Genomic DNA, 57671 nt, shown 5'->3' with positions numbered 1-57671 from the left:
GACGATGGTGGCGCTTTCGCCGGGCGTGTTGAGCAGGATCGAGGTGGTCGAGCCGCCGTACATGGCGCCGTAGTAGATGCCGGCGAAAAGAATGAACGAGGCTTCGGGCGCAACCTGGTAGGTGATCGGCAGCAGCAGTGCGATGGTCAGTGCCGGCCCGAGACCGGGGAGCACGCCGATGGCGGTGCCGAGCGTCGTGCCGAGCAGGCACCACAACAGATTGGTCGGCGTGAAGGCGACGGAGAAGCCGTGAGCGAGCTGGTTGAGCGTGTCCATGGCGTCAGGCTCCGAACCAGTTGGTGATGATGGCGATTGCGGAATTCAACTGGTTTTCGATGAAGCCGGCGCCGATGTTGACGCCGAGCGCCTTGGCGAAGCCGAAATACGCCGCCAGCGCCGGGATTATTCCGATCAGGGCATCGCGCAGGGGTTTCTTGCTGCCGAAGCCGTAGCAGACAAGCACGAACATGATGACCGAGGCGGCCGTGAAGCCAAGCGGCTTGATCAGCGCGAGATTGGCGATGAGCCCGGCAATCACGAAGCCCATCGATTTCCAGTCGGAAGGGGTGTCCTTTTCGTCGTCCGGCTGCCAGCCGCCGCGCACCGCGGCAATTACAAGAAGCACGGCGAGCACGGCGAGGCCGACCGCTGTCATATACGGGAAGACCGTCGGCCCGACCTTCGAGTAAAGCGGCGAAACCGGTATAGCCAAAGTCTGCCACAGAACCGCTCCGGCGCAGGCCAGAAGTCCGATGCCGATCAACAATTCCGGCAGGGCAGGGCGTGGAGCGGCTGCCTGCTCGTCGCTGGTGCTCATGTGATCCCTCCCGAGTGAGCTTTCGCCTCTTTGCCCGCCTTGCGTCTCGTGACCGCGCGTGAACGGGCTGTCCACGCGAAGCCACGATTCGTCAGATAACGGGCGGCTTGCGGCCGCCCATTATTCATCCTCAAGCGAGGCCGAGATCCTTCAGGATGCCCTCGATACGGGCGGTGTCCTCAGTCAGGAATTTCGCGTACTCGTCGCCGGTCAGGAGGATCGGCGTCCAGTTGCGGTTCTTGCATTCGGTCGCCCAGGATTCGCTGGCGGCCATCTTTTCGACGAGCGCGATCATCGCCGCCTTGTCTTCATCCGAGACAGCCGGAGGAGCGAAGACGCCGCGCCAGTTGAACAGCTCGACGTCGATGCCGGCTTCCTTCATGGTCGGCGCGTCGATGCCGTCCTGGCGCTTGTCGGCCGAGATGGCGAGAAGCCTCAGAGCCCCCGCCTTCACCTGTTCGGCGAACTCGCCGTAGCCCGAAATGCCGGCGGCTACCTGGTTGCCGAGCAGAGCGGCGAGCGCTTCGCCGCCGCCTGCAAACGGTACGTAGGACAATTTGGTCGCTTCGACGCCCGCCGTCTTGGCGATCAAGCCGAACAGGATATGGTCGGAACCGCCTGCCGAACCGCCGGCCACCGGAACCTTGGTCGGGTCGGCCTTCAGCGCCGCGACGAAATCGGCGGCGGTCTGGAACGGCGAAGCGGCGGGCACGACGAGTGCCTCGAATTCGCCGGTGAGGCGGGCGATCGGCGTCACTTCGCTGAGGTTATTCGCCGATTTGTTGGCAATGATGGCGCCGACCATGACCATGCCGCCCACCATCAGCGAATTACCCTTGCCGTTCCACTGGCTGATGAATTGCGGCAGGCCGACGGTGCCACCGGCGCCGCCGACATTGGTGATCTGTGCGCCGGAAATGAGCTTCTCGTTGCGCAGCACCTGCTCCATGGTGCGCGCGGTCTGGTCCCAGCCGCCCCCGGGTGCCGCCGGGACGAACAGCGCAAGTTGCGGTGCTTCCTGCGCTAGAGCGGCGGAAAACGGAAATGCGGTCAGGGCGGCACTTGCCACCGCTGTGTTCATCAAGAATTCGCGTCTGCTCAGCATGTTATTCCTCCCAATCGCGACACCTGCCCCGGTGCCTACCGGATATGCCTGCTCCCAGGCACATCAACGCACTGATGCCAACTACAGGCCGTTCTGTCAAGTAAAACGGTATTCTGCTAGACAGAACGCTCCTTCTCGGCCAATATCAGCCGTGCACATCCACAATTGCAGGGTTTTGGGACCGTGTCATCCGCAATAGAACAATCGGACGAACCTACTCCAGCGGCGGATGGGGTGGCCGCGCTCGACCGCGCGATTTCCATACTGAATGTCTTCACGACGGCTGACAGGTCGCTCAGTCTCGCCGAGATCGCGGCGCGAACCGGCTTCTACAAGAGCACGATTCTGCGGCTGTCCGGTTCGCTGATTAGGGGGCAGTTGCTGGAAAGGCTTGATGACGGCCGTTATCGGATCGGTCCCGCGGCGTTCCGGCTCGGTGCCCTCTACCAGCGGTCCTTCGTCGCCATGGATGTGCTACTTCCGGTGATGCGCGATCTTTCCGACCTCAGCCTGGAAAGTGTCGCCTTCTACGTGCGGTCGGGCGACATGCGGACCTGCCTCTACCGGATCGAATCCAAGCATGCGATCCGCTACATGGTGCGCGAAGGCGATGTGCTGCCCCTGCTTGCCGGTTCAGGAGGGCGGGTGCTTGCGGCGTTTTCCGGTGCCGAGGGCGAGCCTTATGAGACGATTCGCCGGACCTATCACTATGTGTCGCTTGGCGACCGCGATCCGGAGACAGCTGGCATTTCGGCGCCGGTGTTCGGGCCGGGCAGGGCGCTGATCGGCGCGCTCACGCTTGCCGGCCCGCGCTCGCGCGTCGATGCCTCATTCCTAGCCCGGATGGCGCGCCCTTTGCTGGAAGCGTCGGTGCGCGCGACCCGCGGCTTCGGCGAAGATGCTTCGGCGATCGAGCGTGCCGCCAGCCCGCTGGCCTGAGCCGGCAGAAGGAAATTATCAGGCAGCCGACCTGTCGAACCGGCGCGCGTCGGCGACTATGGCGCGGGCCATCGCGTCGGCGATGAAGTTGGGGCCTTCGCCGCTGGTTTCGGCGGCGTCGAACACGGCAGCAAGCCGCTCCGGGATGCGGCGCACGCGCTCGTCGACTGCCGTGGTCGTCTCGTTCATGTGCTCGGCGACGACGTTGATGATGCCGCCGGCATTCACCAGGTAGTCGGGAGCGTAGAGGATGCCGCGCGCCGAGAGCCGGCGGCCGTCTTCCGGCGTCGCGAGCTGGTTGTTGGCGCCGCCGCACACCACCTTGGCCTTGAGGCCGGCGATCGAACGCTCGTTGAGGATGGCGCCCAGCGCGCATGGCGCCACGATGTCCACTTCCGTCGCAAGCAGTTCCTCCGGGGAGACGAGGACCGCGCCGTAGAGATGCGCTGCCTTGGCCGCGCGCTCCGCCGAGCCGTCGGCGACGACGAGGTTGGCGCCTTCCTGATGCAGCAGATGGCAGAGCTCCATGCCGACATTGCCGACACCCTGGACGGCCACGGTCTTGCCGGCGAGGCGTCCGCCGAGACGGCGCTCCGCCGCATGCCGCATCGAAAGGAACACGCCGAGCGCGGTCCACGGCGACGGGTCGCCGCCGGCGCTGCTGCCCTCGGAGGGCAGTCCGGCGACATGCCGGGTCACCGAGCGGACGGCCTGCATGTCGGAAACCAGCGTGCCGACGTCTTCGGCGGTGACATAGGCGCCGCCGAGGCTGTCCACGGCCTTGCCGAACGCCTTGAAAAGGGCGGTGCGGTGGAATTCGCCTGCAGGACGCAGGATGACGGCCTTGCCGCCGCCGAAGGGCAGGCCGGCCAGTGCGTTCTTGTAGGTCATGCCGGCGGCAAGCCGCATCGCGTCGGTGGTGGCGTCGTTGCGATCGGCGTAGGTCCAGAAACGGCACCCGCCGGCTGCAGGCCCAAGCGCGGTCGAGTGCAGGACCACGATTGCCTCGAGGCCGGTTGCCGGATCCTCGAAGAAGCTTACCTTTTCAGGTTGGGTGATGCTGGAAACGGCGGCCATCAGGTCCTCCACGATGAACACGGCTATGATTGCTAGAATTGTAATCACCGGATGTGGAAATTTCATGCCTATTATATTGCCAAACGCATAATTCAGCGCATAAATGGACCCGACCATCCACAAATGGGGAATAATCAATGCCGGACGATCTCGACGATTTCGACCGCCGCATCCTCGGGCTGATGCAGGAGGACGCTTCCCGCTCCACCGCGGAAATCGCCGACTTGGTCGGCATTTCGCAATCGCCCTGCTGGCGGCGCATCCAGCGGCTCAAGGACGAAGGCTATATCAACCGGCAGGTCGCCATCGTCGACCGCCGCAAGGTTGGGCTCAACGCCCAGGTCTTCGCGCTGGTGAAGCTGACCATGCATGGCCGCCAGAACCTCGACGAATTCGCCGGCCGAATACGTGGCTTTCCTGAGGTCCTTGAATGCCACGTCCTGATGGGGACGTTCGACTTCCTGATCCGCGTCGTCACCGCCGACATCGACGCCTACCATTCGTTCTTCTTCGAAAAACTCAGCAGGCTGCCGGGAGTGCAGGAGGTGAATTCGGTCATCTCGCTCTCGGAAATCAAGTCGACGACGGCGCTGCCCCTATGAGACGCCGGTGTCCCAATCCGAGGTGCTTGACCGTGACGGTTGAATGTAATTGGCTCCACGGGCTGCCTTGTCGGCAAGCCAAGAATAAAATCGGGAAGGGAAGCACATGACCGAGAACACTCCGTTGCGGTTTCACGTGCCCGAGCCGGAAGTCCGTCCCGGCGGCACCCCGGATTTCTCGAAAGTGCCGATTCCCAAGGCCGGCTCGGTCGAGCGCCCGCCGGTCGATGTCGATCCGCGTTCCATCCGCGACATGGCCTATTCGATCATCCGCGTGCTCAACCGGGAGGGCGAGGCGGTCGGCCCGTGGGCGGGAACGCTGAGCGACGAGGAACTCGCCGAGGGTCTTCGCCACATGATGACGCTCAGGACCTTCGACGTGCGCATGCAGATGGCGCAGCGGCAGGGCAAGACATCCTTCTACATGCAGCATATGGGCGAGGAGGCGGTGAGCTGCGCGTTCCGCCGTGCGCTCGAACCCGGCGACATGAATTTCCCGACCTACCGGCAAGCCGGCCTGCTGATTGCGGCCGACTACCCGATGGTCGAGATGATGAACCAGAACTACTCGAACGAACTCGACCCGCTGAAGGGCCGCCAGCTCCCCGTCCTCTATTCCTCGAAGGAATACGGCTTCTTCACCGTCTCCGGCAATCTCGGCACCCAATTCGTGCAGGCGGTGGGCTGGGCAATGGCCTCGGCGATCAAGGGCGACACCAAAATCGCCGCCGGCTGGATCGGTGACGGCTCGACCGCGGAAAGCGATTTTCACGCAGCGCTGGTTTTTGCCTCGACATACCGGGCGCCCGTCGTGCTCAACATCGTCAACAACCAGTGGGCGATCTCGACCTTCCAGGGCATTGCCCGCGGCGGTTCGGGAACCTTCGCCGCGCGTGGCTTGGGTTTCGGCATTCCGGCGCTGCGGGTCGACGGAAACGACTACCTCGCCGTCCATGCCGTCGCCAAATGGGCGGTGGAGCGGGCACGCAGGAATCTCGGGCCGACGCTGGTCGAATATGTGACCTATCGGGTCGGCGCGCATTCGACCTCCGACGATCCGTCGGCCTACCGGCCGAAGACAGAGTCGGAGGCCTGGCCGCTTGGCGATCCGGTGATCCGGCTGAAAAACCATCTGATCGCCAAAGGCTTGTGGTCCGAAGAGCGCCACAAGCAGGCGGAGGCTGAAATTTTGGACACGGTGATTTCGGCGCAAAAGGAAGCTGAAAAGCACGGCACGCTGCATGCCGGCGGCAGGCCGTCGGCGCGCGATATGTTCGAGGGCGTTTATGCCGAGATGCCACCGCATCTGCGCCGCCAGCGCCAGCAGGCGGGAGTGTAGCCCCATGCCACGCATGACCATGATTGAGGCCATTCGCGGCGCCATGGATGTGTCCATGGAGCGCGACGACAACGTCGTCGTCTTCGGCGAGGACGTCGGCTATTTCGGCGGTGTCTTCCGCTGCACGCAGGGACTGCAGCAAAAATACGGCACCAGCCGCTGCTTCGATGCGCCGATCAGCGAACTCGGCATCGTCGGCACGGCGATCGGCATGGCGGCCTACGGTTTGCGGCCGTGCGTGGAGGTGCAGTTCGCCGACTACGTCTACCCGGCCTACGATCAGATCGTCTCGGAGGCCGCCAGGCTGCGCTACCGTTCCAATGGCGGCTTCACCTGTCCGATCGTCATCCGCATGCCGACCGGCGGCGGTATTTTCGGCGGCCAAACGCACAGCCAGAGCCCGGAAGCGCTTTTCACGCATGTTTCCGGCCTGAAAGTCGTGGTGCCGTCCAATCCACACGACGCCAAAGGCCTGCTCATCTCATCGATCGAGGATCCCGACCCGGTAATCTTCCTCGAGCCGAAGCGGCTCTACAACGGGCCTTTCGACGGCCACCACGACCGGCCGGTGACGCCATGGTCGAAACACGAACTCGGCGAGGTGCCAGAAGGCCATTTTACCGTGCCGCTCGGCAAGGCGGTGGTGCGCCGGCCCGGTGCTGCCCTCACCATTCTCGCCTACGGTACGATGGTCTACGTCGCCGAGGCGGCCGCCGCCGAGACCGGCATCGATGCCGAGGTGATCGATCTCAGGACGCTGTTGCCGCTCGACCTCGAAACCATCGTCGCTTCGGTCAAGAAGACCGGCCGCTGCGTGGTCGTGCACGAAGCGACGCTGACGTCCGGTTTCGGCGCCGAACTTGCGGCGCTGGTGCAGGAAAACTGTTTCTTCCATCTCGAAGCGCCGGTGGCGCGCGTTGCCGGCTGGGACACGCCCTATCCGCATGCGCAGGAGTGGGATTATTTCCCCGGGCCAGCGCGTGTCGGCCGGGCCTTGCTCGAAACCATGGAGGCCTGATCATGGGCGAGCATGTCATAAAGCTCCCGGATGTCGGTGAAGGCGTTGCCGAGGCTGAACTCGTTGAGTGGCACGTCAAGGTTGGCGACCTCGTGCGCGAGGACACTGTCCTGGCGGCGGTGATGACCGACAAGGCGACCGTCGAGATCCCGTCGCCGGTTGACGGCGAAATCCTCTGGCTGGGCGCGGAGATCGGCGACACGGTGCCGGTCGGTTCGCCGCTGATCCGGCTCAAGGTGGAAGGCGAGGGGAATTTCAAAGAGGGTGAGGCAGCGCCGGCGAAGGCCGAATCGAAGCCTACGTCGGAGAAGCAGGACACCCCCACCCCTAGCCCCTCCCCTCAAGGGGGAGGGGGACAACTCGCCGCTTCCGCTTCAAAAAGCGAGAGGCAAAAGGCCGCTACGGGCGAGGAAAAAGTGCAAACCGAATCCCCCTCCCCCTTGAGGGGAGGGGCTAGGGGTGGGGGTACAAAGGTTCCCGCCATCACCGGCGCGCCGCGCCCCGAAGGCGAAAGGCCGCTCGCATCGCCGGCCGTTCGGCTGCGGGCGAAGGAAGCCGGTATCGATCTTCGCCAGGTTGCCGGCAGCGGTCCCGCTGGTCGCATCAGCCACGAGGACGTCGAGGCCTTCATCGCGCGCGGCCCGCAGGCGGCGCGGGCTTCCGGTCTTGCCGAGAACTATTCGGTCGAGGACATCAAGGTCATCGGCTTGCGTCGCAGAATCGCGGAAAAGATGGCGCTGTCGAAGTCGCGCATCCCGCACATCACCTATGTCGAGGAGGTCGACGTGACCGCGCTGGAGGAGCTGCGCGCGGCGCTCAACAAGGAAAAGCGCGCCGACCGGCCGAAGCTCACCATGCTGCCGTTCCTGATGCGGGCGATGGTGAAGGCGATCGGCGAGCAGCCGAACCTCAATTCGCTCTACGACGACGATGCCGGTGTCATCCACCAGCACGGCGGCATCCATATCGGCATCGCCGCGCAGACGCCGACGGGCCTCGTGGTTCCCGTGGTCAAGCACGCCGAAGCGCGCGATCTGTGGGATTGCGGCGCCGAGGTCAACCGGCTGGCTGAAGCGGCCAAGAAGGGCACTGCCACTCGCGAGGAACTATCCGGCTCGACCATCACCATCACCTCGCTCGGCGCCATGGGCGGCATCGCCACGACACCGGTCATCAATTATCCGGAAGTAGCGATTGTCGGCGTCAACAAGATGATGGTGCGGCCGATGTGGGACGGCACCCAGTTCGTCCCGCGCAAGATGATGAACCTCTCCTCCAGCTTCGACCACCGCGTGATCGACGGCTGGGACGCGGCGGTGTTCGTGCAGCGCATCAAGACGCTGCTGGAAACACCCGCATTGATTTTTGTCGAAAGCTGAGCCGATGAAAGAGATTTCCTGCAAGCTCCTCGTCATCGGCGCCGGCCCGGGCGGTTATGTCTGCGCCATTCGCGCGGGCCAACTCGGCGTTGACACGGTGATCGTGGAGAAGGGCAAGCCGGGTGGCACCTGCCTCAATGTCGGCTGCATCCCGTCCAAGGCGCTGATCCACGCCGCCGAGGAATATGAGCAGGCCGTGCACATGGCCGAAGGTAAGAGCCCGCTCGGCATTTCGGTGCAGAAGCCGGTGCTCGATCTCGGCAAGACGGTTGCCTGGAAAGACGGCATCGTCGGCCGCCTCAACAGCGGCGTCTCCGGCCTGTTGAAGAAGGCAAAAGTGAAGATCGTCGAGGGCACGGCGAAATTCCGCGACGGCAAGACGGTCGAGGTGGAAACCGAAACCGGATTGCAGGTGATCCGGGCCGAGATGATCGTGATCGCCACCGGCTCGGCTCCGGTCGAGCTGCCGTTCCTGCCGTTCGGCGGTTCCGTGATCTCCTCGACTGAAGCGCTGGCGCTGCAGAAAGTGCCGGAAAAGCTTGCCGTGGTCGGCGGCGGTTATATCGGCCTCGAACTCGGTATCGCGCTGGCCAAGATGGGCGCGAAGGTAGCGGTGGTGGAGGCGGAAGCACGCATCCTGCCGCAATATGACGCCGAACTCACCCGCCCGGTCGCCAAGCGGCTCGCCGAACTCGGCATCGAAGTGCTGACCGGAGCGAAAGCCAAAGGACTGGCCTCAAAGGGCAGCGCCTTGGTGATCGAAACGGCGGATGGAGGGGAGGAAAAGATCGCCGCCGACAAGATCCTCGTTACCGTCGGCCGAAAGCCGGTCACCGAGGGGTGGGGCCGTGAGGAGATCGACCTCGACATGGCCGGAAAATTCATCCGCATCGACGACCAGTGCCGCACCTCGATGCGCGGCGTTTATGCCATCGGCGACGTCACCGGCGAGCCGATGCTGGCCCATCGCGCCATGGCGCAGGGCGAAATGGTCGCGGAAATCGCCGCCGGCCACAAGCGCAGCTGGGACAAGCGCAGCATTCCCGCCGTCTGCTTCACCGATCCGGAGATCGTCACCGCAGGCCTGTCGCCCGATGAGGCGCGGGAGCAAGGACGCGAAGTGAAGATCGGCATTTTCCCGTTCCAGGCCAACGGGCGCGCCATGACCATGCTTGGGGAAAGCGGCTTCGTGCGTGTCGTCGCGCGCGCCGACAATCATCTGGTGCTCGGCATCCAGGCGGTCGGCCACGGCGTTTCCGAACTCTCGACTGCCTTCGGCCTGGCGCTCGAAATGGGCGCACGGCTGGAAGATATCGCCGGCACCATCCATGCGCATCCGACGCAAGGGGAGGGCTTTCAGGAAGCCGCCCTCAAGGCGCTCGGCCACGCGCTGCATATCTGATTTGCCATTACAGCGGTCGCGGTCATATCTCGTCGAATCGGCCGCCTTCACGTGAAGGATGGCGGCTGATCGCCGCTTCCTCGGCGTCGTCCGGCAGCGCTTCGTCGCTCTCCTGATACGGATTGTCGTCGTCGTCGATCTCGTCCTCGGCCTCCTGTTCCTCGATCTCCTCGATGTGAGCGAGGACATCTTCGTTTGGGAGGTCTGCCTCGACGCCGCTGTCGGTCGGACGGCTCCGATCTTCCAGATCGTCGCGCTCCGGTGCGGGGTCGCGGTCGGTTCCATAAGGCTTGCGGTTATCGTTCATGGTGAGGCGCTCCTTTTCCACCGGGATAACGGGGTCGGCGTGCGCCGGTTGCAGTCTGGAACGGTAGAAAACGGCCTGTGGCGCTGACACTGACAACGGATTGGGCAAAGGTTGCGGACCGATTGCACAAGGAGCCGCGGCCAAAATGCCGATTTCGCATCCATCTCCGGGCACCTCCGCCGCCAGCGATATCGACGGGCGGTATGCGTGGACGCGGCTCTTCATCTCGACGGTGCTGGCGACGATCGGCGGCGCCGGCATGTGGGCCGTCGTCGTCGTGCTGCCCTCGGTGCAGGCCGAATTCGGTGTCGATCGGGCCGACGCGTCGCTGCCCTACACGATGACGATGCTCGGTTTCGCGCTGGGCAACGTCGTCATCGGCCGCTCCATCGATCGGCTCGGCTTCGTCCTGCCGGCGCTCATCGGCGCTCTGATGCTCGGCGCGGGTTTCATTCTCGCGGCGCTGGCCGGGTCGATCACCCAGTTCTCGATCGTCCAGGGTCTTTTGATCGGCATCGGATCGTCGGCGACCTTCGGCCCGCTGATCGCCGATATCTCGCATTGGTTTGTCAAGCGCCGCGGCATCGCGGTGGCGACCGCAGCGTCGGGCAATTATCTCGCCGGCGCGCTGTGGCCGGTCGCCATGCCGCCCTTCATCCTGTCGGAGGGGTGGCGTACCACCTACATCGGCATCGGGGTCATTTGCCTCGTCACCATGCTGCCGCTGCTCCTGATGCTGCGCCGCAAGCTGCCGCGCGAATTGCTGGCCGGCGGCGCCGGCGCCAAGGCGATCCTTACCCAGCCGATCGGCGTGTCGCCCGGCCTGTTGCAGGCGATGCTGGTGGTTGCGGGCCTGGGCTGCTGCGTTGCCATGTCGATGCCACAGGTGCACATCGTCGCCTACTGCATGGATCTCGGCTATGGCGTCGCCCGCGGCGCCGAAATGCTGTCGGTCATGCTGGCCGCCGGCGTCGTCAGCCGGCTGGCATCCGGGTTTCTTGCCGACCGCATCGGCGGCATCAAGACACTTCTCCTCGGCTCGGTGCTGCAATGCCTGGCGCTGTTCTTCTACATTCCCTTCGATGGTCTGGCGTCGCTCTACATCGTGTCGCTGGTCTTCGGCCTGTCGCAAGGCGGCATCGTGCCCTGCTACGCCATTATCGTCAGGGAATACATGCCGGCATCGGAAGCGGGACGGCGCGTCGGCACCGTGGTGATGGCGACGATCCTCGGCATGGCGCTGGGCGGCTGGATGTCCGGCTGGATTTATGACCTGACCGGCTCCTACGCCATGGCGTTCCTCAATGGCATCGCCTGGAACCTGCTCAACATCGCCGTCATGGTCTTTCTGCTGTTGCGCTCGAACAAGGCAAGCCGTGTCCGCTTCGGCCGACCGGCGGAACAAGCCTGAACGCTCTCGCAGCGCTTGGACCTACCAATCGCCATTAACTGCGCCAGCAGCGTGTTTGTAATCTGCAAACAGAGCCGCTTTACAAACCGCGCCGGCAATCACAGTATCGAGGCTTCATCCGGCAAGCCTGCCGGAGAAAATACGCTGCAAGTAGCTAGGGTTATAGGGAGGTATTCACATGCGTAGCGTCAATCGCAAACTTTTTGCCGCGTCGGTCGCTGGCATCGCCATGCTGGCGGCGTCGGCCGCGCAGGCAGCCGACGTCAAGATAGGCTTCCTCGGCGGTTTCACCGGGCCGATCGAAAGCCTGGTGCCACCAATCCACGCCGGCGCCGAACTGGCGGTCAAGCAGGTCAACGAACAGGGTGGCATCCTGGACGGCGGCAAGCTGACCATGGTGCAGGGTGATTCGACCTGCGCAGACGCCACCGCTGCATCCAATGCCGCCGACCGCATGGTCAATGCGGAAAAGGTCGTGGCGCTGGTCGGCCCGCTCTGCTCGGGCGAAACCATCGCCGCCGCCAACAGCGCGGCCATTCCGGGCGGTGTCGTCATCGTCTCGCCGGCCGCCACCTCGCCGGCGCTGACCAGCATCGACGACAAGGATCTTCTGTTCCGCACGACGCCGTCGGATGCCTACAGCGGCGACGTGCTGGCCAAGATCCTGAAGACCAAGGGCGTCAACAGCATCGCTATCACCTACGTCAACAACGACTACGGCAAGGGTTTCGCCGAAGCGCTCGACGCCGCCTTCAAGAAGGAAGGCGGCACTGTCGCCGCCAAGGAAGCGCATGAAGACGGCAAGGCTGACTACCGCGCCGAGCTCGGCTCTCTGGCTTCGGCCGGCGCCGACATGCTGGTGGTGCTCGCCTATGCCGACGGCTCCGGCCAGACGGTCATCCGGCAGGCTCTCGAAGGCGGCGACTTCTCCAAGTTCGCCGGCGGTGACGGCATGATCAGCGACTCGCTGGTCAAGAACATCGGTGAAGGCAAGCTCGACGGTTTCATCGGCACCAAGATCGGCCGCTCCGAAACGCCGGGCACGGCGAAGTACGCCGAACTTGCGAAGGCCGCTGGCCTCGATCCGGCAGCCTCGTTCGGCCCGCAGGCCTATGACGCTGCCTTCCTGTTGGCACTGGCCATCCAGAAGAACGGCAGCGACAGCCGCGAAGGCGTCTCGAAGGCGCTGCGCGAGGTCGCGTCCGCTCCTGGCGAGGCGATCTATCCGGGCGAATGGGAGAAGGCCGTCAAGCTGATCGCCGCAGGCACGGACATCAACTACGAAGGCGCTTCCGGTGCCCAGGAGTTCGATGCGGCGGGCGACGTGCCGGGCGTCATCATCGAGGTGGTCATTGAAGGCCCTGGCTTCAAGGAAGTCGGCCAGGTCAACTGATCCGGTTCCAGTAGAAACGAATGCAAGAGCCCGGCGGGAAACCGCCGGGTTCTTTGTTTTGGTGGCGCCGATCCGGCGGTCGGGCAGGACCAGCGGTTGAGATACCGAACATGGAAATCAAATAGTATTGACTAATGAATGAGTATGCACTAATGATTTGCCCATGATCGAAGCCACCCCCATCGACGCTGTCATGCGCGCACTTGCCGATCCCACGCGACGGACCGTGTTCGAGCGGGTGGTCGGGTCCGACGAGATTACCGTGGTCGAGCTGACGCGGGGGAGCGGGGTGACGCAGGGCGCGATCTCCCAACACCTCAAATCATTGAAGCAGGCCGGCCTGGTGGCCGAGCGCCCCGAGGGCCGGAACGTCTATTACCGCGCCCGACCCGAGGGCCTTGGGCCGCTCGTCGATTGGATGGGCCACTACGGCGTCTTCTGGCGCGAGCGGTTCGCCAACCTCCGAACCCTTCTGAAGGAAATCGATCCATGAGCAACGCCGCATTGAAACCCGACACGCAAGACATTGTAGTTGACGAGATCTTCCCGCATGCGCCAGAGACGATCTGGAAAACGCTGACAACCGGTGAACTGATTGCACGTTGGCTGATGGCGCCGACAGGCTTCGAGCCTGTCGAGGGCAAGCGCTTCACGTACCAGACCATCCCTGCCGGCGCCTGGGATGGCACCATTCACTGCCAGGTGCTGGAGGTAATACCGAACGAGCGCTTCTCCTACGCCTGGAATGGCGGACACGAGGGAAATGTCGGATACGGCTCACAGCTGGATACGGTCGTCACATGGAGCCTTTCCCGGGTGACAAACGGCACGCGCGTCCGCCTTGTCCATTCAGGCTTCGTGACCCCCAAAAACGATACGGCTTTCAAGAACATGAGCGAAGGCTGGAAGAAGGTTGTTCACCGCCTTGGCGACTTCACCGACCATCAGGACTGACGCGATCGAGAAGATCGCCTTCAGGCCAACAGCACATCACAGGAGAAAGACATGACCAAGGCCTATACGGGCGGGTGCGCTTGCGGCGCGATCCGCTATGAAATCTCTGGCGAACCGGTGGCGGCGGTCGACTGCCAGTGTCGCCAGTGCCAGCACCAGACTGGCGCCGGCCACGCATCATACCTGACCTTCGCCGGCGCCAGCCGGAAGATCGAAGGCAAAGCGAAAACCTGGGAAGTGGTTGGCGATGGCGGAACCGTCAAAAGTTGCGCCTTCTGCGCCACGTGCGGGTCGCCGGTGTATATAGCGTTTCCGGCCAATCCCGATGTTATCGCCGTGCGCGCGGGCAGCCTCGACGATCCGAGCCGGTACGCGCCGCAATTCGTTACTTGGCACGCTGCCGGTCACGCCTGGGACCACCTCGACCCAGCCCTGCCGAAATTCGACCGGATGCCGCCGGCGTGACGTAAACCGGCGCGGGGCTATTCGTACTTCACGACCTTTTCCGGCAGCAGGCCCTGCGGCGCGAAGCGCAGCACCAGCGTAATCACCAGGCCGATGACAAAGACGCGCATCTGCAAGGCGCGCGTCGCCAGGTCGGCGGGCGCTTCCCATCCGAACATGTGGTTGGCGAGATTGGCGCCGTGCTCGAAGAGGAAAAGTGCGGCCGGCTCCGACATGATCCAGACGATATAGACCAGGAGCGCGCCGAGGATGGTGCCGAGATTGTTGCCGGCGCCGCCGAGGATCACCATCACCCAGATCAGGAAGGTGTGGTTGAGCGGCTGGAAGCTGCCGGGGTCGAAGATCGTCGAGAAGGTGATGAGCGCGGCGCCGCCGACGCCGATGATGAAATTGCCGAGCACCAGCATTTCGAGGCGGCGACGATTGACGTCCTTGCCCATCGCCGCGGCCGACAGTTCGTTGTCGCGGATGGCGCGCATCATGCGACCCCACGGCGAGGCCCAGGCGCGCTCCAGAAGCACGTAGACGACGACGATCAGGATCGACGTGACGGCGAGGTAGGAGGCGCGCGACATGACGAAGCCGAGTTCATTGGGCGTCGGCACCGGCCAGGGCAGCGGCGACACCGTCAGCGTGCCCTTGGTCAGCCAGTCGGCGTTCTTCAGGAATGCCTTGACGATTTCGGAAATACCGAGCGTGGCGATCGCCATGTAGTCGGCGCGCAGGCCGAGCGTGATGCGGCCCATCGCCCAGCCGAGCGCGCCGGCCGCAATGCCGCCGAGCAGCCAGCCGAGCCATACCGGCATGCCGAAGCCGCCGACGAAGCGCGCTTCCGCCTCGATCAGTGTCGCAGCGGGATCGAGTGCGCCGGTGACGGCGAGGTAGGAGGCGGCCCCGACAATCAGGGTGAGCAGCGTGCGATATTTCTTCGGCAGGCCGAGCCGGTGCGTCTGGCTGGCTGCGTAGGTCAGCGCGACGCCGATTGCCGCATAGAGGAACGCCCAGCATAGCAGGCCAGGACCGTCCGAATTCCAGAACAGGTCGTTGACGGGATAGGAAACCAGCATCGATACGAAAGCCGCAATGGCGATGAAACCCATGACGCCGACGTTGAAGAGCCCGGCGTAGCCCCACTGGATGGTCAGGCCGAGCGCGATCAGCGCAAAACAGCTCGCCTCGACCAGCATGCGCACGCCGTAGGCGGCGCCGAGCCAGGCAAAGACGAGTGCTACGAGGACGGCGGTGCCGGAAACCAGCACCAAGGCGCGGGTGCGGTAGGAGATCATTTCACCAGGCTCCCCCTGAAGATGCCGGTCGGGCGCCAGATCAGCACCGCGATCAGGATGAAGAAGGGAATGACGATCTTGTATTCGGTGGGCACGAAGGCAAGTTTCTGCGGCAGTTCGAGCCATTCCGGCACGAAGGGCTGCAGCGGCCGCAGCAGCACGCCCCAGTTGAACACCGCCAGCGTTTCGGTGAATCCGACCAGCAGGCCGCCGGCGATGGCGCCGTAAGGTTTGCCGATGCCGCCGACGATTGCCGCCGCGAAGATCGGCAGCAGGATGTTGAAGGAAAGGTCGGGCTTCAGCGAGACGTCGAGAGCAAGCAGCGTCCCGGCGGCGGCAGCCAGTCCGCCGGCGATGATCCATGTGGTGCGCACGACATGATCGGTGCTGATGCCGGATATCCGGGCAAGGTCGGCGTTGTCGGCCATCGCCCGCATCGCCTTGCCCATGCGCGAGCGGGTCAGGAAGAAATGCAGCGCCACGACGACCGCGGCGGTGAACAGGATCAGCAGAAGCTGCGGCTCGGTCAGCACGATGTCGCGGCCGCCGAACGGGATCCTGTAGATGTCCTTCGATCCCGTCTCCATCTGGCGGGCCTCGGTGCCGGCGAACAGTCGGATCAGCCCCTGCATCATCAGCATGACGCCGATTGAGGCCATGACGATGACGATTGGCTTCACATTGTTGGCGCGCAGCGGGCGATAAAAGACGCGATCGATGCCGACGGCAAACAGCGCCGTGGCGATCATCGCCAGCGGCATCAGCACGAATGGCGTCGGCAGGCCGAACAGCGCGCCGGCAGTCGGGAACAGCAGTGTGAGGATGAAGGCGAAGAAGGCGCCGGCGGTCATCATGTCGCCATGCGGAAAATGCGAGAACCGCAGGATGCCGGCGATCAGCGTCACGCCGACTGCGCCCAGCGCATAGACCGAGCCGATGATCAGCCCGGCGATCAACCCCTTGTTGATGAAGAATACGAACTCGTTCATCGGCAGGGCGGCGAGGATTCCGGTTTCGCCCATCGTCACTCTCCTCCGCCGAGGAAGCTTTTCGCCACCTCCGGGTCGGCCAGCAGTTCGGCGCCGGTGCCGGTGAAGCGGTTTTTTCCCGTCGCCAGCACGAAGCCGCGATGCGCGATTGCGAGCGCCTGCCTGGCGTTCTGTTCGACCATCAATATGCCGACGCCGGAATTGTTGATGGCGATGATGCGGTCGAAGATCTCGTCCATGTAGAGCGGCGACAGGCCGGCGGTCGGTTCGTCGAGCAAAAGCAGCTTCGGTTCGGTCATCAGCGCGCGGCCGATCGCCACCATCTGGCGCTGGCCGCCGGAAAGCTCGCCGGCCGGCTGCTTGCGCTTGTCCTTCAGCGGCGGGAAGAAGCCGTAGACCTGGTCGATCAGCGGGCGGAAATCGTCGCGCCTTATGTATGCGCCCATCTCCAGGTTCTCCTGCACCGACATGGTCGGAAAAACGTTGAATTCCTGCGGCACGAAGGATAGGCCTTCGCGCACCAGTTTTTCCGGCGCGAAATTGGTGATGTCCTGCCCGTTGAAGGCGACATTGCCCTGCGAGACGCGCAGCATCCCGAACAGTGCCTTCAGCGTCGTCGACTTGCCGGCGCCGTTCGGCCCGACGATGACGCCGATCTGGTTCGCGTCGATTGCGATGTCGACGCCATTGAGGATATTGGCGCCGCCGTAGCCGCCATGGATATCCGTCATGTCGAGGAGGCTCATGCCCGCTTTTCCACCTTGCCGCCGCCGAAATAGGCTTCGATGACGCCTTCGTGGCGGCGGATCTCCTCCATCGGCCCTTGCAGCATCACCGAACCGGCAGCCATGACGATGACCGGGTCGCAGAGCCTGGCGATGAGGTCCATGTCGTGTTCGATGACAAAGAAGGTGAGGCCTTTTTCCTTGTTCAACCGCTCGACAGCGGCGGCGAGGTCGTTGAGCAGCGTGCGGTTGACGCCGGCGGCGATCTCGTCGAGCAGCACGACGCGCGGTTCGGTCATCATGACGCGGCCGAGTTCGAGCAGTTTCTTCTGGCCGCCGGAAAGATTGCCGGCGCGCTCATTCTTCACATGCGTCAGCCTGAGAAGCTGCATCACCTCTTCGGCCTGGCCGCGCGTGCCTTTTTCCTCGTGCATCACCCGATTGCGGCGGAAGAAGGCGTTGATGACGTTCTCGCCGGACTGGTTGGCCGGCACCATCATCAAATTCTCCAGCGCCGTCATGTTGGAGAATTCCTGGGCGATCTGGAAGGTACGCAGCAGGCCGCGCGAAAACAGTTCGTGCGCCGGCTGGCCGGTCACGTCCTTGCCGTCGAGCAGGATTTTCCCTGAAGTCGGCGCGAAGGCGCCCGCGACCATGTTGAACATCGTCGTCTTGCCGGCGCCGTTCGGGCCGATCAGTCCGGTGATCGAACCCTTTTCGACCTTGAGGGAGCAATTATCCACGGCAAGCAGGTTGCCGAAGCGCTTGCTCACATTCTGAACGTCGATGATTGTCGTCATGTTTCCCGCAGCGTGTTCCAGAAGTGCCCACGTGCCGGTCGGAACGCCCGCCTGCCTCTCGTCACTTCACCCCAAGGCCGGTCATAACCACGGGAAGCGCGGTTTGACAAGCACGGTAGGCTTGTAAGGGCCGGGTGCCCTGTGAAAGCTTCGTGATCGCGGAGTCAGGCCACGGCGTTGGAAAGCCTGATGTGGCAGCAGCCGGAGCCGTGTCCGGGGGTCCAGGTGACGTTTTCGAAACGGACGCCGGTTGCCTCGAACAGGCCGCGGTCGAAAGCGCCGGCGATGCGGCAGAGCGTCGCCAGTTTTTCGTCGCCGACGCCGGCTTCCATCCAGGCATCCTTCAGCGGGCAGCGTTTCACCTCGAAGCTGATTTCGGTTTCACTGCGCTCGACGTCGGTTGGATACATGCGCCCGCCGTCCGGGCTGACAGCCAGGAACGCCTCGCCGATCTGGCGCGCGTCGGTCGGGCCGAAGTCGGAAAACGCGAGGGCGGCGACCTCCTGGCCGCGCTTTTCGACAACGCTGACCATGATCGCCTCCGCTTTTTCCGGACCGTATTCGCCGGCCAGTTCGTCATAGAACAGGCGGTAGAGATCGGCGCGGTTGCGGAAGGCGGAATCGAGTTCGCGGCTCAGCGTCTCGGCTCTGGCGGCATCGTCGTTCATTCAGGCTTTCTCCGTCGCGGCTCTGTAGCGCAATTTCGGTACGGCGGCGACCAGCGCCTTTCCGGTCGCGGATTGCGGATCGGCGACAACTGTCCTGGCATCGCCGGTCTCGACGATCCTGCCGGCGTCCATGATCGCAACCCGGTGCGCAACGGCGCGCACCACGCCGAGGTCGTGCGAGATGAACAGGTAGGCGATGTTTTCGTCCCGCTGCAGGTCGGCAAGAAGTTCGAGAATGTCGCCGCGCACCGAAACGTCGAGCGCCGATACCGCCTCGTCGAGCACGATCAATGACGGCTTGGTGGCAATGGCGCGGGCGATCGCCACGCGTTGGCGCTGGCCGCCGGAGATTTCGTGGACGGCGCGGCGGTGCAGGTCAGGCGACAGGCCGACGCGTTCGAGCAACCGCGCGATCATTGCCGGCCGTTCGGTGCGACTGCCAAGGCCATGGATGCGCAGCGGGTCGTCGATGACGCGCGCCACCGTTGCGCGCGGGTTGAAGGCGGCTTGCGGGTCCTGGGAAACCATCTGCAGGCGCGCCCGAGCAGCCCGCAAATCCGCGCTGTTCAAGCCGAGCAGGTTCTTGCCTTCGAAGGAAATCTCGCCCCGATCCGGCTCGATCAGCCGCAGGATGGCGCGGCCGAGCGTCGACTTGCCGCTGCCCGATGGGCCGACAAGTGCAAGCGTCTCGCCGCGGGCGACTGTCAGGCTGATTCCGTCGAGCGCGGTGACAAGCCTGCCGTTGCGTGAAAAACGCTTGCCGAGATCGCGGACATCAAGCAGATGCGCGCTCATCGAGACACATCCTCGAGCCCGAGATGCGCGGCGAGCAGGCCCTGCGTATAGGCCTCGCGCGGCGATGCGATCAGGCGCCCGGTGTCGCCAACCTCGACCAGCCGCCCATGGCGAAACACCGCGATACGGTCGGCGATCTCGGAGGCGAGCGCGATATCGTGAGTGATGAACAGCAACGACATGCCGTCCTCGTCGGCCAGTTGCCGGATCAGCGCCACGATGTCCTGCTGCACGATGGTGTCGAGCGCGCTGGTTGCCTCGTCGACGATCAGCAACTGTGGTTTGCCGGCAATCGCCGCGGCAATCGCCACCCGCTGTTTCTGGCCGCCGGAAAGCTGGTGCGGATAAGCTCTTCGCAGGATCGCCGGCTCCGGCAACTTGACGCGTCCCAGCAGTTCTTCGGCAAGAGTGTAGGCCTGCCGCCAATCCATGCCGCGATGCGTTCTGGCCACTTCGGCGATCTGCTCGCCGACGCTCAGCACCGGGTTCAGGCTCGCCGACGGGTCCTGGAAGACGAAGCCGATGTCGCGGCCGTTGACGGGAGCGCGTCCGAGCGACGGCCATTCAACGGTGCCGGCGACTTTGGCCGAAGCGGGCAGCAAGCCGGCGACGGCCAGCGCCAGCGTGCTTTTGCCGGACCCGCTTTCGCCGATGATAGCCAGCTTTTCGCCGGCGCCGACATCGAGATCGATGGCCTCCAGCGCCACCACTTCCTGCCCATCGCGGCGATAGGCGACACTCAGGCCGCGGATCGAAAGCATCGGCTTCATGCCAGGCTCCGCCGTGCAGCGCTTGCCTCGACCGCGCCTTCGCCGGCGAGGTAGACGCCGAGCACCGTCAGCACCAGCGCGATGCCGGGAATGATCGACAGGAAGGGAGCCGAGCGAAGCACCGCGCGTCCCTCGGCGATCATGCCGCCCCAGGTGACCCGGTTCGGGTCGCCAAGCCCGAGGAAGGAAAGTGCGGCCTCCACGAGTATCGCCTGTGCGACGATCACCGAAGCCAGCGCCAGCACCGGCGGTAGCGCGTTGGGCAGGATTTCGCGGAAGGCGATTTCCAGCGGATGCATGCCGGCGACGCGGGCACTGGCGACATAGTCGCGCTCGCGGATCGACAGGACCTCTGCCCGCGCGATGCGCGCCGGCCCGGTCCAGGCGCTGAGCGCGATTGCCGCCACGACGACGCCGAGCGAAGGGCCGACGACGCTGACGAAGGCCAGCGCCAGAAGGAAACCCGGAACGGTCTGGAATGCGTCGGTGACGCGCATCAGCACCTCGTCGACCGCTCCGCCGGCAAAGCCGGCGAGCGTGCCGACAATGGCGCCGACGGCGATCGATGCGCTGGCGGCCGCAAGGCTTACCGCCAGCGAGGTGCGCGCGCCATGAAAAATCCCGGCCAGCACATCGCGTCCGAGGCGGTCGGTGCCGAGCGGCAGCGACCAGTCCTGGAAGGGCCGCAGCAGTGCCGGTCCGGCAATCGACAGCGGGTCGCGGGGGAAGAAGAACGGCGCCGACAGGGCGACCAGCAGGAAACCGAGCAGGAGCAGGCCACCCGCCATGCCCTCCGGAGTCGCAAGGAAGCGGCGAACATGATTCACGCGGCGGCCTCACTGGCGCCGACACGCGGATCGAGGAAGGCATAGAGGATATCGACGATCAGGTTGATGAGGATCACCAGCACGGCGCTGACCAGGATGATGCCGAGCAAAAGCGGCGTGTCGCGCGACGCCACCGCCTCCTGCGCCAGCCGGCCGAGGCCGGGCACGGAAAACACCGTCTCGATGACGACGCTGCCGCCCAGCATTTGCGCCGATTGCAGGCCGAGCATTGTGACCAGCGGCAACAGCGCGTTGCGGGCGACGTGGCGCAGCACGATGCGCGGGCGGGCAATGCCGCGCGCCTTGGCGGCCAGCACGAAGTCCTGACGCCAGGCTTCGGCCATTCCGGCTCGCATCATGCGCAAGTAGAGCGCCAGGTAGATGAAGCCGAGTGCTGCCACCGGCAGCACCAGATGGCGGCCGATATCCAGCGCCCGGTCGAGACCGGTCTTGCCCGAGGCGATCGTCTCGATGCCGCTGATCGGAAACCAGCGCAACTGCACCGAAAACACCACGGTCAGCACTAGCCCGAGCCAGAACCCCGGCACAGCGTAAAGCGCCAACGAACCGATCGACAGGAAGCGGTCGCGGAAGCTGCCGGGTTTTGCGCCGGCGACGATGCCCAAGGCGGAGCCAAGGCCGAAGGAGAGGGCGGTGGCGCTGCCCATCAGCAAAAGTGTGTTCGGCAGCCGCTCCAGGATCACATCGAGGATCGGCCGCGAAAACGTCACGGAGTGGCCGAGGTCGAAATGCAGCAGTGCCCAAAGGTAGGTGGCGAGCCGGGTCATCGGTGATTGGTCGAGGCCCCAGCGCTGGCGCAGCGCCTCGATCATGCCGGCATCGCCGCCGGTCGACACGACATACGCATCGACCGCATCGCCGGGTGCGGCTTCCAGCAGCAGGAACGTCCCGACGATGACGATCAGCAGCACCGGGATGCTGCCGATCAGCCGGCGCCTCAGCAAAAGCAATGCACGTTTCACGCCTGGATTCGGACCTCGAACTTGCAGAAGCCCGATGATGTCATGTTTCGATCCAGGTGTCCGCCCAGTTCGATACCGCCCAGCGCGGATTGTTGGAGACGTTCTTCACCGAGGTGCGGGCAACGGTGATGAAGCCCCATTCGGCGACGTTGATCAGCGGCAGGTCTTCAGCCACCTTTTTCTGGAAGTCGACGTAGAGCGCAGTGCGCGCGTCGGCATCGAGCGTCTCGGCGGCCTTGGCGATGATGCCGTCCAGTTCGTCGTTCTTGTAGCCGCCCTGGTTGGAAAACGGCACGCCGTCGGGAACGCCGCTCTGCACCAGGATCGTGGTCGAGATGGCGGGGTCGCCACGGAATACCGGCGGTCCGACCGCCAGGTCGAAGGCGTGGTCGGTGTAGACGGCCTTCTGGTGCGCGGCGGAATCGTTGTTGACCAGCTCGGCATTGATGCCGATGGCAGCCAGCGCCTGGCGAAGATAATCGCCGAACTGCTTGGTTTCATTGAAATATGGCGCCGGCAGAAGTTTCAATGCGAAGCGGCTGCCATTGTCGGCGCGGGGATAGCCGGCCTCGTCGAGCAGGGTGTTCGCCTTGGCAACATCGAAGGCGTATTGCGGCACGTCGCTGGTGTAGAATTGCTTGTCGTTGACCGGCACGATACCGGTTGCCGGCGTCGCATAGCCGAGGAAGATCGTCTTGACGACGAAGTCCTTGTCGATGGCGTGGGCGATCGCCTGGCGCACCTTCAAATCCGCCAGTTCCTTGCGCCGATGGTTGATCTCGACGACCAGTTGATAGGTCAGCGCTTCATAGCCCTTCGACACCACTTCGATGCCTTCGACCTTGGAGATGCGCTCGAGATCGGCGAGCGGCACAGCCGAGAAGGCGGCAAGGTGAATTTCTTCAGCCTCCAGCGCGCCGGCCGCCGCGGCGCGGTCGGGCAGCACGCGATAGACGATCTCGTCGAGATGCGGCAGCTTCTCGCCCCAATAGGCCGTGTTCTTTTCCAGCCGGTAATATTCTCCAGGCTTGTGCTCGGCGAATTTGAACGGCCCGGTACCGACCGGCGCGTTGTTTGCCGGGTTCTCGGCGATGTCGCCGGCCTCGTAGATATGTTTCGGCACCACGCTGGTCAGCGCCGGCAGCGCGTTGCGGATCAGCTGGAACGGCGTCGGCTTGGCAAATTTGAACACCGCCGTGTGCGCGTCCGGCATGTCGACGGCTTCGAGATCCTTGAAGACGATGCGGCCGAGGTTCTGTAGCGGCTTCCAGACCTGCAAGGCCGAGAAGGCGACGTCGGCCGAAGTGAACGGCTTGCCGTCATGCCAGGTCACGCCTTCGCGCAGCTTGAATGTCACCGAAAGGCCATCCGCAGAACCTTCCCACGCGGTGGCGAGACGCGGTTCCAGCCCGTCCTGCCCGTCGAACGAGGCTTCGGCGAGCGGCTCGACCACCTTGCTCGCCACGAAGAACACGCCGTTCGAGGCGACGATCGCCGGGTTCAGGTTGCGCGGCTCGGAATCGGCGGCGACGATCAGCCGTCCGCCCTGTTTCGGCTCCTGCGCGGCGGCGATGCGCGGCAGCGCCGTCGAGGCCAGCAACAAGGCCGAGCCGGCGAGCACGCCGCGTCTGGAAATCCTGAAATCCTGCATGACATCACCCCATTCATACCGCCCGCGATCATGGCGCAGCCGGTTCGATTATGGATAGAGCGGAGCATTATGCCAGAGAAGGATTTTTCCGCTATCGGCGGAATGGCGAAATTCCGTTTCGTGGCAAGGAGATTCCTGGCCTGAATCCATCAACCGGCTTGCCGCCGGGTGAAGCGGTATTTTTAAAGTTGTGGCGAGGGCTACCCACCTCCCGTCACCGGAAAATCGAAAAGCTGCTCCGGGTACGGCTCCTTGCTCAGTGTGAAATGCCACCACTCCCTGCTGTAGTTGCGAAATCCTGCCGCCTTCATGGTCTCGACCAGTTTTTGGCGATTTGCCCGTACGCCGTCGGTTAGCGGGCTATGCGCCGTCTCGCTGGCCTTGTCGAAACAGTCGAAACCGGTACCGAAGTCCAGCGTTCGTGCATCGCCGGCACCGCAGGAAGGCGAGGGCGCCGGTTGAGCTTCGAGCGGCGCGATCGCCACGTCCACCGTTGAGCCGCGCGAATGCGATGAGCGCGCGCCGATATAGCCTTCGGCGATCAGGTCGCGGCGTTTCACCCTCGGGTGCCAGCGCGGGTCCTCGGTTTCGCCCAAACCGCTCCAGGCAATGAAGTCCGCGGTCGCGGCGGCCGGGCGATAGCAATCGAAGACGACCAGGGTGAGACCTTTACCCGCCAGCTTGCGCTGGGCGGCGGCGAGCGCGTCAGCCGCTGGCTCGGTCAGAATACAGACCGGTGCCTCGTAGCCCTTGGCGGGGCGGCCGAGAAAATTCAGCGAGCCGGCATAGCGTATGTCCTGCCGGATTGACGCGTCGACCTCGGCAAGGCGCACGAAGCCGGCGGGCAGGTCTCCGGCAAACGCGGCGGGTGCCCACGACGGCGACAAGACGGCAGCTGCCATGAGAGCCAAACAGGAAACCGGCCGACTTCGCATCATGATTCCGCCGACCGCTCCAACGTGCTGATTTCCGTCCGAAAATTCCGCCGCGATTCAGGCGGATTCGTGAGTGTTGGCGAGCCTATTCGACGAAAACCTTCACGCTCGCCGCCCGTCCGGCGGCATCGATGACGGTCAGCGTCGAATAGCCGGTGCCGTCCGGCAGCCAGTTTGCGACGCGCTTGCGCTGGATCTCGATGAGCGGCTTGCCGTTGGCCAGCCAGCGGAAGGGCGCGCGTCCGCCCTGCAGTTTGAGCACCAGCGGCGAGCCGCCCGAGCCGGTCAGGTCGATGTGGGCGCCTTCCGGCGGAAAGACGATCTGTGGCGCCGGTTCGCTCGGTGCAACAGGCGAAGCCACGAGCCCGTCGTCGCCCGGTGCGAAGCGCGCCATCGTCACCGGCAAATCCTCGCGCTTGCGGTGAAAGGTTCCAGCCGGTGCGCGCGGCAGCGGCGCGGCGGCGAGGCCGGAGCGGGCAAAGCCCTCGAACAGGATCGGTGCCGCCGAGACATATCCGGCAAGCCCGGCGACCGCGCCCGCATCGGGCCGTCCGACCCAGACCCCCAGCACGTAGCGGCCGTCAAAGCCGACCGACCAGGCGTCGCGGTAGCCGTAGCTGGTGCCGGTCTTGTAGGCGATGCCGCGCTCCGCGGAGCCTTCGGGGGGCTTCACGCCGGAAAGTATGTCGGCGACCTGCCACGCCGCCTGCGGCTCGAGGATTTCGGTGCTGATTGTCGATGGCGGCGTCTTTTCGGTGCCGTCGCGCAAAAGATGCGCGCGGCCGCCATTGGCAAGACCGGTATAAAGCTGGACGAGGTCGCGCAATGTCAGGCCGACGCCGCCGAGGCCGATCGCCAGGCCGGGGGCTTCGCCGGGCGGCAGTTCGGGCGTCACGCCGGCGCGGCGGAAGCGCGCGGTCAGCCGCGCCGGGCCGATGGCGTCGAGCAGCTGGATCGCCGGCACGTTGAGCGACAGCTGCAGCGCCTGCCTGACGCTGACATCGCCCTGGTAGCTCATGTCGAAATTGCGCGGCCGGTAACCGGAAAAATTCGCCGGCCGATCCTCGATCAGCGTCTCTTGCGCGACCAGCCCCTGTTCGAAGGCAAGACCGTAGATGAACGGCTTCAGCGTAGAGCCGGGCGAACGCACGATGCGCGTCATGTCGATCCAGCCGGATCGGTCGGCATTGAAGAAGTCCGCCGAACCGACCGAACCGAGGATTTCGCCGGTGCGCGCGTCGGCCATCACCATGGCGACCGAGAGGCGCGGCCCGATCTTGGCGGCGGCATCGAGCGCCGCCCGCTCCAGGCCCGCCTGCACGCTCTTCTTGATGGTGAGTTTATGGCTTACGGCTGAAGGATCAGCCCGTAAGGCGGTATCTGCCAGATGCGCGGCCAGTGCCGGCAGTGCGCGCCGTGTTTCAGGCACCGCTTCGGCTGCGGCGCGCGCGGCTTCACGCTCGCCGAGCAGGCCCGCCGTCACCATTCGGTTCAGCACGCGGTCGCGCGCGGCGTTTGCGATGTCGGGATTGCGGTCGGGCCGCCGCCGTTCCGGAAGCTGCGGCAGCGCGACAAGCAGGGCGGCTTCCGAAACGCTCAGCCGGCGCGGCTCCTTGCCGAAATAGGCAAGCGAAGCGGCGCGCACACCCTCCAGGTTGCCGCCATACGGCGCTAGCGTGAGATACCGCTCGAGGATTTCGCGCTTGGAAAGCCGCCGCTCGATCTGGACGGCGCGGAACGCCTGCCGCAGCTTGGCGCCGAGCGAACGGCTGGCGCGCGGCTCCATCAGCCGGGCAAGCTGCATCGACAGCGTCGAGCCGCCGGAGACGATGCGCCCGTTGGTGACCAGTTGCTGCGCCGCCCGCAGGATCGCCAGTGGGTCGACGCCGTGATGGTCGAGGAAGCGTTTGTCTTCATAGGCGATCAGCATGTCGACGAATTTCTGGTCGACCGCGTCGAGATCAGTCGCCAGCCTCCAGCGCCCGTCGACGGTGGCGAAGGCGCGCAACAAGGCGCCGTCGCGGTCGCGCACCTCCGTGGATACCGTCAGTCTTTCAGGCAACGGCGGCGGAAAGGCCTTGTCGGCCCAAAGGAATCCGCCGGCTGTCACCGCCGCCAATGTCGCGCCCGCCGCAACGCAGATGGCGGCGATGCGCGCGATCTTCATGGCCTTGACCATGGTTACGGCGCCCTGACCTCCATCATGCCGGTCGAGGTGCGGGCCGAATATTGCGGCCGGTACATGTCCTCGACCACTGCCGCGGGATGTGTGTAGACGCCGGGCGTCACCGCCCGCACCACATAGGCCATGGTGGCCGAGCGGGCATCGCCCTGCGTGTGGTCGAAAGCCGCGACGAAACGGTCGTTGCGGAATTCAAGGTGCGCGGCCTCGGTCTTTTCCAGCCAGCCGAAGTTCGACAGCTCGGCGCTCGAAACGAGGCCCGGATTGTCGATCTCGAAACCGGCCGGCAACAGGTCGGTGACGAGCACGCGCGACGGCCAGTCGTTCTCTTCATTGATCTTCAGCACCACCACATAACGCTCGTTCTGCGTTGCCTGCGTGACATTCGCCTCAGCGCCATCGAGCGTGTAGTAGGTGCGCTCGATGGTGAAGCCGTCGCCGCCCGCCGGCAATGGCTGCGCCGGTGCGGCGACCGCCGTCACCACCGCGTCGACCGGGTTCGTGCCCGGATTGACGATGGTGATCGGGTTTTCCAGCAGCTCCTGGCCGGTAACCCGCTCGGAATAGTTGCCGGCATGGGTGACGCCATTGACCTCGAGCGTGATCGCCGCGGTCCCTGCCTGGATGGCGCGGGCGGCGAGCAGCATCCACGCCTCGTCCTGGGTGCTGGTATAGGCCACCTTCTTGCGGGCCGCCGAGACCAGCTGCACCATCGCCGGCACCGTCGCCGGCAGCGGCTTCACTTCCGCGGCAAGCGACAGCATCGCCGCTCCGTCGCGCAATTGCGAGCCGTAGTCGGAGCGGTAGTAGTCGTACTCGGTGTTGGTCTCGGCAAGCCGCAGCGCGACGCCGAAGGTCGCCTCGGCGCGCTGGTTGTCGCCGTAGAGCGCCAGCGAGGCGGCGAGCTGCGCGACCGCCATCGGGCTGGAGAACGCCTCGATCTGCGTGTCGGCATAATACCGCATGTCGCCGACCGAGGCCTTCTTGTTGCGGGCCAGCACATAGAGCGCGTAGGCGATCTCGTTGCCGCGGTCGGTGATGTCGACGTCGTAGCCGAGCGAGTTCTGCAGGTTCTCCAGCGCCTGCAGCATCGCCTGCTGCGGAACGTCGTAGCCCTGCTCGCGCGCCCGGGTCAGGAAGTCGCTGACATAGGAATCGAGCCACAGATCACCGGAGCCTGGCGCCCACAGGCCGAAGCTGCCCGACGATGCCTGGTAGTTCAGCACCCGGTAGATCGCCTGCTGCACGCGCTCGCGCAACGCGGGGTCTTCCGCCATGCCGGCGGCCTTCGCCAGTTCGCTTACATAAAGCAGCGGCATGGCACGGCTCGTCGTCTGCTCGGCGCAGCCGTAGGGATAGCGGTCGAGCGTCATCAGCAGCGACGGGATGTCGAAGGCCGAGGACGGCGAAACGCCGACGCTGACGGTGGCGCCGTCGAGCAGGCTTGCGGCCAGCAACTCGCGATCGACCTTCAACGAGCCGCCATTGGCGGCGAGGCTGACGACGGTGCGCGTGGTGACCGGCATGGCACCCGGCCGCACCGGCAGCAGGAGTACCTGTTCGACCACGAGGCCGCTGGCATGCGACAGTGTCACGGTGATCGAAGCATCGCCGGCGGTGTCGGCATCGATCGGCACGAACACCGTCTCGCGCTTGCCTGCGTCGAGCGTCACCTTTTCCGGCACCGGCGCACCGCCGCCGGCCCGTATCTTGCCGACGGTTTCGATCATCAGGTCGTAGTCGCCGGCCGGGCCGTCGGTGTTGGCGATGTCGAGCCGCAACTGCGCGGTGTCGCCGGGCGCCATGAAGCGTGGCAATCCGGCGGTCACGACCACCGGCTCGCGCACGATCACATCGGTCGATGCGTGGCCGACCGCGTCCTTGGTCCAGGCGACGCTCATCACGCGCACGGTGCCGTTGAACTGCGGGATGTCGAAATCGACCGTTGCCTTGCCGTCGGCGTCGAGTTTCACCACGCCGGAGAAGAAGGCGACCAGCTTTTCGGTCGGCGGGCTGCCCTGCGAGGCCATTGCCGCGCCGTCGCCGCCGGTGCGCAGCCGGCCTGCCGCTCCCAGCGAGCCGTCGATCAGGCGGCCGTAGAGATCGCGCAGCTCGAGCCCGAGTTGGCGCTGGCCAAAGAACCACGCTTCCGGATCCGGTGCCTTGTAGCTGGTGAGGTTGAGGATGCCGACATCGACGGCGGCGACCATCACATAGGCGTCGCTTGCCGGCGGCACGCCGGTCACGCTGACCGGTATCGGCAGCGTCTGGTGCGGCACGGTCTTTTCGGGTGGCGTCATCGCCACGGCGAGCTTGCGTGCGCCGGGGTCGATCTTCAGCCATTTCACGCCGATGGCGCGGGCCGGCATGCGCGTCTCCTGTGCGTCGCCGGGCCTGTAGAGCGTCGCGGTGACATAGGCGCCGGCACCCCATTCCGCGTCGACCGGGATGTCGATCATGGCGCCGCCTTCCGGCACCGTCGCCGTCTGCGTGGCGAGCAGTTTTTCAGCGCCGATGGTGATCAGCAGCTCGCCGGCGAAACGTGGCGAAACCTGGAGCTTGGCGACGTCGCCCGCGGCATAGGTCTCCTTGTCGAGCGCGATCTCCAGCCCGTCCGGCGTCTCGGTGGACGCGGCCTCGACGTACCAGCCGGCATCGAATTCGTAGCTCGACGCAGGGCCGGCCGGATCGTCGGTTTCGATTTCCAGCTGGTAGCGGCCCCAGTCGGTGGCGACCGTGATTTCGCCGTCCTTGTCGGCGGCGGCGTCGACCTTGCCGTTGGCGACCGCCTTGGTAAAGGTCACCGGCTCATAATTCCACGAACTGCCGTTCCGGTACCATTGGTAGTTCCGCTCTACCTTGACCAGCGACCAGTTGAGGCCGGCCAGCGACTGGCGTTCGCCGTCGGGGTTGACGGCGATCACCTTGAACGTCGCGTTGGCGCCCTGCGGTACCGACTCTCCGTCGAACTGCGGCGCGATGCCGATCAGCGCACCTTGCGGCTTGATCTCGATGTCGATCTTGCGCTCGACGGCGCGGCCGCCGCCTTCGCGCATGCGCACCGCCAGTTCGGCGTTCAGCATGCGGGTGGTGGACGGCAACTGGTCGAGCTGGACCGGGAACGTCGCCTTGCCGTCCTCGCCGATCACCGGCAGGCCGGAAAGCGGAATGCGGGTATCGTCGCCTTCCTCCTCGTCGGCGAGGCCGAAGTGGTAACCGTCGAAGCGCTCCCACTCGGTCATCGTCGACAGGTTGATCTCGCCCTCCAGCGTCAGCCCGACGGCCGGCGCGCCATAGAGGAAGCGGCCGTCGACGGTGACCTCGGCGGCCTCTCCCTGGGCAATCTCTTCCTTGTCGGCCTTCATGTCGAACTCGATCCGGTCCGGCACGAAATCCTCGACCAGGAACATCGACTGCGCCACGGCTGGCTGCTTCGGATCGGTATGGATGGCAATCTGCCAGGTGCCGCGCATCGCGTTGGGTGCGAGCGGCAGGTCGACGGCATGGCCGCCGAGGGTTGCGCCGTCGCTGACGATGCGGCGCTCCTCGACGCCGTCGGGTCGCGTGAAGATGAAGGTCAGCGGCAGGTTCTCGACCGCCTTTGCCGAGGCGTCGCGGGCAAGGGCTGCCACATGCACCTCCTCGCCGACGCGATAGATGCCGCGTTCGGTATAGGCATAGACGTCGAGCGCGCCGGGTGCCGCGCGGCCCTCGACACCACGGTCGGTGAGGTCAAAGCCGGCCCTTGTCATGTCGAGGAACACGAAATCCGTATCGCCCTGGCTCGCCATCACGACGGCGGGCACCTGGCCGCCAGTGCCGCGCGTCAGGCCGGGCGTGAAGGTGGCGCGGCCGTCGGCATCGGTGCTGGCGGTGCCGAGGATTTCATTGTTCTTGGCAAGCAGCGTCAGCTCGATGCCGGCGAGCGGCTTGGCGCTTGCCAGCGAACGGGCGAAGACGTTCAGGCCGTCCTGGCCGGTGTAGGTGGCAAGGCCGATATCGGAGACGACGAACCACTGGGTGGCCAGCGTCTCGTAGGAATCGCGGCTGTCGTCGATCGGCGCGGCGGTCTGCACATAGACGCCGGGCTTGCGCTGCGGCAGCGCCTCGTCGATCGGGAAACTGGTCGTCACTTCCTTGTTCAGGTCGTTGGCGATCGCCAACTGGCCTTCCCAGACCGGCGCGCCCATCTGGTCGGCAATGTTGCCGATGTCGTAGGTGTCGAGCTGGCGCAGGAACTGGTAGCCGGACAGGAGCTGGGCCAGCGAACGGTCGCCGATGCGGTAGACCTTGATCTGGGCGGCGTCCATGTTGACGCTGACCATGGGGATGCCGTGCCGGGCCGTCGACGGCAGCACGAAGCTGTCGCCGGTGAAGCGCGCCGACGGCGCGCGGTCACGCACATAAACGGAGAGCTGCACCGGAGCCTCGAGCACCTCGCCAATCGCCGCCGGGAGGCCGCTGCGGAAGGCGACGCGATAGTGCTTGCCGTGCTCCAGGCCCTCGACGCAGATCTGCTTGTCCTTCGCTTCGATACCTTTCGGCGCCTGGTCGTCGACGGTGACGAAGGGCGCGTAATCGACGCCGGTCTTGACCAGTTCCTCGGAGAATTGCGCGCAGACGCGCGGCGAGGTGCTGTCGGCGTCGATCGAATGATCGACCACCCGGAAGCCTTTCCGCGCCTTCAGGTCGCGGTATTCGGCGGTGACGGCGGCGGAATTCACCAGCGCCAGGCTTGCCTCGTAGGCAGACAGGGCAGGGCGGTAGAGGTCGCGCCGGTCAAGGCCTTGCGCGATGACGGCCAACACCTCGGCGCGGCTCGCCGTGGTGCGCAGCAACTGATAGGCGTTCCACGCGGCCGAGGTCGCGTCGCGCTGCAGGTTCGCGCCTTCGCCGCCATTGGCGGGCTGAACGGCAAGCGTCGCCTTGGCAAGGTTGATCCAGAGGTTGCCGTCGTCCGGCGAAATCGCCGCCGCCGAAGTGTAGCTCTTCATCGCGGTGCGCGGGTCGTTGGTCAGCATCGCATAATCGCCGGCTTCGACCAGCTGGGCGAGGCCGCTGTCTCCAGCCGCGACCGACCCATTGGTCAGGTTGGTGCGGAACTGGCGCGCCTCGTCGATCATCCAGGCGGGATAGAAGGTCAAAGCGGGCGGTGCGCCGATATCCGGATCGCCTGCAAGATTGACGACCTTTCCGGCGACGGCGCCGGCAAACGGCTTCAACTGGTTATAGTCGGACTTGAGAAAGCACCACTTCGCCTTGGTGTTGTAGGTGAAGGCGCGGCAGGCGGAATCGCCAAGGCAGGCCGTCTTGCATTGCTGAAGAGAGAAGTTCTGTTCCGACCTCAGGTCGAACCCGAAATAGTCTCCATTCTCGCTGGTTACGATCGTCCGAGCCTCACCCGCTGCAAAGGCCGGATTAAGCAACGCAAGAAGTGCGAAAAGGAAAACGGAGAATACACCAACCGCGCGCAATGACATGTTGCCCTCCAAGACGCTGCTATCCACTGGCTAGTGAGCAAGCTTCACGAGAGCTTGTCAACAAGTAGTGGTTGCAGGCGACCGGCCTGCCACGGGATGTTTCGATGCCCGCTGGATATCTATGCGATATCCACTACCGCGGTGTGACCGAAACAATGCGACTGTTACGAAAGCGACTTACCCAAACCCGCCTATTTGTGACGATTCGATTGTGGCGTCTTTACGGGCGTTTCGAGCCCGGTTCGGCAAATTTGCGGGAGTTGCCGGGCAGCCGCCTCCAGCCCGCCGAAACCGTGGCACAGCCCTTGAAAGGCCGCTGGCGCTGTTCAATTCGGGGTGAATGTCTCATTGCAATATTCGTTAAAAGATTCAACTGAATCGCTGGCGCATTAGCAATTTTGCGCCAAGTTTGTCGCTATCGCGCGAACTGCTTCAAAAGCAAAGTTGCACATTCCCTAATGCATTTCGCATCCCGTTCGCTTTGACATCGCGGACCGGATGCGGAATGTTAAACGGCAGAAAGCCAAAAAAATGGGAGTTGGTGTGATGACCTTCTACAAGAGTAATGGGGATCGTGTTCCTGACCATATCGTCGAGATGGCGGAGCAGGCGAAGACGGGAAATGTCGACCGTCGCGAGTTTCTCGCCTTGGCCAGCGTGTTCGGCGCGTCGACGGCCATGGCCTACGGCATGCTTGGGCTTGCCGCGCCGACCGAAGCCGCAGCGCAGGAGCCCAAGAAGGGCGGCGTGCTCAAGGTCGCGATGTGGGTCAAGGATCCCAAGGATCCGCGTACCGCGGACTGGTCGGAGATCGCCAATGCCGAGCGCCAGACGCTCGAGCCGCTGGTCAAGTACACCCGCGAATTCACTTTCGAGCCCTACCTTCTGGAAAGCTGGGACGTGAATGACGACGCCACCGAATACACCCTGCACGTCCGCAAGGGCGTCACCTGGACCAATGGCGACACCTTCAACGCCGACGACGTGATCTACAATTTCACCCGCTGGTGCGACAAGAGCGCGGAAGGCAATTCGATGCCGGGCCGCATGGGCACGCTGGTCGACGAGGCGAGCGGCAAGCTGCGCGAAGGCGCCATCACCAAGGTCGACGACAATACGGTGAAGCTGGCGCTGACCAAGTCCGACATCGGCCTCATCCCCAATCTCTGCGATTATCCAGGCCTGGTCGTCCATCGCACCTTCGACGAGACCGGCAAGGACTTCGTCAAGAACCCGATCGGCACCGGCCCGTTCGAGCTCGTCTCCTACGATGTCGGCCAGAAGGTGGTGTACAAGCGCCGCGAGGACGGCAAGTGGTGGAACGGCGAGGCCTATCTCGACGGCGTCGAGTTCATCGATTACGGCACCGACCCGTCGGCGATGGTGTCAGCGTTCGAGGCTGGCGAGGTTCATACCAACCACGAGACCTCGGCCGACTACGTGTCGATCCTCGAAGGCGTCGGCGCCGTCACGTCGGAAGTGGTCACCGCTTCGACCATCGTCTGCCGCACCAACGTCGCCAACAAGCCTTATGACGATCAGAAGGTCCGTCAGGCGCTGCAGCTCGCAGTCGACAACGCGGTGGTCCTGCAGCTCGGCTACGGCAATGCCGGCACGGTTGCCGAAAACCACCACGTCTCGCCGATCCATCCCGAATATGCCGAGCTTCCGAAGATCGCCCGCGATCCCGCGAAGGCAAAGGCGCTGATGGAGGAGGCCGGCCAGGCCGATTTCGAGCACGACCTCATCACGGTCGACGAGGACTGGCACAAGAACACCGGCGACGCCATCGCCGCGCAGATCCGCGAGGCCGGCATCAAGGTGAAGCGTACGGTTCTGCCGGGCTCGACGTTCTGGAACGACTGGACGAAATATCCATACTCGATGACCAACTGGAACATGCGTCCGCTGGGCATCCAGGTGGTGTCGATCGCCTACCGTACCGGCGAAGCCTGGAACGAGGCGGCCTATTCCAACCCGGATCTCGACGCCAAGATCGGCGAGGCCCTTTCGGTCTCCGACGCCGAGAAGCGCAAGACGATCATGGCCGACATCGAGAAGATCCTCCAGGATTCCGGCATCATCGTGCAGCCGTACTGGCGCAAGCTCTACAACAGCTCCATGCCGGCCGTTAAGAACCACGGCATGCATCCGACCTTCGAGCATGACTTCGGCAAGGTCTGGCTGGACGAAGAAGCCTGATCGCGTAACGACAGCGGGGAGAGACGCAAGCCTCTCCCCGTTCTCCATACGGGTTGCCATGGCATGAGCCATGGAAACGGACCCCAACCCGCACGGCAGGGGGCACGATGCTAGCATTCATACTCCGGCGCATGGGCACCATAGCATTGACCATGCTGTGCCTGACGATGATCGTGTTCTTCATGATCAACCTCGAGCCCAATCTCAAGAAGCTCGCCATCAGCCAGCTCGACATGCGCAGCCCGGCCGAGCAGATCGAAAGCTGGCTGGTCAAGAACGGCTACCGGCAGAACTTCTTCGTCCGTTACGGCCAGTGGCTCGGCCTTGTCCAGAAACAGCCGAACATCGATCCGGCCACCGGCAAGGCGACGCCCCGGTTCAGCTTCTGCGACGAGCCGGCCGAGCCTTATTATGGCGGCATCCTGCAAGGCGATTTCGGCTGCTCGACCAAGTTCAAGACCAAGGTTTCGGCCAAGCTGTTCCCGGCGCTGGGCGCGACGGGATTGCTGATGTTCTGGGTGATGGTGACCATGGTGCCGATTGCGCTCCTGATCGGCATCCTCGCCGGCATGCGCGAGGGCTCGCGAACCGATCGAGCGTTATCGGTGGCCTCGATCACCACCACCGCCACCCCGGAATATGTCTCGGGCGTCATCTTTACCGTCATCTTCGCCACCTGGCTTGGCTGGCTCAACGGTTCGGCGGCCAGCGCCACCGGCCAGGGCATCACCTTCTACAACTTCACCCTGCCGGTGATGACCATGGCCATCTACGGCATCGGCTACATCGCCCGCATGACGCGCGCCTCGATGGTCGAGGTGATGACGCAGCAATATATCCGCACCGCGCGGCTGAAGGGGCTCAGCTTCGGCAATGTCGTGGTCAAGCACGCGCTGCGCAACGCGCTGATCGCGCCGTTCACCGTCATCATGCTGCAATTCCCGTGGCTGCTCACCGGCGTCGTCATCGTCGAGACCATGTTCCGCTACCAGGGGTTCGGCTTCACGCTGGTCGAGGCCGCCGGCAACAACGACATCGATCTTCTGCTCGGCTGTTCGCTGGTCTCGGTGTTCGTCGTTCTGTCCACCCAGCTCATTTCCGATATCGGCTACGCATATCTCAATCCACGCATCAGGGTTCAGTAGGGGGCACGGCGGATGCAGCTTGAATTCATCGGCCCGTTCCAGATCGTGCTTGGCGTCCTTGCCCGTTTCTGGCCCGTCTGGCTGGCCCTGGCGATCGTGCTCGGCGCGAGTTTCGTCTATCGCAAGAAACTCGGCCTCTATGGCCAGCTCTTCGACAGCGGTGTCGGCATTGCCGGCGTGGCGATCTGCTTCTTCTGGCTGTTCACCGCGATGTTCTCCTCGACCATCGCGCCGTTCGATCCGCTCGGCCAGATCCCGATCATGAAGGACGCGCTGCCCGGCGCGATCGAACCGGCATCGAAGCAGGTCTACCTGTTCGGCGGCGACAAGCTGTCGCGCGACGTGTTTTCCCGCATGGTGTTCGGTAGCCAGATCGTGCTGATCATCGCACCGGCCGCGACGGCCTTCGCGCTGATGGTCGGCACCACGCTCGGCCTGCCGGCCGGCTACTACGGCGGCCGCATCGACACCGTCCTGTCGTTCCTCGCCAACCTCGTGCTGGCTTTCCCGGTCATCCTGCTTTTCTACCTGCTGGTGACGCCGGGCATCATGGACACGCCGATCCCCTATGGGCTCGCCGGCCTGTTCTTCCTGTTCCCGATCATCTTCTTCGCGACCTTGTTCTACACCCGCTTCAAGAATCGGCCGGAGCGGCTCTATCCGCTGCTGGCGCTGACCCTCATCGTTGGCGGCTGGATCTATGTCGGCCTGGTCTTCGACGCCGATCCGCTCGGCATCGTGCATATCGAACCGAACCAGCTCAACATCTTCGTGGCGGTGGTGTTCGCATCCTCGCCCGGCGTGTTCCGCATCGTGCGTGGCCTGGTCATGGACATCAAGACCCGCGACTATGTCGCGGCGGCGCAGACCCGCGGCGAGTCGCCGTGGTACATCATGCTGTGGGAGATCCTGCCCAACGCACGCGGTCCGCTGATCGTCGATGCCTGCCTGCGCATCGGCTACACGACGATCCTGCTCGGCACGCTCGGCTATTTCGGCCTTGGCCTTGCTCCGGAAAGCCCCGACTGGGGTACCGCGATCAAGGATGCGTCCCGGTTGCTGCGCTCCTTCATCCACCCGGCATTGCCGCCGACTATCGCGCTGATGTCATTCGTGCTTGGCCTCAACCTTCTGGCCGACGCACTGCGTGAACAGTCGATGAAAGACTAAAAAGAAACCCGGAAGGCGATCCGATGAACGAAGCCGTCAAAGCCACGAACATCACCACCGGCGCTAACCCGATACTCGAGATCGAGAACCTCTCGATCTCCTTCTTCACAAGGCGCGGCGAAATCCCGGCGGTGATGGATTTTTCCTGCACCGTCATGCCGGGCGAGGCGATGGGTATCGTGGGAGAATCTGGCTGCGGCAAGTCGACGGTGTCGCTCGGCATCATGCGCGACCTCTCCAATGTCGGAAAGATCGTCGGCGGCCGCATCAAGTTTCAGGGCAAGGACATGGGCGACATGTCCGACGAGGAGCTACGCTCCATCCGCGGCAACAAGATCGCCATGATCTACCAGGAGCCGATGGCGAGCCTCAATCCGGCACTGAAGATCGGCCAGCAATTGATGGAAGTGCCGCTGATCCACGAAAAGGTCTCGAAGGACGAGGCCTACAAGCGCTCGCTGGAGATGGTGCGCTCGGTGCGCCTGCCGGACCCCGAGCGCATGATGCGCTCCTATCCGCACCAGCTTTCCGGCGGCCAGCAGCAGCGCATCGTCATCGCCATGGCGCTGCTGTCGAAGCCGGCGCTGCTCCTGCTCGACGAGCCGACCACGGCGCTCGATGTTACCGTCGAGGCCGGCATCGTCGAACTGGTGAAGGGGCTGGGCAAGCAGTTCGGCACGTCGATGATCTTCGTGTCGCACAATCTCGGCCTCATCCTCGAAACCTGCGACCGCATCACCGTCATGTATTCCGGCGAGGCGGTGGAGACGGGCACCGTCGAGGACGTGTTCGACCGCATGCGCCATCCCTATACGCAAGGGTTGTTCCGCTCGATCCCGCTGCCGGGCGCCGACAAGAATTCGCGGCCGCTGATCTCCATTCCCGGCCAGTTGCCGCTGCCGCACGAGCGGCCGAAAGGCTGCAATTTCGGGCCGCGCTGCCAGCATTTCGTCGAAGGCGTCTGCAACGCCGCCGAAATCCCGATGATCCCGGTCGCTGGCCACGACAACCATGCGAGCCGCTGCGTGCGCTTCGAGGAGATCGACTGGGCAGCGCTGCCCGAAGGCGCCAAGAAGAAAAAGGCACCGATCACACCCGGGGCGCCGGTGCTGAAGATCGACAACCTCAAGAAGTACTACAAGGTTTCGGCCAACGAGATTTTCGGCGGCAGCGAAGGCCGCGTGGTCAAGGCCAACGAGACGATCAGCTTCGAGGCGCGCGAATCCGAGACGGTGGCGATCGTCGGCGAATCCGGCTGCGGAAAGTCCACGCTGGCCAAGGTGCTGCTCGGCCTTGAGACGGCGTCCGCCGGCACGGTGACGCTCGGCAATACGGAAATCGAGTCGACGCCGATCGAGAAGCGCGACGTCAAGACCATCTCGTCGATCCAGATGGTGTTCCAGAATCCATTCGACACCCTCAACCCCAGCCATTCGGTCGGCTCGCAGATCATCCGCACGCTGGAGAAATTCAAGGTCGGCAACACGGTGGCCGAGCGCCAGAAGAAGATGCTCGAGCTGCTCGACCTGGTGAAGCTGCCGCGCGCCTTCGCCACCCGCAAGCCGCGCCAGCTTTCCGGCGGCCAGAAGCAACGTATCGGCGTGGCGCGCGCCTTTGCCGGCCACGCCAAGGTGGTGGTTGCCGACGAGCCAGTCTCCGCTCTCGACGTCTCCGTGCAGGCGGCGGTGACCGAGCTTCTGATGGACATCCAGCGCGAGTCGAAAATGACGATGCTGTTCATCAGCCACGATCTGTCGGTGGTGCGCTATATCGCCGACCGAGTCGTCGTCATGTATCTCGGCTACATCGTCGAGCAGGGCACGACGGATCAGATATTCTCGCCGCCCTATCACCCCTATACCGAGGCGCTTCTGTCGGCGATCCCGATCGCCGACACCAGCGTCATCAAGAAGCACATCGTGCTGGAAGGCGACATCCCGTCGGCGATGAACCCGCCGACCGGCTGCCCGTTCCAGACCCGCTGCCGGTGGAAGAAGTTCGTACCCGGCGACAAGTGCGAGACGCAGGTGCCGCCGCTGAAGGATCTTGGCGACGGGCACAAGAGCCTCTGCTGGCTCGACGATGAACAGTTGGCGACAATGGAGCCGGTGATCAGCTTCGCCAAGAATGGCGCGGATGCACCGGTGCGCGACGTCGTGCCGGACGATGCGGGAACACCTGCGCCGTTCGGTTCGCAGCCGAAGCTGAAAGCCCCGCCGAAGGCGAAGAAAGCCTCCCCGGACGCCGGTGTTGCATCATCGCGTGCTGCGGAAAGGACCACGGCACGCCAGACCCGCCGCACCGAGCCGGAAAACACCACCACGCCGCTGGTCAAATCGGACAAGCCGGCTTCGGCAGCGGCACCATCGCAGCCTGCCGCTTCGCTGATGCAGGTGGGTGAGGGCAGGCAAGCGGCGAGTGCGAAGGTGAAGCCCGCCGCCGGTGCCGCGTCCAAGGCAAAGCCGCGCGCCACTGCGCCGGCCGCCAGGGCGCCCGGGGCGACGCCGAAAGCGGCGCCTGCCAAGGCTCCAGCAGCGGCGGAGCGTGGCCGCCCGACCGGAATGGCGAAGCCTGCAAAGCCCGACGATCTGAAACTCATCGCCGGCGTCGGCCCGAAGATCGAGCGGCTGCTCAACGAACTCGGCATCTACAGCTTCGCGCAGATTGTGGCGTGGAAAAAATCCGAACGCGACTGGGTCGATGGTTATCTGCGCTTCAGCGGTCGCATCGAGCGGGACGACTGGGTTCGCCAGGCCAAGGCCCTCGCCAAGGGTGGCGAGGCCGAATACATCCGCGTCTTCGGCAAGAAGCCGCGCTGAGCAGTCGGGCTCATCGACTTTCAAATGGCGGCCTCGGGCCGCCATTTTCATTTTCGACCATGGAACTCTTTCGGCGCTCCGCTGTTGGTCTGGCACCCCAAGGAATGCCGGAAGGAGAAACCCCGTGGCCAACAGCGACAAGAAAAAACTCTACGAGATGATCGACGACGTGAAGATCGCCATGCTGACGACCATCGAGAAGAACGGTTCGCTGCACACGCGCCCGATGGCCAACCAGAAGGCCGACAGCGAAGGTTCGATCTGGTTCTTCACCGACAAGGACGGTTCGGTCGCCAGGAACGTCAAAGCCAACTCCAAGCTCAGCCTCGGTTATGCCGGCAGCGGCGCCTACGTCGCCGTCACCGGCAAGGGCGAAATGGTCGATGACCGCGCGCTCATCGAAGCGCTGTGGAGCGAGGAGGTCAAAGCCTGGTTCCCGAAAGGCAAGACCGATCCGAATCTGACGCTGCTGAAGGTGGAGCCGGACACCGGCGAGTTCTGGTCGTTCCCGTCCGCGCCGCTCAGCCAGGCGGTCGGCTACGTGAAGGCCAAGCTCACCGGCGAGAAGGCCGACGACATCGGCGAAAACAAGAAGCTGGCGCTCTGACGGAATTGGCCGGCAGATTGGTCGGCAACTACCGGCACTGCCTCAACTGCGCTGCATAGTTGCGCGCCATCTTGTCCGTGTCGCGCGCGTAGTTCTGCACGCTGGCGCTCCAGTTGCCGCGCTTGAAGCCGGTCCAGCCGAGATAATAGGCCATGTAGAGGCGGTAGGTGTCGTTCTTCGCCACGCCGTAGGTGTCGGCGGTCTTGGCGTGATACCAGCCGACGAAATCCACCGCATCGGCGAAGTTGCTGCGCCGGGCGCTGAAGCCGCCGGCCTCGCGCTGATATTGTGCCCAGGTACCGTCGAGCGCCTGAGAATAGCCATAGGCGCTGGACTGGCGTTTCCACGGAATGAAGCCGAGCAGCTTGGTGCGCGGCGGCTTGGCGTGTGCCTTGAAACCGGATTCCTTGCGCACCGTCGCCATCAGCACCGGAACCGGAACGCCGTATTTCCTTTCAGCGCTTTTGGCCGCACTTTGCCAGTTGTTGAACCAGCCATCCTGCTGGTCGAAAACCGCGCAGATGTCGTTGATATGGCTCGGAGCCGTCGCGCAGGCCGACAGCCCCAGCAAACCAGCAACCGATACAATTTTACTAAAACGCCACCCAACCATGCGGTGAGCATTAGGTGAAAATCATAAAGGGAGTCTTGCCGCCGTTCTTAATCAATCCGGCGCGATTGTGGTCATGAAAAAGCGATGGCGAACAATCCGACCCAGAATGTCGCTTTTGTTTCCACGGCTGCCTTCGAAATGCCGCCTTGGCTAAAATCCCGCCTGCAAATGTCGAATACCTGACAGCCGCGGCTGGATCGGAAGGGAACTATGCCCGCTGTCGAACTCAAGTGCGGCGCGGTCCATGCGGCCCGTGCGACAGACCAGCGGACCGATGACTGGCCAGGCTTTTACTTTCATCCAGGATTTTCGTTTCGGCGATGCGCCGGCGGAGGTCGTCGTTCATGCCAAGCGCAGCCTTCTCGACCTGATCGGCGTGGCAGCGGCCGGGTCGCGCCTGCCGGTCAGCGATGCCGTCCGAACCGTTTCCCTCGAGGCGTTCGGCGGCACTGACGCGGGCTTTTTCTTCGACGGGCGAAAGGCAAGTGTCGCAGGCGCCGCGTTCGCCAATGCCATGACAATCGACGGGTTCGACGCGCATGACGGCCATCCGCTGACCAAGGGCCATGCCGGCTGCGGCGTGCTTGCGGCTCTCGCCGCCTTCGCCGGTGACGGCGCCTCCCTCAGCGGTGAAGCCGCACTCGCTCATCTGATCGCGGGTTATGAAGTGGCGATCCGTGCCGGCATCGCGCTGCACGCGACTGCGCCGGACTATCACACATCGGGCGCCTGGGTCGCGCTTGGCGCGGCGGCGGTCGGATCGCGCGTGATGAAGCTCGATCGCGCTGCCACGCGCGAGGCGCTTGGCATTGCCGAATTCTATGGCCCGCGCAGCCAGATGATGCGCTGCATCGACCACCCGACAATGGTGAAGGACGGATCCGGATGGGGCGCGATGACCGGCGTTTCCGCTGCCCTTCTCGCCCAGGCCGGGTTCACCGGAGCGCCGGCGATCACCGTTGAGGGCGACGATGTCGCGCGCCTTTGGTCGGATCTCGGTTCCCGCTGGCGCATGTCGGAGCAGTATCTCAAGGCCTATCCGGTCTGCCGCTGGGCGCAGCCGGCAATGGAAGCGGCGGCGCAATTGCAGCGCGATCACGATTTTACGCACAGCCTGATCGAGCGCATCACGGTCAGGACGTTTCGTGAGGCAAGCCGGCTTGCCGTTGCTGCGCCGGAAGCGACGGACGCGGCGCAATACAGCCTGCCTTTCCCGGTCGCGGCGCTTCTCGTGCGCGGACAGGTCGGCCCGGACGAGATCGATGGCGATGCACTTGGCGATGCCGAAATTCTTCGCGTCTCGCGATCGGTCGAGCTTGTCGACGACCCGCGCTACTCGGCGCTGTTCCCCGCCGAGCGATGGGCGGAGGTGGAAATCGGCTTGAGCGACGGCCGGGTGCTGCGCTCGCGTCCGTCGGTGGCACGGGGAAGCGCCGAAAATCCGCTCTCGGATGCCGAGGTCGAAGCAAAGTTCGACATGCTGATGGAGGCCGGCGGCGTGGCCGAGCGTGCCGAGAGCGTGAAATCCATGGTGATGACGCTTGAGACGGCGCCGTCAGTGGCGCCGCTGCTCGAAGCGATAACGTGTCCGCCATTGCATGTCTCAAAACGGATGAGGGCTGCGGAATGAACGTGGAACGTCGACGGCGCAGCGCCGACCGGGGCCATGCTCGGTCGGGTGCCGCCATCCCGCAACTGCCGCTGCGGCGGGTGACGAATCCCTATCCGCCGATGCAGTTGCTGTCGGCCGATCAGGTCGAGGCGATCCACGAGGCCTCGATGCACATCCTCGAGAATTTCGGCATCGAGGTGATGAGCCCGCGCGCGCTTTCGCTGTTCGAGAAGGCGGGTGCTACGGTCGACCATGCGACACAGAACGTCCGCATCGATCGCGGTCTCGTTGCCGAGGCTCTGAAGACGACGCGTTCGCATTATACGCTGACGCCGCGCAATCCGGAGCGGACCATCCATCTCGGCGGCGACACGATCAATTTCACGCTGGTCGCCGGTCCGCCCAACGTGCACGACATGGCGCGTGGTCGCCGCGCCGGCAATCTCGCCGATTATTCCGACCTCGTGCGGCTGGCCCAGCATTTCAACTGCATCCACATGATCGGCAACCAGGTGTGCGCGCCGATCGAGCTGCCGGCCAATTCCCGCCACCTCGACACCTATTTCGCCAACCTCACGCTCACCGACAAATCCTTCCACGTCTCGGCCATCGGCCGGGGCAGGGCGCTCGACGGCGTCAACATGATGGCGATCGCCAGAGGGCTGACGCTTGAGCAATTGGCGGACGATCCCGGCGTCACCACCATTATTTCGGTCAACTCGCCGCGCCGCTTCGACGACATGATGGCGGACGGCCTGATGACGATGGCCGAGTTCGGCCAGTCGGTCGCCGTCACCCCGTTCACGCTGATGGGCGCGATGAGCCCGGTCACGCTCGCCGGCGCGCTCGCGCAGCAGAACGCCGAGGCGCTGTTCGGGGTCGTGCTGACCCAGCTTGTGCGCCCCGGCGCGCCGGTCATGTACGGTGCCTTCACCTCCAATGTCGACATGAAGTCGGGCGCCCCGGCGTTCGGCACGCCTGAGAACACCAAGGCCAACGTCGCGTCCGGCCAGCTTGCCCGCCGCTACAACCTGCCTTACCGCACGACGCCCGGCTCGGCCTCCAACGCCGCCGACGCGCAGGGCGCCTGGGAGACCATGATGGCGCTGTGGGGCGCCATCCTCGGCCATGGCAACCTCGTCTACCACGCCGCAGGCTGGCAGGAGGGCGGGCTTACCGCGTCGTTCGAAAAGTTCATCATCGATGTCGAGATGATCCAGCACATGATGGAATTCCTGCGGCCGATCGAGGTCAATGAAGGCGAGTTGGCACTCGATGCGCTCGGCGCGGTGCCGACAGGCGGCCATTTCTTCGGCGAGCCGCACACGCTGGAGCGCTACTCCACCGCGTTCTACCAGCCGATGCTGTCGAACTGGCAGAACTACGAGGCTTGGGCTGAAGCCGGTAGCCTCGACGCCACGGCGCGCGCGACGAAAGTCTGGAAAAAGGCGCTGGAGGAGTATGTCGAGCCGGCGATGGACCCTGCGATCCGCGAGGAACTCGAGGCCTACATGGCGAAGCGCCGCGAAGAGATCGGGGTGGGTGAGCCGTGATGATCATCGGTCTGCGCTGCCCCTCACCCTTACCCTCTCCCCGTAAAGGGACGGGGAGAGGGGGGCGTCGACGCCGGAGCTGCTTCCTTCTCCCCGTTCTTACGGGGAGAAGTGCCCGGCAGGGCGATGAGGGGCAGCGCAAACCTCACCTCTGGAATCAATTCCCTTCCACCCAGATTCTAAAATCCTCTCCAATCCATTGAAACCGTAGAGAAAAACATGAAATCGCATGCAAAGGTCGTGGTCATTGGCGGCGGCGTCGTCGGAACCTCGGTTCTCTATCATCTGGCCCGCGCCGGCTGGACCGACGTCGTGCTGCTGGAGCGCGACGAGCTGACCTCCGGCTCCACCTGGCACGCCGCCGGCGGCATGCACACGATCAACGGCGATCCCAACGTCGCCAAGCTGCAGAAATACACCATCGAGCTCTACAAGGAGATCGAGGAGCTTTCCGGCCAGGCGACCGGCGTGCATGTCACCGGAGGCGTGCTGCTTGCGGCCACCGAGGCCCGCATGGACTGGCTGCGCGGCGTCGTGGCCAAGGGCCGCTATCTCGGCCTCGACCTGGAGGAGATATCGGCGAAGGAAGCGGCCGACCTGATGCCGCTTCTCGACCCGAAACAATTCGTCGGCGCGGTGCGCAATTCCGAGGACGGCCACCTCGACCCCTCCGGCGTCACCCACGCCTATGCCAAGGCGGCCCGAAAACTCGGGGCGGACGTCGAGCGCTTCACCAAGGTCGAGGAGATCGTGCGGCGGCCGGACGGCCTCTGGCGCGTCATCACCAACAAGGGCGAGGTCATCGCCGAGCATGTCGTCAACGCCGGCGGCCTTTGGGCGCGCGAGGTCGGCCGCATGGTCGGGCTGGAGCTGCCGGTGCTCGCCATGGAGCACATGTACCTCATCACCGAGGACATGCCGGAGGTGAAGGCCTGGAACGACAAGACCGGCACCGAGATCATCCACGCGGTCGATTTCGACGGCGAGCTTTATCTGCGCCAGGAACGCGGCGGCATGCTGATGGGCACCTACGAGAAGGCCGGCAAGCCGTGGTCCGAGCACCAGACGCCGTGGAACTTCGGCCATGAACTCCTGGAACCCGACATCGACCGCATCGCGCCGTCGCTGGAGGTCGGCTTCCGGCATTTCCCGGCGTTCCAGAACACCGGCATCAAGCAGATCATCAACGGCCCGTTCACCTTCGCGCCGGACGGCAACCCGCTGGTCGGCCCGGTGCGCGGCCTGCCGGGTTTCTGGGCTGCGTGCGGCGTCATGGCCGGATTTTCACAGGGTGGCGGCGTCGGGCTGGCGCTCTCCAACTGGATGATCCACGGCGATCCCGGCTTCGACATCTGGGCGATGGATGTGTCGCGCTACGGCGACTGGGCGTCGATGGCCTACACCAACGCCAAAGTGCGCGAAAACTATTCGCGGCGCTTCTCCATCCGCTTCCCCAACGAGGAGTTGCCCGCCGGCCGGCCGCTGAAGACGACACCGGTCTACGACCTGCTTGCCGCCAAAGGCGCGCAGTTCGGCGTTTCCTACGGGCTGGAAGTGCCGTTGTGGTACGCGCCGGAGGGTGTGAAGGACGAATTCTCGTGGCGTCGCTCTAGTGATTTTCCCTCCGTTGCCGCCGAGGTGAAAACGGTGCGCGAGCATGTCGGCCTGTCGGAAATCTCCAATTTCGCCAAATACAAGGTCACGGGCGAGCGCGCCGAGGCCTGGCTGGACAGGATCCTCGCCTGCAAGCTGCCGCAGCCCGGCCGTATGACGCTGGCGCCGATGCTGAAGCAGGACGGCAAGCTGATCGGCGATTTTTCGCTCGCCAATTTGTGCGGGTCGTTATCTTTGCAGGAAGTTACCCCCACCCGTAACCCCTCCCCTCAAGGGGGAGGGGAATCCGGCAACGTCTCCGCTGCGCGCCAACAGTCGGCGATTTCGTTGGGCACTGCGGCCGCAAATTCCCCCTCCCCCTTGAGGGGAGGGGTTGGGGGTGGGGGTATTGCATCGCAAGCCGGTGGCGAATGGATGATCTTCGGCTCCGGCATCGCCGAGGAATATCACTTGCGCTGGTTCGAGAAGCACCTGCCGGGCGACGGCTCGGTCAAGGTGGAGGCACTTGGCGCAAAACTCACCGGTCTCTCGATCGCCGGGCCTAACGCACGCAAGCTGCTGGAAAAGGTCACGCGCACCGACGTTTCATCTGCCGCCTTCAAGTTCATGGACATCAAAAAACTCGATATCGGCATGGCGCCGTGCCTTGCCGGCCGGGTCAGTTACACGGGCGATCTCGGCTACGAGCTGTGGATCGCACCCGAATACCAGCGCTCGGTGCTCCATACCCTGATGGAAGCCGGCGCGGAATTCGGCATCGGCCTGTTCGGCTCACGCGCCCTCAACGCTTTGCGCCTGGAAAAGAACTACGGCTCCTGGGCACGCGAGTACCGGCCGATCTACGGACCGCTCGAAGCGGGACTCGACCGCTTCGTCGCCTACAACAAGCCTGCCGATTTCATCGGCAAGGCGGGGGCGGCGGCGGAAAAGGCGTCAGGCGGCAAGCTCCGCCTGCGCGCCTTCGTCATGGAAGCGGACGACGCGGACGTCATCGGCGACGAGGCGATCTGGTTCGGCGGCGCCGTGCGCGGCTGGGTCACCTCTGGCGGCTATGCGCACAACGCCAAAGCCTCGGTCGCCATGGGCTACGTGCCGAAGGAAATCGCAGACGAAAGCGACGGCTTCGAGATCGAGCTTCTCGGCAAGCGCCACGCCGCCCGTATCCAGCCCGCGCCGCTGTTCGACGGCAACCAGCAGCGGCTGCGGGGTTAACCCGCGAACGGCGGCGACCGCCGCCGGATCGGCTGCGACTTGACGATCGCCGTGTTGGTCTCGGCCTTGTCGGCGATGCGGTCGATGATGCCGTCGAGCTGGTCGATCGAGCGCACGAACAGCCGCACGACAAAACAGTCCTCGCCCGTCACCTTGTCGCATTCGGTGAATTCCGGCGTTTCCTCGATCAGCTTCTGCACGATGTGCAGCTTGCCGGGCAGAGGCCGGATGCGGACAAGCGCCTGCAACGTATAGCCGAGTGCTGACGGATCGATCTCGACGGTGAAGCCGCGGATGACGCCGCGTTCCTCCAGCCGCCGCAGCCGCTCCGAAACCGCCGGCGACGACAGGCCTGCCTGCTGGCCCAGTTCCTTGAGCGAAGCGCGCGAATCCACCGCGAGGATTTGCAGGATGCACTGGTCGATGTCGTCGATCACTTCAGATTCTCCTGATAAATTGGCTTATACCTTATATAATTAAACGCTCGACGCAAAACACCTTTCTAAAAGCATGTAAAATCCCGGCGCGATGTCGGATTCTCGGCTGCTGACAGTTTCGGGAGCCTTTGATGACGGACATACACCGCGGCACCATCGAGATGACCGCCGCCATGGTGATCCTCGGAACCATCGGCTGGTTCGTCGTCATGTCCGGCCAGCCGGTCATGGACGTGGTGTTCTGGCGCTGCGTCTTCGGCGCGGCGACGCTTTTCGTCGTTTGCGCCGCGCTCGGTCTGCTGCGCGGGCTCCTGTCGTGGCGGTTGCTGGCGCTTGCTGCGCTCGGCGGCGCGGCCATCGTCATCAACTGGCTGCTGCTGTTCAGCGCCTACACCCACGCGTCGATCTCCATCGCTACCGCGGTCTACAACACGCAGCCCTTCATGCTGGTCGGTTTCGGCGCGCTGTTCTTTTCCGAGCGGGTCACTGTGACGAAGCTGACATGGCTCGCTTTGGCCTTTGCCGGCATGCTGCTCATCGTGCAGGGCAAGCCCGACGCCGGTTCGGTCGGCACGGATTATTTCGGCGGTATCTTGATGGCGCTGGGCGCGGCCTTCTTCTGGGCTGTCGCGGCGATCGTCACCAAGAAGCTCGCCGGCACGCCGCCGCATCTCATCGCGCTGATCCAGGTCTCGGTCGGCATCGTCATGCTGGCACCGTTCGCCAATCTTTCTGAGCTTCCCGGCGATCCCCGCACCTGGGCGATGCTGGCGGTGGTCGGCGTCGTGCACACCGGGCTGATGTACATCCTGATGTATGGCGCCATCCAGAAGCTGCCGACGCATCTGCAGGGGTCGCTGTCCTTCATCTACCCGGTCGTCGCCATCCTGGTCGATTTTCTGGCCTTCGGGCACCGGCTGCAGCCCGCCCAGCTGGTCGGCGCCGCCGCGATCCTTCTCGCGGCGGCCGGCATGAATCTCGGCTGGTCGCTGTGGCGTCCGAAGATGGCCTGAGGCGATTTCCACCGCCGGCTGTCCGGGGTTGGCATTTGCGATGCGATTGCCGATAGTTTCGGCCATGGCCGACACCCGCTCGCACGACCACCTCTTCCCCGGCGTTCCGCTGGCGCTCGGCTCGGCTGCCCTGTTCGGGGCCGCCCCGCCGCTGTCGAAACTGCTTCTCGATACTGTCCAGCCCTTCATGCTCGCCGGTCTGCTTTATCTCGGCGCCGGTGTCGGTCTGGCCGCCTACCGCCTGTGGCGCGGTGCGGCGGATGCGGGCGAAGCGCGGCTGCGCCGCGAGGATCTGCCGTGGCTGGCGTTGGCCATCGCCATGGGGGGCATTGCCGCGCCCGTGCTGCTGATGTTCGGCCTTACCCTCAACACAGCGTCGAGCAGCGCGCTCCTGCTCAACCTCGAAGGTCTGGCGACCATGGCGATCGCCTGGCTGGTCTATCGCGAAAACGTCGACCGGCGTCTGCTGGTCGGCGCGTTCGCCATTCTTGCCGGCGCGGTCCTGCTGTCGTGGCAGGGGCAGGGCGTTGCGTTCAATCTCGGTGCGCTGCTCGTCGCGGCGGCTTGCGTTGCCTGGGGGCTCGACAACAATTTCACGCGCAAGATTTCCGCCACGGATCCTGTCGTCATCGCCATGCTCAAAGGTCTCGTGGCCGGCGTTGTCAATGTGGGGCTTGCCCTGGTCGCCGGCGACGCGCTGCCGGCGCCCTCCATCATTGCGGCCGCCGGCGCGGTCGGCTTCTTCGGCATCGGGGTCAGTCTGGTCATGTTCATCCTGGCGCTGCGCCATCTCGGCACGGCGCGCACCGGCGCCTATTATTCGCTCGCGCCCTTCGTCGGCGCGCTGCTGGCGATTGTCATGCTCGGCGAACCGTTGACCTTGAAACTGGCGCTGGCCGGCCTGCTGATGGGCGTCGGCCTATGGCTTCATTTGTCCGAGCGGCACGACCACGAGCATGACCACGAGGCGCTGGAGCACGAACACAGCCACGTCCACGACAGCCATCATCAGCACCACCATGACGGACCGGTGACGGAACCGCATTCGCATTGGCACCGGCACGAACCGATGCGGCACAAGCACCCGCACTATCCCGACCTTCACCACCGGCACGATCACGGCGTCACGTCGGCGTGATGAGAGTGTCGCCCCCGGCTTTTCACTCCTCCTAAGCAATTGCGAAGTCGGAAAGCCGCAGCGCGGCAATGGAGAAGCTTGCTCAAATAAACATGACTAAACAACTCATATTATCTTGCCAGAACAATACCTTATCCCAAAATTTGACCGATTGATAAAAAAATAAACTGTGCTAGCCTTCCTCAAAACAAGAATGGGGAACTTCGAAAATGGCCGAAGGTCTGTTCAAGGAAGGCATCGCCGCCGCCCGGCTGTCGCCGGAAAAATACGCCGACAATTTCTCCGACCTGCATCCACCGCTCGATCATCACGAGGCGCTGGTCGAATCCGACCGCTGTTATTTCTGCTACGACGCGCCTTGCATGCAGGCCTGCCCGACCTCGATCGACATTCCGCTGTTCATCCGCCAGATTTCCACCGGCAATCCGATCGGCTCGGCCAAGACCATCTTCGACCAGAACATCCTTGGCGGCATGTGCGCCCGCGTCTGCCCGACCGAAACGCTGTGCGAGGAGGTCTGCGTGCGCGAGGTGGCCGAGGGTAAGCCGGTGCAGATAGGCCGCCTGCAGCGCTACGCCACCGACGTGGCGATGGCGCAGAACAAACAGTTCTACGAGCGGGCCAACAATACGGGTAAGAAAGTCGCTGTGGTCGGCGCCGGTCCGGCCGGTCTCGCCGCCGCGCATCGCCTCGCCCGCTACGGGCACGAGGTCACAGTGCTCGAGGCGCGGGAAAAGTCCGGCGGCCTCAACGAATACGGCATCGCCGCCTACAAGAGCACAGACAATTTCGCCCAGGCCGAGGTCGATTACGTCACCGCCATCGGCGGCATCTCGATCGTCAACGGCAAGGCGCTCGGCCGCGACTATGCGCTGTCGGATCTGACCGCGAGCTACGACGCGGTGTTTCTCGGTCTCGGCCTTACCGGGGTCAACGCGCTTCGCGCCGAGGGCGAGGAGAGTGATGGCGTGGAAAATGCCGTCGAATTCATCGCCGAGCTTCGCCAGGCGCGCGATCTTTCCGCCCTGGAGGTCGGCCGCCGCGTCGTCGTCATCGGCGGCGGCATGACGGCGATCGACGCCGCCGTGCAATCCAAGCTGCTCGGTGCCGAGGAAGTGACGATCTGCTACCGGCGCGGCAAGGAGCATATGAACGCGTCCGAGTTCGAGCAGGACCTCGCCACGTCGAAGGGCGTCACCATCCGCCACTGGATGCAGCCGAAAATGGTCGTCGCCGAAAACGGCAGGGTCGCCGGCATCGAACTCGAATACACGGCGATGGCCGGCGAAAAGCTCGCCGGCACCGGCAAGACACTGCGGCTGGAGGCCGATCAGGTGTTCAAGGCGATAGGCCAGAGTTTCGACCCCGCTTCGCTCAACGGCAGCGGCGCTTCGATCGCCATGGAGGCCGGCCGCATCAAGGTCGATGCCGAAGGCCGCACCTCGCTGCCGAAAGTCTGGGCCGGCGGCGACTGCATTTTCGGCGGCGACGACCTGACCGTCTCGGGCGTCGCGCAGGGCAGGGACGCCGCCGAAAGTATCCACCTGGCATTGATGGGGGGATGAATGCAGGAACTCACGAAAATTGAACGTGCCGCCTTGGCGATCATTGAGACGCTTGAGGATGCGCAGCGGTTGAGAACTTACATTGCAAATGCGAGACGCGAAGGCTCGGCGGCTGTCGAGCGCGCCGCCTTTGCCAGGCTTTGTCTGGTTCAGCCGGAGGCTAATCCGGGGACGGTCGAGCACGATGTTTGGCAGTCGATCTACGCACTAGAAGAAATGCTTCGAGACGAGCGTGGCAAGACAGTTCGGCTTAGCCGGACAAGGCAGAAAATCGCTCGGGATGGCGAGGCGAAGACAGTCTCGGATCTCACAATGAAACCTGACCCATCCGCCGGTTTCTTCGATCTTGTCGAACGGGGTTACCCCGAACTCACCTTTGAGGCGGTTGTGATTCGCCATCCAAAGACGTTCGATCAAGTGGTGCAGGTAGCCGCTCGGGACCGGCTGTCCAAGGCTAACGTTCATCCAGACGATTTCTTGCATTCAGCTGAAGGAACTCAACATGGCTGATATCCGCAACAACTTCGTCGGCATCAAGTCGCCCAACCCGTTCTGGCTGGCCTCGGCGCCGCCGACCGACAAGGCCTACAATGTCATCCGCGCCTTCAAGGCCGGCTGGGGGGGCGTCGTCTGGAAAACGCTCGGCGAGGAAGGCCCGCCCGTGGTCAACGTCAACGGGCCGCGCTACGGCGCCATCTGGGGTGCCGACCGGCGCCTGCTCGGCCTCAACAACATCGAGCTGATCACCGACCGCGACCTGTTCGTGAATTTGCGCGAGATCAAGCAGGTCAAGAAGGACTGGCCCGACCGCGCCGTCGTCGTATCGCTGATGGTGCCTTGCGAGGAGCATTCCTGGAAGGCGATCCTGCCGCTGGTCGAGGAGACGGAAGCGGACGGCATCGAGCTGAATTTCGGCTGCCCGCACGGCATGTCGGAGCGCGGCATGGGTTCGGCGGTCGGCCAGGTGCCGGAATACATCGAGATGGTGGCGCGCTGGTGCAAGCAGTACACGCGCATGCCGGTGATCGTGAAGCTGACGCCCAACATCACCGACATCCGTTATCCCGCTCGCGCGGCGATGCGCGGCGGTGCAGATGCCGTTTCGCTTATCAACACGATCACCTCGATCACTTCGGTCAACCTCGATTCCTTCTCGCCGGAGCCTTCGATCGACGGCAAGGGATCGCATGGCGGCTATTGCGGCCCAGCGGTCAAGCCGATCGCGCTCAACATGGTGGCGCAGATCGCCCGCGACCGCGAAACCCATGGCCTGCCGATCTCGGGTATTGGCGGCGTCACCACCTGGCGCGATGCCGCCGAGTTCTTGGCGCTGGGGGCGGGCAATGTGCAGGTCTGCACGGCTGCCATGACCTACGGCTTCAAGATCGTCCAGGAGATGATCGAGGGCCTGAAGAACTGGATGGACGAAAAGGGCCACGCGAACCTCGACAGCATCATCGGCCGCGCCACGCCCAACGTCACCGAGTGGCAGCACCTCAACCTCAACTATGTCGCCAAGGCGCATATCGATCAGGATGCCTGCATCAAATGCGGCCGCTGCCACATCGCCTGCGAGGACACCTCGCACCAGGCGATCACCTCGATGGTCGACGGCAAGCGCCACTTCGAGGTGATCGAGGAGGAGTGCGTCGGCTGCAATCTCTGCGTCAACGTCTGCCCGGTCGAGAACTGCATCACCATGGACCCGCTGGCGCCCGGCGAACTCGACCGGCGCACCGGCAAGACGGTATCGCCGATCTACGCCAACTGGACCGAGCATCCGAACAACCCGATGGCCAAGGTGGCCGCGGAATAGCGTGATCTTCGCTCCCCCTTGAGGGGATCGTGCCGACCCCGGATTTGATCCGGGGGAGGCGGGTGGGGTCGTCTCGGCGGCGCTTAAACGTCCTTGGTGTCGTAGAAGATCAGTTCGACGCCGCCGTCGGCGAAGTTGCCGAGATCGGCAGCGGTAGCCTGTCCCTCCGGCGAACCGAGCCCGGCCTTGATGTCGTCGAGGCTGTCGAAATGCAGCGCCGCCACCAGATGAAAATTCGACGGACCCTCGGGACCGAGCGCGGTGCCGCTGCTCACGTCATATTTGCGCAAGCCAGGGATCTTCTTGGCAAGCGGCACGTGCGTGGCGAAATAATAACGGTCGAATGCCGCCGGATCCTTGGGCGTCCGGTACAATGCGAGAAGTCTAGCCATCGCTCTCTCCCTGGCTGATGCGGCATAGCCGCTCATTTCCGATGCCCGCCAGGCAGAATGGAGTATCGCGCCGCCCATGGGTAGCCGGACCAAAGTCCCTGTTCGAGCCTGACCGGATCACCGTCCGCTGTGGTTTGAGGACAATTTTTGTCCACTGGCTTAACAAGCGTGTTTTAATTCCTCGCTAGGGTGAAGGGCAGCATGGGTGGCAAATGTCCATCGAGCAGATCTGGAATTCCTTCTTTTATCAGGTGAGGCTGCTGTTCATCGACGCGGCGTCGCCGTTCATTTTCCTGTTGCGGCAAGTCGACCTGGAACTGAACGCAGCCCAGGTGTGGATGCTTTTCTTCACCTTGCTGTTCGTGGGATACGCGGCGCAATTTCTCTACACGGATTTCGTTCTGGCGCGCCGCGGACGCCGGACGACGGGGACGGTCGTCGGGATTGCACCGGGCAATGAGTCATCGGATCGCCCGAAGATCGAATTCCGTGACCAGTCCGGCCGCGTTGTGGTGTTCACGTCCCACCTTGGCGTCAACGCCGTGACCGGGACGATTGGCGCGCCGGTCGACATCGTCTTCGATCCCCAACGCCCGAAGCGAGCGCGCGAGGTCGGACGATCCGGTGCCAAGGCATATCACCTGATCATCGTGGCCGTTTTTATCGCAATGCTGGCTTTCGCCACGGTGATGGCCAAGGATGCCGTCTATTGAGGTCTGAGCCCGTTTAGGAAAAGCTCTTCCAGGAATCGCGCCGCGTCCTCGAAGCGGCCGTCCGCGCCACGGTCCGGTCCAAGTACGGCGCGTACCTGGACGTCGAAATCTGCATAATGCTGTGTCGTTGCCCAGATCGAGAAGATCAGGTGATAGGGATCGGTCCTGGCGATCTTTCCGTTGCGCATCCAGCCCTTCATGACCTCGGCCTTGTCATCGACAAGGGTTTTCAGTTCGCCTTCCAGCAGCGGCATGATGCGCGGCGCGCCTTGCAGAATCTCGTTGGCGAAGAGCCGGCTCTCGCGCGGAAAATCGCGTGCCATTTCGAGCTTGCGGCGAATGTAGCTCCTGAGTTCCGTCATCGGGTCGCCGACATCGTCGAGTTCGCGCAGCGGCGCCAGCCAGGTGTCGAGCAGGCGCTGCATCAGCGTCTCGTGGATGTCTTCCTTGCGGCGGAAATAATAGAGCAGGTTGGGCTTCGACATGCCCGCCGCTTCGGCGATCTGGTCGATGGTCGAGCCGCGGAAACCTTGCGCGGAAAACACTTCGAGGGCAGCCTCGAGGATGACCTCCCGCTTCTCCTGCTGGATGCGGGTTCGGCGCGGCGCGGCGGCTTCCATGGTCATGCGGCCTGGCCTCGGCGGATATCGTCAAACCGCATCTGGACCAATCTGCTGGACCAGTTTTTCCCGACCTGTGGAGCGCGCTTCCGGAGACCCATTTCCCCTACTATTCCCTTGACCGCCCATCTGGCGGTGTTAACGTTTGTCCAACCGGTCAAAAATTTGCGTAGCACGATTGTGCTCCAAAGACCAAGCGTTGGCCGTGGTGAAACAGCGACACAGGGGAAAGCTTGGTCATGTCCAACAGATTGAAAGTAACGCCGAACGATCTCAGCGCGTTCTGGATGCCGTTCACGGCAAACCGCCAGTTCAAGCAGGCGCCGCGCATGTTCGTCTCCGCCAAGGACATGCACTACACGACGAGCGACGGCCGCAAGGTCCTCGACGGTACGTCGGGCCTGTGGTGCGTCAATGCCGGCCATTGCCGGCCCAAGATCACTGAGGCGATCCAGCAGCAGGCGGCCGAACTCGACTACGCGCCGGCCTTCCAGATGGGCCACCCCATCGTCTTCGAATTCGCCAACCGGTTGGTCGATATCGCGCCGAAAGGCATGGACCATGTGTTCTTCACCAATTCCGGATCGGAGTCGGTCGACACGGCGCTGAAGATCGCGCTCGCCTATCAGCGCGCCAAGGGCGAAGGCTCGCGGTTCCGGCTGATCGGCCGCGAGCGCGGCTATCACGGCGTCAACTTCGGCGGCATCTCGGTCGGCGGTATCGTCACCAATCGCAAGATGTTCGGCACGCTGCTAACCGGCGTCGACCACATGCCGCACACGCACCTGCCGGCAAAGAACGCTTTCTCGCGCGGCGAGCCCGAGCATGGCGGCGATCTTGCCAATGAACTCGAGCGCATCGTCACGCTGCACGACGCCTCGACGATCGCCGCCGTCATTGTCGAACCGGTTGCCGGCTCCACCGGCGTTCTCATCCCGCCGAAGGGCTATCTGCAGAAGCTGCGCGACATCTGCACCAAGCACGGCATCCTGTTGATTTTCGACGAGGTCATCACCGGCTTCGGCCGCCTCGGCACGCCGTTCGCCGCCGATTATTTCGGCATCGTTCCCGACATCATGGTCACCGCCAAGGGCGTCACCAACGGCGTCATCCCGATGGGTGCGGTGTTCGTGAAGAAGGAAATCCACGATGCCTTCATGAACGGCCCGGAACACGTCATCGAGTTCATGCACGGCTACACCTATTCCGGCAATCCGATTGCCTGTGCCGCGGGCCTCGGCACGCTCGACACCTACAAGGAAGAGGGGCTTCTGACGCGAGGCGAGGAGCTTGCGCCGTATTGGGAGGACGCGCTCCACTCTCTGAAGGGCGAACCGCATGTGATCGACATCCGCAACATCGGCCTTGTCGGCGCCATCGAACTCGAGCCGATCGCCGGCCAGCCGACTAAGCGCGCCTTCTCGGCCTTCGTGAAGGCCTTCGAGCGCGGTGCGCTGATCCGCACTACCGGCGACATCATCGCGCTGTCGCCGCCGCTGATCATCTCGAAGGGCCAGATCAACGAACTGATCGATCATGTGCGCGAGGTGCTGAGGATGGTGGATTGACGTTCCAGGCTCGGCAGCAGGCGACGAGCGAGGTGCTCGTCGATGACGACAAGGTCCGTGTGACGCGCTGGGATTTCGATCCCGGCGCGGAAACGCGTTGGCACCGGCACGGAATGGATTATGTCGTGACGACGATCACGCCATGTGCCTTCCTGCTGGAGGAACCCGGTGGCGGAACGCGGCGTGTCGATATGGCGGCCGGCATTGCCTACCGGCGTGATGAAGGCGTCGAACACAATGTGGTCAACGCCGGCGACAAGCCGATGAGTTTCGTCGAAGTCGAATTGAAAGCGTGAGGTCCTGAACGATGGCCGCTCCCGGCGAAAATCTGCGAATCAATTCAGACCGTTTGTGGGATTCGCTGATGGAGATGGCGAAGATCGGTCCCGGCATCGCCGGCGGCAACAACCGCCAGACTCTCACCGACGAGGACGGCGAGGGGCGGCACCTGTTCAAGCGCTGGTGCGAGGCGGCGGAGCTGGAAATGGGCCTCGACCAGATGGGCACCATGTTCGCCCGCCGCGAAGGCACTGATCCGGACGCACTGCCCGTCTATGTCGGCTCGCATCTCGACACCCAGCCGACCGGCGGCAAGTATGACGGCGTGCTCGGCGTGCTGGGCGGGCTGGAGGTCATCCGCTCGCTCAACGATCTCGGCATCAAGACCAAGCACCCGATCGTCGTCACCAACTGGACCAACGAGGAGGGTACCCGCTACGCGCCGGCGATGCTGGCGTCGGGCGTCTTCGCCGGCATCCACAAACAGGACTGGGCCTACGACCGGGTCGATGCCAAAGGCAAGAAATTCGGCGACGAGTTGGAGCGCATCGGCTGGAAGGGCGACGAACAGGTCGGCGCCCGCAAAATGAAGGCCTTCTTCGAACTGCATATCGAGCAGGGGCCGATTCTCGAGGACGAAGGCATCGACATTGGGGTCGTCACCCACGGCCAGGGCCTGAAATGGCTGCAGGTGACGCTGACCGGCAAGGAGAGCCACACCGGCTCGACGCCCATGCCGAAGCGGCGCAATGCCGGGCTCGGCATGGCGCGGGTGACCGAGCTGGTGCACGAGATCGCCATGGACTACCAGCCGGAAGCCGTCGGCGCGATCGGCCACATGGAAGTCTATCCGAACTCCCGCAACATCATCGCCGGCCGCACGCTGTTCACCATCGATATTCGCTCGCCCAACAAGGAAGTGCTCGACGAGATGGACGAGCGCATCCGCTCGGGGATCGAACTGATCTGCGAGGCGCTCGACATCAGGTTCGAGATCGAGCAGGTCGGCCATTTCGACCCCGTCACCTTCGACAAGGATTGCGTCAAGGCCGTGCGCGATGCCGCAAAGCGCCTCGGCTATTCACATCGGGATATCGTCTCGGGCGCCGGCCACGACGCCTGCTGGATCAACCGCGTCGCGCCAACCGCGATGATATTTTGCCCGTGCGTCGACGGCCTGTCGCACAACGAGGCGGAGGAAATCTCCAAGGAATGGGCCTCGGCGGGATGCGACGTGCTGTTCCATGCCGTGGTGGAGACGGCGGGGATCGTTGAGTGAATTGA

The 57671-nt window shown here is 64.1% G+C and carries 50 protein-coding genes (1 of these 50 cut by a window edge); 28 read left to right on the top strand and 22 right to left on the bottom strand.

The genetic code is table 11. The features are described 5' to 3' along the window. The 3 genes from OHD58_RS14885 to OHD58_RS14875 form a co-directional block, all read right to left on the bottom strand. Positions 1-276 carry the 5' portion of a tripartite tricarboxylate transporter permease gene (locus tag OHD58_RS14885; RefSeq protein WP_263804172.1) on the bottom strand. It extends 1248 nt beyond the left edge of the window, so only the first 276 of its 1524 coding nucleotides appear in the window; its start codon is at positions 274-276; its stop codon lies off the left edge, out of view. 4 nt (positions 277-280) lie between these two features. Then, on the bottom strand, positions 281-817 hold the full coding sequence (locus tag OHD58_RS14880) for a tripartite tricarboxylate transporter TctB family protein (protein WP_263804171.1): 537 nt from the start codon (positions 815-817) through the stop codon (positions 281-283). Between the two features lie 130 nt (positions 818-947). Then, positions 948-1922 carry a Bug family tripartite tricarboxylate transporter substrate binding protein gene (locus OHD58_RS14875; RefSeq protein WP_263804170.1) on the bottom strand — a complete coding sequence of 325 codons (975 nt, stop codon included), beginning with the start codon at positions 1920-1922 and terminating at the stop codon, positions 948-950. Between the two features lie 234 nt (positions 1923-2156). On the opposite strand from OHD58_RS14875, the gene OHD58_RS14870 reads away from it, so the two are divergent. Continuing rightward, positions 2157-2861, top strand: coding sequence for an IclR family transcriptional regulator (locus tag OHD58_RS14870; RefSeq protein ID WP_263804169.1), 705 nt, complete (start codon positions 2157-2159; stop codon positions 2859-2861). An 18-nt stretch (positions 2862-2879) separates the two neighbouring features. Here the strand turns inward: OHD58_RS14870 and OHD58_RS14865 are convergent, their stop codons facing one another. Next, positions 2880-3938, bottom strand: a complete 1059-nt coding sequence (locus OHD58_RS14865) for a Glu/Leu/Phe/Val family dehydrogenase (protein WP_263804168.1) — start codon at positions 3936-3938, stop codon at positions 2880-2882. 137 nt (positions 3939-4075) lie between these two features. Here OHD58_RS14865 and OHD58_RS14860 point away from each other — a divergent pair, with 137 nt between their 5' ends. The 5 genes from OHD58_RS14860 to lpdA all read left to right on the top strand — a co-directional run bounded on the left by OHD58_RS14860 (position 4076) and on the right by lpdA (position 9678). After that, a complete protein-coding gene (locus OHD58_RS14860) occupies positions 4076-4540 on the top strand; it encodes an Lrp/AsnC family transcriptional regulator (RefSeq protein WP_263804167.1) in 465 nt (154 codons plus the stop codon). Between the two features lie 106 nt (positions 4541-4646). Beyond that, a complete protein-coding gene (locus OHD58_RS14855; protein WP_263804166.1) occupies positions 4647-5879 on the top strand; it encodes a 3-methyl-2-oxobutanoate dehydrogenase (2-methylpropanoyl-transferring) subunit alpha in 1233 nt (410 codons plus the stop codon). Between the two features lie 4 nt (positions 5880-5883). Further along, positions 5884-6897 (top strand): alpha-ketoacid dehydrogenase subunit beta, encoded by a 1014-nt coding sequence (locus tag OHD58_RS14850; protein WP_263804165.1) that lies wholly within the window; start codon positions 5884-5886, stop codon positions 6895-6897. A gap of 2 nt (positions 6898-6899) precedes the next feature. Beyond that, positions 6900-8276, top strand: a complete 1377-nt coding sequence (locus tag OHD58_RS14845; protein ID WP_263804164.1) for a dihydrolipoamide acetyltransferase family protein — start codon at positions 6900-6902, stop codon at positions 8274-8276. Positions 8277-8280: 4 nt separating this feature from the next. Next, on the top strand, positions 8281-9678 hold the full coding sequence (lpdA, locus tag OHD58_RS14840; protein WP_263804163.1) for a dihydrolipoyl dehydrogenase: 1398 nt from the start codon (positions 8281-8283) through the stop codon (positions 9676-9678). 22 nt (positions 9679-9700) lie between these two features. Here lpdA and OHD58_RS14835 read toward each other — a convergent pair whose 3' ends face one another. After that, positions 9701-9985, bottom strand: coding sequence for a hypothetical protein (locus OHD58_RS14835; RefSeq protein WP_263804162.1), 285 nt, complete (start codon positions 9983-9985; stop codon positions 9701-9703). A 145-nt stretch (positions 9986-10130) separates the two neighbouring features. Here OHD58_RS14835 and OHD58_RS14830 point away from each other — a divergent pair, with 145 nt between their 5' ends. From OHD58_RS14830 to OHD58_RS14810, 5 genes are all read left to right on the top strand, one after another. Then, positions 10131-11396: an MFS transporter gene (locus tag OHD58_RS14830; RefSeq protein ID WP_263804161.1), complete on the top strand. Its 1266-nt coding sequence runs from the start codon at positions 10131-10133 to the stop codon at positions 11394-11396. A gap of 178 nt (positions 11397-11574) precedes the next feature. Next, positions 11575-12789, top strand: a complete 1215-nt coding sequence (locus tag OHD58_RS14825) for an ABC transporter substrate-binding protein (protein ID WP_263804160.1) — start codon at positions 11575-11577, stop codon at positions 12787-12789. Between the two features lie 163 nt (positions 12790-12952). Then, the gene (locus OHD58_RS14820) at positions 12953-13282 is read left to right on the top strand and encodes an ArsR/SmtB family transcription factor (RefSeq protein WP_263804159.1); all 330 of its coding nucleotides are present in this window, start codon (positions 12953-12955) and stop codon (positions 13280-13282) included. Next, positions 13279-13743, top strand: coding sequence for an SRPBCC family protein (locus tag OHD58_RS14815; RefSeq protein ID WP_263804158.1), 465 nt, complete (start codon positions 13279-13281; stop codon positions 13741-13743). Before OHD58_RS14820 ends, OHD58_RS14815 begins: the two co-directional genes overlap by 4 nt. 51 nt (positions 13744-13794) lie before the next feature. Then, the gene (locus OHD58_RS14810; RefSeq protein ID WP_263804157.1) at positions 13795-14208 is read left to right on the top strand and encodes a GFA family protein; all 414 of its coding nucleotides are present in this window, start codon (positions 13795-13797) and stop codon (positions 14206-14208) included. Between the two features lie 17 nt (positions 14209-14225). Here OHD58_RS14810 and OHD58_RS14805 read toward each other — a convergent pair whose 3' ends face one another. The 13 genes from OHD58_RS14805 to OHD58_RS14745 form a co-directional block, all read right to left on the bottom strand. Beyond that, positions 14226-15494 carry a branched-chain amino acid ABC transporter permease gene (locus tag OHD58_RS14805; protein WP_263804156.1) on the bottom strand — a complete coding sequence of 423 codons (1269 nt, stop codon included), beginning with the start codon at positions 15492-15494 and terminating at the stop codon, positions 14226-14228. After that, a complete protein-coding gene (locus OHD58_RS14800) occupies positions 15491-16516 on the bottom strand; it encodes a branched-chain amino acid ABC transporter permease (RefSeq protein WP_263804155.1) in 1026 nt (341 codons plus the stop codon). The genes OHD58_RS14805 and OHD58_RS14800 overlap by 4 nt, the downstream gene beginning before the upstream one ends. Before the next feature lie 2 nt (positions 16517-16518). Further along, complete coding sequence (locus OHD58_RS14795) at positions 16519-17229, bottom strand: ABC transporter ATP-binding protein (RefSeq protein ID WP_263804154.1); 711 nt, start codon at positions 17227-17229, stop codon at positions 16519-16521. After that, positions 17226-18008 carry an ABC transporter ATP-binding protein gene (locus OHD58_RS14790; protein WP_263804153.1) on the bottom strand — a complete coding sequence of 261 codons (783 nt, stop codon included), beginning with the start codon at positions 18006-18008 and terminating at the stop codon, positions 17226-17228. The genes OHD58_RS14795 and OHD58_RS14790 overlap by 4 nt, the downstream gene beginning before the upstream one ends. A 164-nt stretch (positions 18009-18172) precedes the next feature. Continuing rightward, positions 18173-18676 (bottom strand): L-2-amino-thiazoline-4-carboxylic acid hydrolase, encoded by a 504-nt coding sequence (locus OHD58_RS14785; RefSeq protein ID WP_263804152.1) that lies wholly within the window; start codon positions 18674-18676, stop codon positions 18173-18175. Next, the gene (locus tag OHD58_RS14780; protein WP_263804151.1) at positions 18677-19471 is read right to left on the bottom strand and encodes an ATP-binding cassette domain-containing protein; all 795 of its coding nucleotides are present in this window, start codon (positions 19469-19471) and stop codon (positions 18677-18679) included. After that, entirely contained in the window at positions 19468-20241 is a 774-nt protein-coding gene (locus OHD58_RS14775) for an ABC transporter ATP-binding protein (protein ID WP_263804150.1), read from the bottom strand. The genes OHD58_RS14780 and OHD58_RS14775 overlap by 4 nt, the downstream gene beginning before the upstream one ends. Further along, on the bottom strand, positions 20238-21068 hold the full coding sequence (locus OHD58_RS14770; RefSeq protein ID WP_263804149.1) for an ABC transporter permease: 831 nt from the start codon (positions 21066-21068) through the stop codon (positions 20238-20240). The genes OHD58_RS14775 and OHD58_RS14770 overlap by 4 nt, the downstream gene beginning before the upstream one ends. Next, complete coding sequence (locus OHD58_RS14765) at positions 21065-22051, bottom strand: ABC transporter permease (RefSeq protein WP_263804148.1); 987 nt, start codon at positions 22049-22051, stop codon at positions 21065-21067. Before OHD58_RS14765 ends, OHD58_RS14770 begins: the two co-directional genes overlap by 4 nt. A 40-nt stretch (positions 22052-22091) precedes the next feature. Beyond that, entirely contained in the window at positions 22092-23702 is a 1611-nt protein-coding gene (locus tag OHD58_RS14760) for an ABC transporter substrate-binding protein (protein ID WP_263804147.1), read from the bottom strand. 200 nt (positions 23703-23902) lie between these two features. Further along, entirely contained in the window at positions 23903-24604 is a 702-nt protein-coding gene (locus OHD58_RS14755; RefSeq protein ID WP_263804146.1) for a M15 family metallopeptidase, read from the bottom strand. Between the two features lie 118 nt (positions 24605-24722). Beyond that, entirely contained in the window at positions 24723-26816 is a 2094-nt protein-coding gene (gene pbpC, locus OHD58_RS14750; RefSeq protein ID WP_263804145.1) for a penicillin-binding protein 1C, read from the bottom strand. Between the two features lie 2 nt (positions 26817-26818). Further along, the gene (locus OHD58_RS14745; protein WP_263804144.1) at positions 26819-32299 is read right to left on the bottom strand and encodes an alpha-2-macroglobulin family protein; all 5481 of its coding nucleotides are present in this window, start codon (positions 32297-32299) and stop codon (positions 26819-26821) included. 546 nt (positions 32300-32845) lie between these two features. Between OHD58_RS14745 and OHD58_RS14740 the strand changes: the two genes are divergently transcribed. The 5 genes from OHD58_RS14740 (at position 32846) to OHD58_RS14720 (ending at position 40242) form a co-directional block, all read left to right on the top strand. Beyond that, positions 32846-34501: an ABC transporter substrate-binding protein gene (locus tag OHD58_RS14740; protein ID WP_263804143.1), complete on the top strand. Its 1656-nt coding sequence runs from the start codon at positions 32846-32848 to the stop codon at positions 34499-34501. Between the two features lie 107 nt (positions 34502-34608). Then, complete coding sequence (locus tag OHD58_RS14735) at positions 34609-35646, top strand: ABC transporter permease (protein WP_263804142.1); 1038 nt, start codon at positions 34609-34611, stop codon at positions 35644-35646. 12 nt (positions 35647-35658) lie between these two features. Then, complete coding sequence (locus tag OHD58_RS14730; protein WP_263804141.1) at positions 35659-36816, top strand: ABC transporter permease; 1158 nt, start codon at positions 35659-35661, stop codon at positions 36814-36816. Positions 36817-36839: 23 nt separating this feature from the next. Then, a complete protein-coding gene (locus tag OHD58_RS14725) occupies positions 36840-39635 on the top strand; it encodes a dipeptide ABC transporter ATP-binding protein (RefSeq protein ID WP_412177217.1) in 2796 nt (931 codons plus the stop codon). A 124-nt stretch (positions 39636-39759) separates the two neighbouring features. Next, positions 39760-40242: a pyridoxamine 5'-phosphate oxidase family protein gene (locus OHD58_RS14720; protein ID WP_263804140.1), complete on the top strand. Its 483-nt coding sequence runs from the start codon at positions 39760-39762 to the stop codon at positions 40240-40242. Positions 40243-40270: 28 nt separating this feature from the next. Here OHD58_RS14720 and OHD58_RS14715 read toward each other — a convergent pair whose 3' ends face one another. Further along, positions 40271-40855: a transglycosylase SLT domain-containing protein gene (locus OHD58_RS14715; RefSeq protein WP_263804139.1), complete on the bottom strand. Its 585-nt coding sequence runs from the start codon at positions 40853-40855 to the stop codon at positions 40271-40273. A 244-nt stretch (positions 40856-41099) separates the two neighbouring features. On the opposite strand from OHD58_RS14715, the gene OHD58_RS14710 reads away from it, so the two are divergent. From OHD58_RS14710 to OHD58_RS14700, 3 genes are all read left to right on the top strand, one after another. Further along, the gene (locus tag OHD58_RS14710) at positions 41100-42485 is read left to right on the top strand and encodes an MmgE/PrpD family protein (RefSeq protein ID WP_263804138.1); all 1386 of its coding nucleotides are present in this window, start codon (positions 41100-41102) and stop codon (positions 42483-42485) included. After that, a complete protein-coding gene (locus tag OHD58_RS14705; RefSeq protein WP_263804137.1) occupies positions 42482-44020 on the top strand; it encodes a trimethylamine methyltransferase family protein in 1539 nt (512 codons plus the stop codon). Before OHD58_RS14710 ends, OHD58_RS14705 begins: the two co-directional genes overlap by 4 nt. 219 nt (positions 44021-44239) lie before the next feature. After that, complete coding sequence (locus OHD58_RS14700; RefSeq protein ID WP_263804136.1) at positions 44240-46846, top strand: GcvT family protein; 2607 nt, start codon at positions 44240-44242, stop codon at positions 46844-46846. Here OHD58_RS14700 and OHD58_RS14695 read toward each other — a convergent pair. Then, positions 46843-47283, bottom strand: coding sequence for an Lrp/AsnC family transcriptional regulator (locus tag OHD58_RS14695; RefSeq protein WP_263804135.1), 441 nt, complete (start codon positions 47281-47283; stop codon positions 46843-46845). The two genes, OHD58_RS14700 and OHD58_RS14695, sit on opposite strands and share 4 nt — an antisense overlap. A gap of 131 nt (positions 47284-47414) precedes the next feature. Here OHD58_RS14695 and OHD58_RS14690 point away from each other — a divergent pair, with 131 nt between their 5' ends. The 5 genes from OHD58_RS14690 (at position 47415) to preA (ending at position 52815) form a co-directional block, all read left to right on the top strand. Beyond that, positions 47415-48296 (top strand): DMT family transporter, encoded by an 882-nt coding sequence (locus OHD58_RS14690; RefSeq protein ID WP_263804134.1) that lies wholly within the window; start codon positions 47415-47417, stop codon positions 48294-48296. A gap of 40 nt (positions 48297-48336) precedes the next feature. Continuing rightward, positions 48337-49434, top strand: a complete 1098-nt coding sequence (locus OHD58_RS14685) for a DMT family transporter (protein WP_412177216.1) — start codon at positions 48337-48339, stop codon at positions 49432-49434. Positions 49435-49643: 209 nt separating this feature from the next. Then, positions 49644-50999, top strand: a complete 1356-nt coding sequence (locus OHD58_RS14680; protein WP_263804133.1) for an NAD(P)-dependent oxidoreductase — start codon at positions 49644-49646, stop codon at positions 50997-50999. Then, positions 51000-51509 carry a hypothetical protein gene (locus OHD58_RS14675; RefSeq protein ID WP_263804132.1) on the top strand — a complete coding sequence of 170 codons (510 nt, stop codon included), beginning with the start codon at positions 51000-51002 and terminating at the stop codon, positions 51507-51509. Continuing rightward, positions 51502-52815, top strand: a complete 1314-nt coding sequence (gene preA / locus OHD58_RS14670; protein WP_263804131.1) for an NAD-dependent dihydropyrimidine dehydrogenase subunit PreA — start codon at positions 51502-51504, stop codon at positions 52813-52815. Before OHD58_RS14675 ends, preA begins: the two co-directional genes overlap by 8 nt. Positions 52816-52898: 83 nt before the next feature. Here preA and OHD58_RS14665 read toward each other — a convergent pair whose 3' ends face one another. Continuing rightward, the gene (locus tag OHD58_RS14665; RefSeq protein WP_263804130.1) at positions 52899-53207 is read right to left on the bottom strand and encodes an EthD family reductase; all 309 of its coding nucleotides are present in this window, start codon (positions 53205-53207) and stop codon (positions 52899-52901) included. A 212-nt stretch (positions 53208-53419) separates the two neighbouring features. Here OHD58_RS14665 and OHD58_RS14660 point away from each other — a divergent pair, with 212 nt between their 5' ends. Next, positions 53420-53920, top strand: a complete 501-nt coding sequence (locus tag OHD58_RS14660; RefSeq protein WP_263804129.1) for a DUF3592 domain-containing protein — start codon at positions 53420-53422, stop codon at positions 53918-53920. Here OHD58_RS14660 and OHD58_RS14655 read toward each other — a convergent pair. Then, positions 53914-54540 carry a TetR family transcriptional regulator C-terminal domain-containing protein gene (locus OHD58_RS14655; RefSeq protein ID WP_263804237.1) on the bottom strand — a complete coding sequence of 209 codons (627 nt, stop codon included), beginning with the start codon at positions 54538-54540 and terminating at the stop codon, positions 53914-53916. The two genes, OHD58_RS14660 and OHD58_RS14655, sit on opposite strands and share 7 nt — an antisense overlap. Positions 54541-54779: 239 nt before the next feature. Here OHD58_RS14655 and OHD58_RS14650 point away from each other — a divergent pair, with 239 nt between their 5' ends. From OHD58_RS14650 to OHD58_RS14640, 3 genes are read left to right on the top strand one after another with little or no spacing between them, the layout of a single operon-like run. Beyond that, the gene (locus tag OHD58_RS14650; protein WP_263804128.1) at positions 54780-56108 is read left to right on the top strand and encodes an aspartate aminotransferase family protein; all 1329 of its coding nucleotides are present in this window, start codon (positions 54780-54782) and stop codon (positions 56106-56108) included. Next, positions 56105-56404, top strand: coding sequence for a cupin domain-containing protein (locus OHD58_RS14645; RefSeq protein WP_263804127.1), 300 nt, complete (start codon positions 56105-56107; stop codon positions 56402-56404). Before OHD58_RS14650 ends, OHD58_RS14645 begins: the two co-directional genes overlap by 4 nt. Positions 56405-56415: 11 nt before the next feature. Then, positions 56416-57666: a Zn-dependent hydrolase gene (locus OHD58_RS14640; RefSeq protein WP_263804125.1), complete on the top strand. Its 1251-nt coding sequence runs from the start codon at positions 56416-56418 to the stop codon at positions 57664-57666. Positions 57667-57671: the final 5 nt, after the last annotated feature.

Origin of the sequence: Mesorhizobium sp. ZC-5 (assembly GCF_025753855.1) — a bacterium.
Lineage (GTDB): Bacteria > Pseudomonadota > Alphaproteobacteria > Rhizobiales > Rhizobiaceae > Neomesorhizobium.
This window is presented reverse-complemented; position numbering and strand designations above follow the sequence as displayed.

Coding starts and splice junctions, on each gene's coding strand:
- OHD58_RS14880 (WP_263804171.1), bottom strand. CDS start 817: ATGAGCACCAGCGACGAGCAGGCAGCCGCTCCACGCCCTGCCCTGCCG.
- OHD58_RS14875 (WP_263804170.1), bottom strand. CDS start 1,922: ATGCTGAGCAGACGCGAATTCTTGATGAACACAGCGGTGGCAAGTGCC.
- OHD58_RS14865 (WP_263804168.1), bottom strand. CDS start 3,938: ATGGCCGCCGTTTCCAGCATCACCCAACCTGAAAAGGTAAGCTTCTTC.
- OHD58_RS14860 (WP_263804167.1), top strand. CDS start 4,076: ATGCCGGACGATCTCGACGATTTCGACCGCCGCATCCTCGGGCTGATG.
- OHD58_RS14855 (WP_263804166.1), top strand. CDS start 4,647: ATGACCGAGAACACTCCGTTGCGGTTTCACGTGCCCGAGCCGGAAGTC.
- OHD58_RS14850 (WP_263804165.1), top strand. CDS start 5,884: ATGCCACGCATGACCATGATTGAGGCCATTCGCGGCGCCATGGATGTG.
- OHD58_RS14845 (WP_263804164.1), top strand. CDS start 6,900: ATGGGCGAGCATGTCATAAAGCTCCCGGATGTCGGTGAAGGCGTTGCC.
- lpdA (WP_263804163.1), top strand. CDS start 8,281: ATGAAAGAGATTTCCTGCAAGCTCCTCGTCATCGGCGCCGGCCCGGGC.
- OHD58_RS14835 (WP_263804162.1), bottom strand. CDS start 9,985: ATGAACGATAACCGCAAGCCTTATGGAACCGACCGCGACCCCGCACCG.
- OHD58_RS14830 (WP_263804161.1), top strand. CDS start 10,131: ATGCCGATTTCGCATCCATCTCCGGGCACCTCCGCCGCCAGCGATATC.
- OHD58_RS14825 (WP_263804160.1), top strand. CDS start 11,575: ATGCGTAGCGTCAATCGCAAACTTTTTGCCGCGTCGGTCGCTGGCATC.
- OHD58_RS14820 (WP_263804159.1), top strand. CDS start 12,953: ATGATCGAAGCCACCCCCATCGACGCTGTCATGCGCGCACTTGCCGAT.
- OHD58_RS14815 (WP_263804158.1), top strand. CDS start 13,279: ATGAGCAACGCCGCATTGAAACCCGACACGCAAGACATTGTAGTTGAC.
- OHD58_RS14810 (WP_263804157.1), top strand. CDS start 13,795: ATGACCAAGGCCTATACGGGCGGGTGCGCTTGCGGCGCGATCCGCTAT.
- OHD58_RS14805 (WP_263804156.1), bottom strand. CDS start 15,494: ATGATCTCCTACCGCACCCGCGCCTTGGTGCTGGTTTCCGGCACCGCC.
- OHD58_RS14800 (WP_263804155.1), bottom strand. CDS start 16,516: ATGGGCGAAACCGGAATCCTCGCCGCCCTGCCGATGAACGAGTTCGTA.
- OHD58_RS14795 (WP_263804154.1), bottom strand. CDS start 17,229: ATGAGCCTCCTCGACATGACGGATATCCATGGCGGCTACGGCGGCGCC.
- OHD58_RS14790 (WP_263804153.1), bottom strand. CDS start 18,008: ATGACGACAATCATCGACGTTCAGAATGTGAGCAAGCGCTTCGGCAAC.
- OHD58_RS14785 (WP_263804152.1), bottom strand. CDS start 18,676: ATGAACGACGATGCCGCCAGAGCCGAGACGCTGAGCCGCGAACTCGAT.
- OHD58_RS14780 (WP_263804151.1), bottom strand. CDS start 19,471: ATGAGCGCGCATCTGCTTGATGTCCGCGATCTCGGCAAGCGTTTTTCA.
- OHD58_RS14775 (WP_263804150.1), bottom strand. CDS start 20,241: ATGAAGCCGATGCTTTCGATCCGCGGCCTGAGTGTCGCCTATCGCCGC.
- OHD58_RS14760 (WP_263804147.1), bottom strand. CDS start 23,702: ATGCAGGATTTCAGGATTTCCAGACGCGGCGTGCTCGCCGGCTCGGCC.
- OHD58_RS14755 (WP_263804146.1), bottom strand. CDS start 24,604: ATGGCAGCTGCCGTCTTGTCGCCGTCGTGGGCACCCGCCGCGTTTGCC.
- pbpC (WP_263804145.1), bottom strand. CDS start 26,816: ATGGTCAAGGCCATGAAGATCGCGCGCATCGCCGCCATCTGCGTTGCG.
- OHD58_RS14745 (WP_263804144.1), bottom strand. CDS start 32,299: ATGTCATTGCGCGCGGTTGGTGTATTCTCCGTTTTCCTTTTCGCACTT.
- OHD58_RS14740 (WP_263804143.1), top strand. CDS start 32,846: ATGACCTTCTACAAGAGTAATGGGGATCGTGTTCCTGACCATATCGTC.
- OHD58_RS14735 (WP_263804142.1), top strand. CDS start 34,609: ATGCTAGCATTCATACTCCGGCGCATGGGCACCATAGCATTGACCATG.
- OHD58_RS14730 (WP_263804141.1), top strand. CDS start 35,659: ATGCAGCTTGAATTCATCGGCCCGTTCCAGATCGTGCTTGGCGTCCTT.
- OHD58_RS14725 (WP_412177217.1), top strand. CDS start 36,840: ATGAACGAAGCCGTCAAAGCCACGAACATCACCACCGGCGCTAACCCG.
- OHD58_RS14715 (WP_263804139.1), bottom strand. CDS start 40,855: ATGGTTGGGTGGCGTTTTAGTAAAATTGTATCGGTTGCTGGTTTGCTG.
- OHD58_RS14710 (WP_263804138.1), top strand. CDS start 41,100: ATGCGGCCCGTGCGACAGACCAGCGGACCGATGACTGGCCAGGCTTTT.
- OHD58_RS14705 (WP_263804137.1), top strand. CDS start 42,482: ATGAACGTGGAACGTCGACGGCGCAGCGCCGACCGGGGCCATGCTCGG.
- OHD58_RS14700 (WP_263804136.1), top strand. CDS start 44,240: ATGAAATCGCATGCAAAGGTCGTGGTCATTGGCGGCGGCGTCGTCGGA.
- OHD58_RS14690 (WP_263804134.1), top strand. CDS start 47,415: ATGACGGACATACACCGCGGCACCATCGAGATGACCGCCGCCATGGTG.
- OHD58_RS14685 (WP_412177216.1), top strand. CDS start 48,337: ATGCGATTGCCGATAGTTTCGGCCATGGCCGACACCCGCTCGCACGAC.
- OHD58_RS14680 (WP_263804133.1), top strand. CDS start 49,644: ATGGCCGAAGGTCTGTTCAAGGAAGGCATCGCCGCCGCCCGGCTGTCG.
- OHD58_RS14675 (WP_263804132.1), top strand. CDS start 51,000: ATGCAGGAACTCACGAAAATTGAACGTGCCGCCTTGGCGATCATTGAG.
- preA (WP_263804131.1), top strand. CDS start 51,502: ATGGCTGATATCCGCAACAACTTCGTCGGCATCAAGTCGCCCAACCCG.
- OHD58_RS14665 (WP_263804130.1), bottom strand. CDS start 53,207: ATGGCTAGACTTCTCGCATTGTACCGGACGCCCAAGGATCCGGCGGCA.
- OHD58_RS14660 (WP_263804129.1), top strand. CDS start 53,420: ATGTCCATCGAGCAGATCTGGAATTCCTTCTTTTATCAGGTGAGGCTG.
- OHD58_RS14655 (WP_263804237.1), bottom strand. CDS start 54,540: ATGGAAGCCGCCGCGCCGCGCCGAACCCGCATCCAGCAGGAGAAGCGG.
- OHD58_RS14650 (WP_263804128.1), top strand. CDS start 54,780: ATGTCCAACAGATTGAAAGTAACGCCGAACGATCTCAGCGCGTTCTGG.
- OHD58_RS14640 (WP_263804125.1), top strand. CDS start 56,416: ATGGCCGCTCCCGGCGAAAATCTGCGAATCAATTCAGACCGTTTGTGG.